52 protein-coding genes and 2 pseudogenes (2 of these 54 running past the window's edge) are annotated in these 57,671 nt (G+C 60.8%); 32 read left to right on the top strand and 22 right to left on the bottom strand.

All coding sequences use genetic code 11. The features are described from left to right. Positions 1-34 carry the final stretch of a sensor histidine kinase gene (locus tag J3P90_RS05440; RefSeq protein WP_434675939.1) on the top strand. 1,733 nt of this gene lie to the left of the window's left edge, so the window shows 34 of its 1,767 coding nt (coding positions 1,734-1,767); the start codon falls outside the window, past its left edge; its stop codon occupies positions 32-34. Continuing rightward, complete coding sequence (locus tag J3P90_RS05435) at positions 27-1,361, top strand: sigma-54-dependent transcriptional regulator (RefSeq protein WP_434675938.1); 1,335 nt, start codon at positions 27-29, stop codon at positions 1,359-1,361. The genes J3P90_RS05440 and J3P90_RS05435 overlap by 8 nt, the downstream gene beginning before the upstream one ends. Positions 1,362-1,424: 63 nt before the next feature. On the opposite strand, the gene J3P90_RS05430 is transcribed toward J3P90_RS05435, so the two are convergent. Next, positions 1,425-1,751 (bottom strand): hypothetical protein, encoded by a 327-nt coding sequence (locus J3P90_RS05430; RefSeq protein WP_434675937.1) that lies wholly within the window; start codon positions 1,749-1,751, stop codon positions 1,425-1,427. Positions 1,752-2,087: 336 nt separating this feature from the next. Here J3P90_RS05430 and J3P90_RS05425 point away from each other — a divergent pair, with 336 nt between their 5' ends. From J3P90_RS05425 to J3P90_RS05395, 7 genes are all read left to right on the top strand, one after another. Then, positions 2,088-2,843, top strand: coding sequence for a hypothetical protein (locus J3P90_RS05425; protein ID WP_434675936.1), 756 nt, complete (start codon positions 2,088-2,090; stop codon positions 2,841-2,843). A 78-nt stretch (positions 2,844-2,921) separates the two neighbouring features. Next, entirely contained in the window at positions 2,922-3,419 is a 498-nt protein-coding gene (locus J3P90_RS05420) for a CS1 type fimbrial major subunit (protein ID WP_434560375.1), read from the top strand. A 72-nt stretch (positions 3,420-3,491) separates the two neighbouring features. Next, entirely contained in the window at positions 3,492-6,179 is a 2,688-nt protein-coding gene (locus J3P90_RS05415; protein WP_434560377.1) for a TcfC E-set like domain-containing protein, read from the top strand. Next, positions 6,176-7,327, top strand: a complete 1,152-nt coding sequence (locus J3P90_RS05410) for a CfaE/CblD family pilus tip adhesin (protein ID WP_434675935.1) — start codon at positions 6,176-6,178, stop codon at positions 7,325-7,327. The genes J3P90_RS05415 and J3P90_RS05410 overlap by 4 nt, the downstream gene beginning before the upstream one ends. A 156-nt stretch (positions 7,328-7,483) precedes the next feature. Beyond that, complete coding sequence (locus J3P90_RS05405; RefSeq protein ID WP_434675934.1) at positions 7,484-8,629, top strand: CfaE/CblD family pilus tip adhesin; 1,146 nt, start codon at positions 7,484-7,486, stop codon at positions 8,627-8,629. A gap of 156 nt (positions 8,630-8,785) precedes the next feature. Further along, on the top strand, positions 8,786-9,949 hold the full coding sequence (locus J3P90_RS05400; protein ID WP_434675933.1) for a CfaE/CblD family pilus tip adhesin: 1,164 nt from the start codon (positions 8,786-8,788) through the stop codon (positions 9,947-9,949). A gap of 288 nt (positions 9,950-10,237) precedes the next feature. Continuing rightward, positions 10,238-11,557 carry an MFS transporter gene (locus tag J3P90_RS05395; RefSeq protein WP_420765310.1) on the top strand — a complete coding sequence of 440 codons (1,320 nt, stop codon included), beginning with the start codon at positions 10,238-10,240 and terminating at the stop codon, positions 11,555-11,557. A 14-nt stretch (positions 11,558-11,571) separates the two neighbouring features. Here J3P90_RS05395 and J3P90_RS05390 read toward each other — a convergent pair. After that, a pseudogene (locus J3P90_RS05390) lies at positions 11,572-12,825 on the bottom strand (IS3 family transposase). A gap of 192 nt (positions 12,826-13,017) precedes the next feature. On the opposite strand from J3P90_RS05390, the gene J3P90_RS05385 reads away from it, so the two are divergent. Together J3P90_RS05385 and J3P90_RS05380 are read left to right on the top strand one after the other, a co-directional pair. Continuing rightward, positions 13,018-13,236: a hypothetical protein gene (locus J3P90_RS05385; RefSeq protein WP_420765311.1), complete on the top strand. Its 219-nt coding sequence runs from the start codon at positions 13,018-13,020 to the stop codon at positions 13,234-13,236. Positions 13,237-13,365: 129 nt separating this feature from the next. Next, a complete protein-coding gene (locus J3P90_RS05380; RefSeq protein ID WP_420765312.1) occupies positions 13,366-13,986 on the top strand; it encodes a flavin reductase family protein in 621 nt (206 codons plus the stop codon). Between the two features lie 43 nt (positions 13,987-14,029). Here J3P90_RS05380 and J3P90_RS05375 read toward each other — a convergent pair whose 3' ends face one another. Further along, on the bottom strand, positions 14,030-14,263 hold the full coding sequence (locus J3P90_RS05375; protein WP_434560385.1) for a hypothetical protein: 234 nt from the start codon (positions 14,261-14,263) through the stop codon (positions 14,030-14,032). Between the two features lie 41 nt (positions 14,264-14,304). Beyond that, positions 14,305-14,658 (bottom strand): putative quinol monooxygenase, encoded by a 354-nt coding sequence (locus J3P90_RS05370; RefSeq protein WP_420765314.1) that lies wholly within the window; start codon positions 14,656-14,658, stop codon positions 14,305-14,307. A 327-nt stretch (positions 14,659-14,985) separates the two neighbouring features. Here J3P90_RS05370 and J3P90_RS05365 point away from each other — a divergent pair, with 327 nt between their 5' ends. Beyond that, complete coding sequence (locus J3P90_RS05365; protein ID WP_420765315.1) at positions 14,986-15,915, top strand: AraC family transcriptional regulator; 930 nt, start codon at positions 14,986-14,988, stop codon at positions 15,913-15,915. Between the two features lie 42 nt (positions 15,916-15,957). Here J3P90_RS05365 and J3P90_RS05360 read toward each other — a convergent pair whose 3' ends face one another. Continuing rightward, the gene (locus J3P90_RS05360) at positions 15,958-17,406 is read right to left on the bottom strand and encodes an aldehyde dehydrogenase family protein (RefSeq protein ID WP_434675932.1); all 1,449 of its coding nucleotides are present in this window, start codon (positions 17,404-17,406) and stop codon (positions 15,958-15,960) included. After that, a complete protein-coding gene (locus tag J3P90_RS05355) occupies positions 17,403-19,040 on the bottom strand; it encodes a 5-guanidino-2-oxopentanoate decarboxylase (RefSeq protein WP_434676545.1) in 1,638 nt (545 codons plus the stop codon). Before J3P90_RS05355 ends, J3P90_RS05360 begins: the two co-directional genes overlap by 4 nt. Before the next feature lie 163 nt (positions 19,041-19,203). Here J3P90_RS05355 and J3P90_RS05350 point away from each other — a divergent pair, with 163 nt between their 5' ends. Then, positions 19,204-20,085, top strand: coding sequence for a LysR substrate-binding domain-containing protein (locus J3P90_RS05350; RefSeq protein WP_434560393.1), 882 nt, complete (start codon positions 19,204-19,206; stop codon positions 20,083-20,085). 30 nt (positions 20,086-20,115) lie between these two features. On the opposite strand, the gene J3P90_RS05345 is transcribed toward J3P90_RS05350, so the two are convergent. Both J3P90_RS05345 and J3P90_RS05340 read right to left on the bottom strand, forming a co-directional pair. Next, positions 20,116-21,135, bottom strand: coding sequence for an alpha/beta fold hydrolase (locus J3P90_RS05345; protein WP_420765319.1), 1,020 nt, complete (start codon positions 21,133-21,135; stop codon positions 20,116-20,118). Between the two features lie 123 nt (positions 21,136-21,258). After that, a pseudogene (locus J3P90_RS05340) lies at positions 21,259-21,843 on the bottom strand (5-methyltetrahydropteroyltriglutamate--homocysteine S-methyltransferase); the annotation flags it as partial. 193 nt (positions 21,844-22,036) lie between these two features. Between J3P90_RS05340 and metR the strand changes: the two are divergent. Then, positions 22,037-22,954, top strand: a complete 918-nt coding sequence (gene metR / locus J3P90_RS05335) for a transcriptional regulator MetR (protein WP_420765320.1) — start codon at positions 22,037-22,039, stop codon at positions 22,952-22,954. Between the two features lie 37 nt (positions 22,955-22,991). Here the strand turns inward: metR and J3P90_RS05330 are convergent, their stop codons facing one another. The 4 genes from J3P90_RS05330 to J3P90_RS05315 form a co-directional block, all read right to left on the bottom strand. Next, complete coding sequence (locus J3P90_RS05330) at positions 22,992-23,489, bottom strand: GNAT family N-acetyltransferase (RefSeq protein ID WP_420765321.1); 498 nt, start codon at positions 23,487-23,489, stop codon at positions 22,992-22,994. Next, positions 23,486-24,124, bottom strand: a complete 639-nt coding sequence (locus J3P90_RS05325; RefSeq protein ID WP_047230397.1) for a LysE family translocator — start codon at positions 24,122-24,124, stop codon at positions 23,486-23,488. The genes J3P90_RS05330 and J3P90_RS05325 overlap by 4 nt, the downstream gene beginning before the upstream one ends. Before the next feature lie 19 nt (positions 24,125-24,143). Continuing rightward, positions 24,144-24,560, bottom strand: a complete 417-nt coding sequence (locus J3P90_RS05320) for an NUDIX hydrolase (protein ID WP_434560397.1) — start codon at positions 24,558-24,560, stop codon at positions 24,144-24,146. Between the two features lie 211 nt (positions 24,561-24,771). Beyond that, positions 24,772-26,139: an HD domain-containing phosphohydrolase gene (locus tag J3P90_RS05315; RefSeq protein WP_434560399.1), complete on the bottom strand. Its 1,368-nt coding sequence runs from the start codon at positions 26,137-26,139 to the stop codon at positions 24,772-24,774. Between the two features lie 226 nt (positions 26,140-26,365). On the opposite strand from J3P90_RS05315, the gene J3P90_RS05310 reads away from it, so the two are divergent. From J3P90_RS05310 to J3P90_RS05285, 6 genes are all read left to right on the top strand, one after another. Next, entirely contained in the window at positions 26,366-28,657 is a 2,292-nt protein-coding gene (locus J3P90_RS05310; protein ID WP_434675931.1) for a GGDEF/EAL domain-containing response regulator, read from the top strand. Further along, entirely contained in the window at positions 28,654-30,528 is a 1,875-nt protein-coding gene (locus tag J3P90_RS05305) for an EAL domain-containing protein (protein ID WP_420765326.1), read from the top strand. Before J3P90_RS05310 ends, J3P90_RS05305 begins: the two co-directional genes overlap by 4 nt. A 57-nt stretch (positions 30,529-30,585) precedes the next feature. Further along, on the top strand, positions 30,586-31,545 hold the full coding sequence (locus J3P90_RS05300) for a cytochrome-c peroxidase (RefSeq protein WP_420765327.1): 960 nt from the start codon (positions 30,586-30,588) through the stop codon (positions 31,543-31,545). Next, positions 31,542-33,341 (top strand): DAHL domain-containing protein, encoded by a 1,800-nt coding sequence (locus J3P90_RS05295; protein ID WP_434675930.1) that lies wholly within the window; start codon positions 31,542-31,544, stop codon positions 33,339-33,341. Before J3P90_RS05300 ends, J3P90_RS05295 begins: the two co-directional genes overlap by 4 nt. After that, a complete protein-coding gene (locus J3P90_RS05290) occupies positions 33,338-34,744 on the top strand; it encodes an ATP-binding protein (RefSeq protein ID WP_434675929.1) in 1,407 nt (468 codons plus the stop codon). The genes J3P90_RS05295 and J3P90_RS05290 overlap by 4 nt, the downstream gene beginning before the upstream one ends. A 225-nt stretch (positions 34,745-34,969) precedes the next feature. Continuing rightward, on the top strand, positions 34,970-36,589 hold the full coding sequence (locus J3P90_RS05285) for an FMN-binding glutamate synthase family protein (protein WP_434675928.1): 1,620 nt from the start codon (positions 34,970-34,972) through the stop codon (positions 36,587-36,589). Positions 36,590-36,771: 182 nt separating this feature from the next. Here the strand turns inward: J3P90_RS05285 and J3P90_RS05280 are convergent, their stop codons facing one another. The 6 genes from J3P90_RS05280 to J3P90_RS05255 all read right to left on the bottom strand — a co-directional run bounded on the left by J3P90_RS05280 (position 36,772) and on the right by J3P90_RS05255 (position 41,625). Next, entirely contained in the window at positions 36,772-37,509 is a 738-nt protein-coding gene (locus J3P90_RS05280) for a hypothetical protein (protein WP_434675927.1), read from the bottom strand. Between the two features lie 88 nt (positions 37,510-37,597). Further along, the gene (locus J3P90_RS05275) at positions 37,598-38,272 is read right to left on the bottom strand and encodes a glucosyltransferase domain-containing protein (RefSeq protein ID WP_434675926.1); all 675 of its coding nucleotides are present in this window, start codon (positions 38,270-38,272) and stop codon (positions 37,598-37,600) included. Between the two features lie 76 nt (positions 38,273-38,348). Continuing rightward, a complete protein-coding gene (locus J3P90_RS05270) occupies positions 38,349-39,287 on the bottom strand; it encodes a glycosyltransferase family 2 protein (protein WP_434675925.1) in 939 nt (312 codons plus the stop codon). Further along, positions 39,284-39,670, bottom strand: coding sequence for a GtrA family protein (locus J3P90_RS05265; protein ID WP_434675924.1), 387 nt, complete (start codon positions 39,668-39,670; stop codon positions 39,284-39,286). Before J3P90_RS05265 ends, J3P90_RS05270 begins: the two co-directional genes overlap by 4 nt. Then, complete coding sequence (locus tag J3P90_RS05260; RefSeq protein WP_434560413.1) at positions 39,667-40,032, bottom strand: GtrA family protein; 366 nt, start codon at positions 40,030-40,032, stop codon at positions 39,667-39,669. The genes J3P90_RS05265 and J3P90_RS05260 overlap by 4 nt, the downstream gene beginning before the upstream one ends. Positions 40,033-40,203: 171 nt before the next feature. Next, positions 40,204-41,625 carry an amino acid permease gene (locus tag J3P90_RS05255; protein WP_434675923.1) on the bottom strand — a complete coding sequence of 474 codons (1,422 nt, stop codon included), beginning with the start codon at positions 41,623-41,625 and terminating at the stop codon, positions 40,204-40,206. A 559-nt stretch (positions 41,626-42,184) separates the two neighbouring features. On the opposite strand from J3P90_RS05255, the gene J3P90_RS05250 reads away from it, so the two are divergent. The 6 genes from J3P90_RS05250 (at position 42,185) to purT (ending at position 49,420) form a co-directional block, all read left to right on the top strand. Then, a complete protein-coding gene (locus J3P90_RS05250) occupies positions 42,185-42,646 on the top strand; it encodes an REP-associated tyrosine transposase (RefSeq protein WP_434675922.1) in 462 nt (153 codons plus the stop codon). A gap of 148 nt (positions 42,647-42,794) precedes the next feature. Next, positions 42,795-45,902 (top strand): transglycosylase domain-containing protein, encoded by a 3,108-nt coding sequence (locus J3P90_RS05245; RefSeq protein ID WP_434560415.1) that lies wholly within the window; start codon positions 42,795-42,797, stop codon positions 45,900-45,902. 176 nt (positions 45,903-46,078) lie between these two features. Next, positions 46,079-46,648 (top strand): PadR family transcriptional regulator, encoded by a 570-nt coding sequence (locus tag J3P90_RS05240; RefSeq protein WP_434675921.1) that lies wholly within the window; start codon positions 46,079-46,081, stop codon positions 46,646-46,648. 4 nt (positions 46,649-46,652) lie between these two features. Further along, on the top strand, positions 46,653-47,438 hold the full coding sequence (locus J3P90_RS05235) for a siderophore-interacting protein (protein WP_434560419.1): 786 nt from the start codon (positions 46,653-46,655) through the stop codon (positions 47,436-47,438). A 240-nt stretch (positions 47,439-47,678) separates the two neighbouring features. Beyond that, positions 47,679-48,146: a VUT family protein gene (locus J3P90_RS05230; protein ID WP_420765341.1), complete on the top strand. Its 468-nt coding sequence runs from the start codon at positions 47,679-47,681 to the stop codon at positions 48,144-48,146. 92 nt (positions 48,147-48,238) lie between these two features. After that, positions 48,239-49,420: a formate-dependent phosphoribosylglycinamide formyltransferase gene (gene purT / locus J3P90_RS05225; RefSeq protein ID WP_434560421.1), complete on the top strand. Its 1,182-nt coding sequence runs from the start codon at positions 48,239-48,241 to the stop codon at positions 49,418-49,420. A 226-nt stretch (positions 49,421-49,646) separates the two neighbouring features. Here purT and J3P90_RS05220 read toward each other — a convergent pair whose 3' ends face one another. Further along, positions 49,647-52,061, bottom strand: coding sequence for a glucose/quinate/shikimate family membrane-bound PQQ-dependent dehydrogenase (locus J3P90_RS05220; RefSeq protein ID WP_434675920.1), 2,415 nt, complete (start codon positions 52,059-52,061; stop codon positions 49,647-49,649). Between the two features lie 494 nt (positions 52,062-52,555). Between J3P90_RS05220 and J3P90_RS05215 the strand changes: the two genes are divergently transcribed. Both J3P90_RS05215 and J3P90_RS05210 read left to right on the top strand, forming a co-directional pair. After that, positions 52,556-52,786 carry a VF530 family DNA-binding protein gene (locus J3P90_RS05215; RefSeq protein ID WP_420765344.1) on the top strand — a complete coding sequence of 77 codons (231 nt, stop codon included), beginning with the start codon at positions 52,556-52,558 and terminating at the stop codon, positions 52,784-52,786. A gap of 3 nt (positions 52,787-52,789) precedes the next feature. Next, positions 52,790-53,434, top strand: a complete 645-nt coding sequence (locus J3P90_RS05210; RefSeq protein WP_434675919.1) for a Pr6Pr family membrane protein — start codon at positions 52,790-52,792, stop codon at positions 53,432-53,434. A gap of 63 nt (positions 53,435-53,497) precedes the next feature. On the opposite strand, the gene J3P90_RS05205 is transcribed toward J3P90_RS05210, so the two are convergent. From J3P90_RS05205 to J3P90_RS05195, 3 genes are read right to left on the bottom strand one after another with little or no spacing between them, the layout of a single operon-like run. Next, positions 53,498-53,707 (bottom strand): DUF1289 domain-containing protein, encoded by a 210-nt coding sequence (locus J3P90_RS05205; RefSeq protein WP_434675918.1) that lies wholly within the window; start codon positions 53,705-53,707, stop codon positions 53,498-53,500. Beyond that, positions 53,704-54,228, bottom strand: a complete 525-nt coding sequence (locus J3P90_RS05200; protein WP_420765347.1) for a gamma carbonic anhydrase family protein — start codon at positions 54,226-54,228, stop codon at positions 53,704-53,706. Before J3P90_RS05200 ends, J3P90_RS05205 begins: the two co-directional genes overlap by 4 nt. A 16-nt stretch (positions 54,229-54,244) precedes the next feature. Next, the gene (locus J3P90_RS05195) at positions 54,245-54,844 is read right to left on the bottom strand and encodes a CoA pyrophosphatase (RefSeq protein WP_420765348.1); all 600 of its coding nucleotides are present in this window, start codon (positions 54,842-54,844) and stop codon (positions 54,245-54,247) included. A 146-nt stretch (positions 54,845-54,990) separates the two neighbouring features. Here J3P90_RS05195 and J3P90_RS05190 point away from each other — a divergent pair, with 146 nt between their 5' ends. The 4 genes from J3P90_RS05190 to nagA form a co-directional block, all read left to right on the top strand. Further along, positions 54,991-55,542 (top strand): NUDIX hydrolase, encoded by a 552-nt coding sequence (locus J3P90_RS05190; protein ID WP_434560427.1) that lies wholly within the window; start codon positions 54,991-54,993, stop codon positions 55,540-55,542. 184 nt (positions 55,543-55,726) lie between these two features. Then, positions 55,727-56,233, top strand: coding sequence for a L,D-transpeptidase family protein (locus tag J3P90_RS05185; RefSeq protein ID WP_420765350.1), 507 nt, complete (start codon positions 55,727-55,729; stop codon positions 56,231-56,233). A gap of 656 nt (positions 56,234-56,889) precedes the next feature. Next, positions 56,890-57,618 (top strand): GntR family transcriptional regulator, encoded by a 729-nt coding sequence (locus J3P90_RS05180; RefSeq protein ID WP_420765351.1) that lies wholly within the window; start codon positions 56,890-56,892, stop codon positions 57,616-57,618. A 16-nt stretch (positions 57,619-57,634) separates the two neighbouring features. Then, positions 57,635-57,671 carry the 5' end (the start) of an N-acetylglucosamine-6-phosphate deacetylase gene (gene nagA / locus J3P90_RS05175; RefSeq protein ID WP_434560431.1) on the top strand. 1,070 nt of this gene lie beyond the right edge of the window, so only the first 37 of its 1,107 coding nucleotides appear in the window; its start codon is at positions 57,635-57,637; its stop codon lies beyond the right edge, outside the window.

Genomic DNA, 57,671 nt, shown 5'->3' with positions numbered 1-57,671 from the left:
GCCCATCGATCAGGAGGCGCAGCTGCATGCTTGATTCGGTCATAGTCGTCGATGACGAAAACAGCATCCGCACGGCCGTGGAGCAATGGCTGAGCCTGTCGGGGTTCCAGGTGCAGTTGTTCAGCCGTGCCGAAGACTGCCTGGCGCGGTTGCCGGACAACTTCGCTGGCGTGATCCTCAGCGACGTACGCATGCCCGGTCTCAGTGGTCTCCAACTGCTTGCGCAAGTGCGCAAGCGCGACGCGGACCTGCCGGTGATCCTGTTGACCGGCCACGGCGACGTGCCGATGGCCGTGGAAGCCATGCGCGACGGCGCCTATGACTTTCTCGAAAAACCGTTCAGCCCCGAAGCGCTGCTCAGCAGCCTGCGTCGGGCCTTGGACAAGCGCTTCCTGGTATTGGAAAACCGTCGCCTGCACGAGCAGGCCGACGCTCGGGCCAGGCTCGACACCACGCTGCTGGGCGTCTCCCGCGCCTTGCAGAACCTGCGGCGCCAGGTGCTGGACCTGGCGACATTGCCGGTCAACGTGTTGATCCGTGGCGAAACCGGCAGTGGCAAGGAATTGGTCGCCCGCTGCCTGCACGACTTCGGCCCGAGAGCGAGCAAACCCTTCGTTGCGCTGAACTGCGCGGCGATCCCCGAACCGCTGTTCGAGGCTGAACTGTTCGGTCATGAAAGCGGCGCCTTTACCGGCGCCCAGGGCAAACGCATCGGCAAGCTCGAATACGCCGACGGCGGCACGCTGTTTCTCGATGAAATCGAAAGCATGCCGCTGGCCCAGCAGGCCAAGTTGCTGAGAGTCCTGCAAGAGAAGAAACTCGAACGCCTGGGTTCCAACCAGAGCATCCACGTGGACTTGCGCATCATCGCCGCGACCAAGCCGGACTTGCTGGACGAAGCCCGGGCCGGACGATTTCGTGAGGACCTTGCCTACCGCTTGAACATCGCCGAGCTGCGCCTGCCGCCCTTGCGTGAACGGCGCGAAGACATTCCATTGCTGTTCGAGCATTTCACCCACGGCGCCGCCGAACGCCTCGGCCGCCCCGCCGTGCCCTTGAATGGCCCGCAACTGAGCCATCTGCTCAGTCACGATTGGCTGGGCAACGTGCGCGAACTGGCCAACGTCGCCGAACGCCAAGTGCTGGGACTCGACCAGCCGCCTGCCCTGGACACCGAACCGGGCCAGTCCCTCGCGGCCCAGCAGGAAGCGTTCGAAGCCCAATGCCTGCGCGCCGCGCTGACGCGGCATAAAGGCGACGTAAAAGCCGTGCTCGAGGAACTGCAACTGCCGCGCCGCACCTTCAATGAAAAAATGCAGCGGCATGGGTTGAGTCGGGAAATGTTCGTGCGGGACATCTAAGGAGGCGTGGCGGCTGGCCGCGAAGCCATCGCCAAGCCTTGCACGAACCTCCAGCGCCGTCGGCTAACCCGAGATCAGACGGGCGATCATGCGCTTGCGCCCCGCCACATCCAGCGCGCGATAGCTTTCCAACAACAGCTCTTCATCAGGCGCCAGTACCGGCGCGGCCTGGACGCGCTCGCCCGTCAGGACGTATTGGACATCCACTCCGATAGCCGCCAGTTTTGCCACCAGATCGGCTGGACATTTCTGCCGCCCGGAGACGACTTCCTTCAAGCGCTGCGGGCTCGCTTCGCCCGCCCCACGGGAGGCGGCAGCCAGCGAAACACCACAGCGATCAATCTCTTCGCGCAGCCGAACGTGGATATATTCCACCAAAACTATTGACATGGTGTATATATCCCACCAAAATCGCCGAGATAAACAACGGCCATCATTGCCTCACAGAGAATCGGCACCATGGCCGTGCTGAGACTGCGCACACTCGGAATCCTGTCCATTTCGCAGTAACACGCACGCTGGGTGCATTGAGCATGAATCTACTCCGGAAATTTCCTACAGAAAATAGCGGAGAGTGAAAGTGACAAAAAAAACGAAAAAAAGGGGCCCGAGGGTCGTTGTCCAGATGCTGGCTTTGCTTGCCTGGCGCCGGTCCGGTCGAAGCAGGCCACCCGCACTCGGTGCATAAAAACAGTGACCGTCCATCTTCCTTGTTTGAGGTTTGAAATGCATTCGAATCAAACGTTTATCCATCGCTGGGCTGTCATGGACAAGCTGGCGCTCATGGCGCTCGCCGTCACCCTGTCGTTTCCGGCAGCCGCGAACATGGTGGTCTACCCGATGAACAGCACCATCGGCGCCGAGCAGGACGGCATTGGCCAGATCCAGCTGCACTCCAAGTCCGACAAAGTGCAATACATCAAGGTCAGCGTCACCCAGATCCAACGTCCCGGCACGCCGGACGAACATGAAAGCCCGCTGTCGCCGGCCGATGCGCTGGGTATCGTCGTATCGCCGCAACGCACGGTACTGGCCCCCGGCGCCAGCCGCACGGTGCGGATCATCGCCCAGTCGATGCCCACCGAGGAAACCGTCTACCGGGTCTATTTCGAACCGGTGGGAGCACCCGACCTGATAGATGAAGACGTCCTCGAACAATCCGGTGTGCAGCCCAGAGTCGGCGTAAACCTGGTCTGGGGCGCCTTGGTGCGCCTGCTGCCCGATGAGCGCCGTACCAGCATCAAACTGCAACCCAAAGGCAACGAATTGCGCAACGACGGCACCCTGCGCGTCGGCGTATTGCAAGTGGGTCGGTGTACCGACGCAGCGGGCGAGAAGGACTGCATCTGGAATGACGTCAACCGCAGCCTGTATCCCGGCAGCACCCTGCCCGTCTCCGCCCCCGGCGCGAACGGTAACGTAATCGTACGTTTCGTGACCAGCGACGACAGGCGTCCGCGCACCCTCGCCATTCAGCCGTAACCCCAATTTTATTGACCCAAGCTACGTGCAGCGCACGTGGTCGGGCCCCCGTTCACCCACAGCAAAAGAGGAACACCCATGAAACTGTTGAAATTCGCCCCATTGGCACTGGTCGCCCTGACCTCGCTGCCCGCCATGGCGGTGGAAAAAAACATCACCATCTACGCCAATGTCGACCCGACCCTGGAAATCCTCCAGTCGGACGGCCGCCCGCTCCCGGGCTCCATGGAGATGGCCTACCTGCCAGGTTCCGGCCTCCAGCCGACTCGGTTGGGTACGCGGATCTACAGCAATGACACCGACAAGGACATGACCCTGCGACTGATCGCCAGTCCGGTCCTGGCCAACACGACCAACCCCGCCGCCACCGGCGTGCCCCTGAGTGTCAGGTACGGCGGACGCCCACTGAACACCACCGGTGTCACGCTGCCCGCCGTCGAACTGTTCCCTGGCGGTGACTCCTCTGGCGGTTCGGTCGAGCAACTCCTGGAAATCCAGCAGACCAACGCGGGTGCAATCACCAACGCGGGTCGCTACGAAGGCGTCGTCGCCCTGCTGTTGACCCAGCAACCTTAAGCACCGCCGGTTTTTCCTCCAAAGGGAGGTACGGCGTCGTCGTACTTCCCTTTTCCTTCGTCAAGGCCCTGTATGAAACGCCACTTCACCGCACTTTCCATCTCCCTGACCTGGGCGCTGGCCGATGCCGTATCGGTCGCGTCCACCGATCTGCCCCAGGTGCCGGCCGGTTTCGAGGCCCTGGTTGAAGGTCAGGTGGAACAACTTGAACTTCAATTGCTCAACCGTAATCTCGGCCTGCACCCTGTCGTGGTGCGACCTGGCCGTATCGAATTCCAACAGCCCGAACGAATCGCGGCCCTGCTGATCGAGGCAGGGGCTTCGGCGTCATCCGAAGAGTTGCTGCCGCTGCTGTCCGAACCGTTGCCCAGCAACAGCCAGTTGGCGTGCTCCTACGGCCTGGCCAGCGAAGCGAGCTGCGGTTACCTGGACACCGACGCGGTGGCAGTGATTCTCGACGAGGCCGGCGCGCGCCTGCAGATACTCATGCGCAAGGATTGGCTGCCGGCCAGCGATACGGCGGCGCTGCGCCTGCACACTCCGACCGAGGCCGCGAACGCCTTGGTCCATCGACAGAACATCAATATCGCCCAGGCCGACAGTTACCGCGCTCTGGGCGCCAGCGGCCTGGGCGCGGTAGGCCTGGGTGAAAGTAGCCATTTTGGCTTTACCTGGAACTACCAGGCCTATCAGAACAAGCGCGGCAGCGACAGCAGCCTGGAATTCAACAACGCCTATTACCGCCAGGATTTCGAGCGCGAACACTACGCCCAGGCCGGACGCATGGACATGAGCAACCTGTCCAGCGCCGAGGGCGGCAACTTCAGCTTCAGCCTGTTGCCCCTGGGGCGAATCGACGGTGCCCGAGTCGGCACCACCCTGGCCTACCTCAACCGCGAGGTGGTCGGCCAAGGCACGCCAATTTCGCTGATCCTGACCCAGCGCTCGCGCGTCGATGCGTTCCGTGGCGAAGAGCTGTTGTCGACGTCCTACCTGGATGCCGGCGTGCAGAATGTCGACACCCGGACCTTCCCCAACGGCAGCTATCCGGTGACCTTGCGGGTGATCGAAAACGGCCAGGTGACCCGCACCGAAACCGTGCCTTTCAGCCGTACCGACGGCAATGGCCTGGGTGACGACACCGTGCAATGGTTCCTGCAGGGCGGGCGCACGGCGGAAGATTCGCTTTATGAGCAGGATCCCTCCGCGGTGGCCCAGACCGGCCTGCGCATTCCGTTGCGCGATGACCTGGCGCTCACCAGCGCGATTACCTGGCTGGACACGACGTTCTACAACGAAAGCCGCCTGGATTGGGCCGGCACGCTGGGCGCCAGCAGCTGGTCGTTGTCAGGCGCCGTGCTGCGCGGCAACAACGGCGCGACCGGCAACAGCCAGCAGATGACCTTCACCCACGGAATCTCCTGGAGCGTGTACCGCTACTCGCTGAAGAGCCCGTCGTGCGAACACGATACCCGTGCCTACCAGCAGAGCGGCTGCAACGAATCATTGACCGCCAACGCCTCGTTGCCGCTGGCCGGTGGCACCCTCAGTGCCGGCTACAACTACAACCGCTACGCCCAGGTGAATCCGTTTTCCTACTGGAACGACTTTCCCGAAGAAGACGACCCCACCCGCGACCTGACCACCTCCACCTGGGCCAGGACTTTCCAGGTGGGCTTTTCCCGTGGACATGCCCTGGGCCCGTTCCAGCTCATCCATCGCGTCGGCGCGTTCCGCAATGCCAGCGGCAACCGCGAGAACGATCATGGCCTGTACCTGAGCCTGAGCCTGTCACATAACGAGCGCTCGCCCACCAGCGGCTATCGCCAGAGCAACGTCGGCCTGGATGCGCGCCGCGAGCAGAATGCCCCGGATAGCCTGCGCACCAGCCTGGGCCATACCCGTGCTTGGGACGGCGAACAGGGCAGGAACGAAGTGAGCACAGGGGTTGGTTACGACGACCTGGGCCGCTGGGACGCTGAACTGGCCGGACGGATCGAGCGCAACTGGGGCGAAAGCAGCCTGGCGGTGGCCCAGCGTGGCGGCGACCGACAAGACTCGCGACCTGGGTTCAGCGGCAACCACTCTTCGTCCCTGGCCCTGGGCCGCGAGGGCTTTTTCTGGGGCCAGGGCCAGGGCGGCACAGGCCCTGGCGCAGCGGTGGGAATCATCGCGGCGCCGGTGGAAAACGCCACGGGCGCGGCGGCCAAGGTCAGCGGCGGCTACGGTGCCCAGACCAGCATCGGCTTTGGTGAGAAGCGGCTGATCCCGGTCAACGGTTTCGAGGCCACGCACACCCGGATCAGCGACGCCGACGCCTCGCGCCAGAACCTCAGTTCGGTGAACGTCGGCAACGGCAACCGCGAGTGGTTCCTGCAACCGGGCAAGCTGGCGGTGCAACGGATCGAGTCCACTGTGAGCTACACCTACGTCGGCCGCTTGGTGGATGCACAGGGAGAGCCACTGGTGCAGGCCGCCATTCTCAATGCATCGATGATGGAAACCGGCGAGGACGGCAGCTTCGTCGTCGACCTCAACCATCACCCCGACCCCTTGTTCGCCCTGGACCTCAACGGCGTACACGCCTGCACGGTACAAAGCCGCACCGCCCACAGCAGCCTGCGCCGGGTCGGCACTCTCACCTGTGAAAGCACCACCCTGGACGCCTTGCCCAAGGATCTGAACGATCCCGATCGCCTGGGTCGCTGGACCGCGCGCCGCAGCGCCGCGCTCTCGCCAGACAAGAGGAACCAGCCATGAGCGAAACCTTCATCCGTTGGAGCCGTCGCCTGTTAGCGCTGGTTTGCTCGGTTGCAACGCCACCGGTGCTTGCCGATGTTCATCCCAGCGATCATTACCAGATGGTGGCGCTCAATTACGACCGGGCGGCGCCACCTGGGGATCATTACCTCTGGAATAAGATGCTGCATGGCTGGCACGAGCAACCAGTCTCAGGAGTTGGTTATAAGACTATGCATTTGGTCTGCTTGTCCAATTCCGACCCTGCGACGGGTCAATGCCGCACAAGCAGTTACGGACAAACCGGTATTACCAACGTAGCGCTACGGTTTACCGAGCGCCGCAGTCGCTTGTCCACGGTACTGCATGTCAGAGGCTACCTCTCGCGCAGGACGAAACTTAACAACACCTGTGGCGGAGACTGGTTACCTTTCGATTACCTGATCACTTCAACGACAACATCGGACTGTCATGGCGTCAACGTCTCCAGCGGCACCGCCTCAACGCTTTGGATCCCCCAAACAGAGCTTGCCAAATTGCCCTCTGGAGGCATCTGGACCGCTCAGTTGGTCATGAAGCTCAAAACGTTCCACTCGCAACCCATCGGTAACGCCAAGACGTTTACGGTGGACTTCAAGCTCGACGTCACCGACCAGAACAACATGCAGATCTACCTGCCCGCCTACGGCGTCAGCACGCCGCAGGTGGACCTCAACCTGCGCACCCGCCCGTTGAGCACCGCCCCGGGCGGTATCGTCTCAGGTCAATCCGTGGTCGATGCCTGCCTCTACGACGGCTACAACGCCAACAGCCAGAGTTATGAAATCCGTGTCACCGGCACCAACCCCGTGCCCGGCATGGAGGGCCGCTTCTTCGTCCGCCACGCGTCCGGCGGCAGCGGCGAGCGTGACCGCATCGAATACAAGGTGCGCACCCGCACCGCCAACCTCGGCGAGACGCAGCATGTGTCCGGGCAACCAGTGAGTTTCAACGGCATCAACAATGCGGAAATCCGCGCCGTGAAGCTACCCAATGTGCCGTATCCAGTGGTGTGTACGCCCTGGCCCATCACCTTGGACACGCCGCCGTTCAATCAGATCGACAAGAATTCCGGGCAGTACCGGGGGGAGCTGAAGTTGGAATTTACGCCCTCAACCTCTTCGCCCTGAGGCATCAGTGGTGTCTGGACTGGCCTCATCGCGAGCAGGCTCGCTCCCACACTGGATTCATGGATACCGGGCGAATGTGGGAGCGAGCTTGCTCGCGATGGGGCGGTGGAGCCGCCGATTTTTTCCCATTCAAAAATGCAGTCATAAGAACCCGCAATGAACACATTCTTAACCCGTTGGGCCCGCCGGCTGAGCGTGCTCATCGTGGCAGCCACCGCATTGCCGACGCTTGGGGACATCATCCCCAGCGACCATCATCAGTCCGTGATACTCAACTTTGACCGTTCGGCGCCACCGGCCGATCACTACCTTTGGACTCGAATGGTCCATGGCTGGAAAGAGCAAGATTTGCCAGGCGCAGGCTATACGACCATGCACTTCGTTTGTTTGTCCGATACCAACCCAGCCAACGGCCAATGCCAGACCAGAGGCGATACAGGGAGGTATGGCATCACAGACATTCCGCTGCGGTTTACCGAGAGACGTAGCGGCCTGTCGACTGTCTTGTCGGTCAAGGGTTACGTCACCCGCATGCATGCGCTGAACAGCAGTTGCGGAATCTGGGAGAAGGACTACGTACTGAACGCAACCGGGTCAGGCTGGTGTGACGAGGTCAGAACCACGGGCACCGCGTCGACTGTCTGGATCCCTCAATCAGAACTCGCCAAGCTACCTTCAGGTGGTATCTGGTCGGCGAAGTTGATCATCAAGCTCAAGCGCTATTACTCGGAGCCGATTGGCGCCGCCAGAACCTTCACCGTCGACTTCAAGCTGGACGTCACCGACCGCGACAACATTCAGATCTACCTGCCCGCCTACGGCATCAGCACGCCGCAGGTGGACCTCAACCTGCGCACTCGCCCGTTGAGCACCGCCCCGGGCGGTATCGTCTCCGGTCGGTCCGTGGTCGATGCATGCCTCTACGACGGCTACAACGCCAACAGCCAAAGCTATGAAATCCGTGTCACCGGCACCAACCCCGTGCCCGGCATGGAGGGCCGCTTCTTCGTCCGCCATACGTCCGGCGGCAGCGGCGAGCGTGACCGCATCGAATACAAGGTGCGCACCCGCACCGCCAACCTCGGCGAGACGCAGCATGTGTCCGGGCAACCAGTGAGTTTCAACGGCATCAACAATGCGGAAATCCGCGCCGTGAAGCTGCCCAATGTGCCGTATCCAGTGGTGTGTACGCCCTGGCCCATCACCTTGGACACGCCGCCGTTCAATCAGATCGACAAGAACACCGGGCAGTACCGGGGGGAGCTGAAGTTGGAGTTTACGCCCTCAACCTCTTCGCCCTGAGGCATCAGTGGTGTCTGGACTGGCCTCATCGCGAGCAGGCTCGCTCCCACACTGGATTTGTGGATACCGGGCAAATGTGGGAGCGAGCTTGCTCGCGATGGGGCCGGTGGAGCCGCCGATTATTTCCATTCAACAATGCAGCCATAAGAGCCCGCAATGAACACATTTTTTACCCGTTGGGCCCGCCGGCTGAGCGCGCTCATCGTCGCAGTCACTCCGTTACCCGCCTTAGCGGGCGTGGTACCCAGCGACCACTACCAATCCGTTGTGCTCAACTTCGACCGTTCGGCGCCACCCGCCGATCACTACCTCTGGAATCGGATGGTCCACGGCTGGAGCGAACAGCACATACCGGGCGCCGGTTATACGAACATGCATTTTGTCTGCCTCTCCAGCACGGACCCGGCAACGGGCCAATGCCATACGTCGTCCTTTGGCAGGCTGGGCACCACCGAGATCCCGTTACGCTTCACCGAGCGGCGCAGCCGTCTTACCCATGTCCTTGTGGTCAAAGGCTATCTCCAGCGCAGGTATCCGCTCAATCTCTGCGGTGGGGTATGGGATGGCCGTCAATTCGTCCTGACCACCACATCACCCGTCTACTGCAATGAAGACGAAGATGACCTTACCCAGCGATCGGAGGGGACGGCCACGACGATGTGGGTGCCCCAGTCAGAATTCGCCAAACTGCCCACCGGAGGCATCTGGACCGCCAAGATGATCCTGAAACTCAAGCGGTACAATTCGCAACCGATCAGCGCGGCCAATACCTTTACGGTGGACTTCAAGCTTGACGTCACCGACCAGAACAACATGCAGATCTACCTGCCCGCCTACGGCATCAGCACGCCGCAGGTGGACCTCAACTTGCGTACTCGCCCGTTGAGCACCGCCCCGGGCGGCATCGTCTCCGGTCGGTCCGTGGTCGATGCCTGCCTCTACGACGGCTACAACGCCAACAGTCAGAGTTATGAAATCCGTGTCACCGGCACCAACCCCGTGCCCGGCATGGAGGGCCGCTTCTTCGTCCGCCACGCGTCCGGCGGCAGCGGCGAGCGTGACCGCATCGAATACAAGGTGCGCACCCGCACCGCCAACCTCGGCGAGACGCAGCATGTGTCCGGGCAACCAGTGAGTTTCAACGGCATCAACAATGCGGAAATCCGCGCCGTGAAGCTGCCCAATGTGCCGTATCCAGTGGTGTGTACGCCCTGGCCCATCACCTTGGACACGCCGCCGTTCAATCAGATCGACAAGAACACCGGGCAGTACCGGGGGGAGCTGAAGTTGGAATTTACGCCTTCGACTTCGTCGCCCTGATTTTTTGGTGCCAGGACTGGCCTCATCGCGAGCAGGCTCGCTCCCACACTGGATTTGTGGATACCGGGCGAATGTGGGAGCGAGCCTGCTCGCGATGAGGCCAACCCATTTCTTGTTGATAAGCGGATCCCCGCGCACACCCCTGGCTGCAATAAGCGGATTTCCGCTCACTAAACAGCCACATCCCCTCTAGACCGGCCTTCTTCCACCTGGCACAGCTCCTGCTATAGCCCTGGCAGGCTGCGTTCCTACGCGCTCCACAAAAACAATTAAACGAAGGATCCTTCAATGGATAACTCAAACGCCCTTCCCATTGGGTCGGCTGCCGCGCCCGCCCGTGAAAGAACCACCGCCAGCCGGATCAAGTCGATCTTCAGTGGCTCGGTCGGCAACATGGTCGAGTGGTACGACTGGTACGTCTACGCCGCGTTCTCCTTGTACTTCGCCAAAGCCTTCTTCCCCAAGGGCGACACCACCGCCCAATTGCTCAACACCGCCGCGATCTTCGCCGTCGGCTTCCTGATGCGTCCCATCGGTGGCTGGCTGATGGGCCTGTACGCTGACCGCGCCGGTCGCAAACGCGCGTTGATGGCCTCGGTGTACTTGATGTGCTTTGGCTCGCTGATCATCGCCCTGAGCCCCGGTTACGAAACCATCGGCGTCGGCGCGCCGATCCTGCTGGTGTTCGCCCGCTTGCTCCAGGGCCTGTCGGTGGGTGGCGAGTACGGCACCTCGGCAACGTACCTGAGCGAGATGGCGACCAAGGAACGTCGCGGTTTCTTCTCCAGCTTCCAATACGTGACGCTGATTTCCGGCCAGCTCATCGCCCTCGGCGTGCTGATCGTGCTGCAACAATTGCTGACCACCGAGCAGCTGTACGCCTGGGGCTGGCGCATCCCGTTCGCCATCGGCGCGCTGTGTGCAATCGTTGCGCTGTACCTGCGTCGCGGCATGGAAGAAACCGAGTCGTTCACCAAGAAGGAAAAGGCCAAGGAAAGCGCCATGCGCACCCTGATGCGCCACCCCAAGGAATTGTTGACCGTGGTCGGCCTGACCATGGGCGGCACCCTGGCCTTCTACACCTACACCACTTACATGCAGAAATACCTGGTGAACACGGTGGGCATGAGCATCTCCGACTCCACCACCATTTCCGCCGCCACGCTGTTCCTGTTCATGTGCCTGCAACCCGTCATCGGCGGGCTCTCGGACAAGATCGGTCGTCGGCCGATCCTGATTGCCTTCGGCATCCTCGGCACGCTGTTCACCGTGCCGATCCTCACCACCCTGCACACCATCGAGACCTGGTGGGGCGCGTTCTTCCTGATCATGGCCGCGCTGATCATCGTCAGCGGCTACACCTCGATCAACGCGGTGGTGAAAGCCGAGCTGTTCCCTACCGAAATCCGCGCCCTGGGCGTCGGCCTGCCCTACGCACTGACCGTGTCGATCTTCGGCGGCACCGCTGAATACATCGCGCTGTGGTTCAAGAGCATCGGCATGGAGACCGGCTACTACTGGTACGTGACGGCGTGCATCGCGGTTTCGCTGCTGGTGTACATCACCATGAAGGACACCCGCAAACACTCGCGGATCGTGACTGACTGACAGGCCAGTCGTGTCTAGTCCTGAAATAGGTTTACACCTATTTCACCCCAACGCCCGATGCATCGCATCGGGCGTTTTGTATTTCAGAGACAGGTGTGGACGCTCGCGGTTGTAGATCGATACCGACTCACTGACCATCTTCTTCGCCTGCGTTAAATCCTGTGGCCGCTGGAGCAAAAGCTCTGTCTTCAATATCCCGTTGACCCGCTCTGCCAAGGCGTTTTGGTAGCAGTCATAGCCATCAGTCATCGAGCACCTGATGCCGTGCTTCGCATGCAACTCCTGATACATTCCCGAGCAATACTGGCTGCCTCTATCTGAGTGATGCACCAGCGGCTGCTCCGTTCGACGGTATTTCACCGCTCGGCGCAGCGCCTGCGCGACCGACTTGGTGTGTAGGCTTTCATGGACGTGATAGCCCACGATCTTTCGTGAAAAAGCATCCGTCACAAGGCTCAAGTAGGCCACACCTTCCTGAGTGGGCAGATAGGTGATGTCAGCCACCCAGACTTGTTCCGGGCCGCTGGGAATAACTTGATTAGGGCCGGGTTTGAGCAGGTTTGGATGACGCCGAAAGCGGTGATGGCTGTCGGTTGTCTTGTGATACGCCCGCTTGCGGGCTACCAATAAACGCCGTTCACGCAGAATCGAAAACAGGCGATCTCGACCCACTTGCAGCTCAAGCTGAGGTTGGCACTGCAGCAAGTAATGCAGCTTTCGGGCGCCCAAACGTGGCTGCCGCTGACGTTTTTGCTGAACGAAATCGGCAACTTTCTGATCCAGAGCGAGACGCGCCGCATCGGCGCGATTGCGTTTGTAGTAAGCCTGGCGGCTTATCCCCATGAACTGGCAAGCCCTGCTGATGCTCAGGTTTTGGATTCGTTTTTGGGCGAGGACTTGCCGGGACGCTTTTTTACGACAGAGAGACCGTAGTCATTTTTCAAGACATCCACGACCGCCTCGAAAAACTGCGCTTTCTGATTGGACAGCGCCAACTGCTCTTCAAGCTCTTTGATGCGTTGCTCTGGCGTTAATGGTCGGTTTTTGTCGGGCATAGACCCCATCCTCGGCGAGCCAATGTATGCGCCTGGGCTCCAATCCTGCCGACCGTGCTTGCGTAACCACGTCAGAACGGTCGTTTTGCCTTGAATCCCGTAGCGCTCCTGAGCCTCTTTATAACTCAGCTCGCCTTTTTCGACCTGATCGACGACCGACAATTTAAAGGTCAGCGTGTAGTCTCGCTGACTACGCCTTTTTACTGACTCCATTACGTCCTCCTGAAAAAGCAGATCAGAGGTGTAAACCTTATTCAGGACGGGACATCGTACAAAAAAAGGGGCGAACCTGCACGGGTTCGCCCCTTTCGTCGTTCCGGGACGGCGTCATTTCCTACATTAATTTCCACTTAATGGCTGCACTCCACCCTCGCGCTCATCACTATCGATGCTTGGAGTATGACCATGAAAACCAAACTGATCTTCGCCCTGACCCTCACCGCACTGGCCAGTAGCGCGTTCGCCGACGACGGCTTCGAGCGGACCGGCACGGCCGCTTTCATCGCCAGCAGCCATGAGCGCGCCGGTTCCGCCGTCGTTGCCAAGAAGGACGAGAACCACGCCATCGAGCCCACCGTGGCTGCCGACGGCTCCGACCCTAGCGATGCGGCGTCGACCAACTGATCCCAACCGGCAACACCAAGACCTGTGGGAGCGAGCAACCTCCCACAGGTTTTTTGTGGTGCTGACAAAAGGGTCAGGGCGCTGCACTATCGTCGGATCCTTCTGACACGCACCGGACCTATATCCTTCATGCCCGACGACATTCACTACTACGAACCCGCCCAAGGCCATGGCCTGCCCCACGACCCGTTCAATGCCATTGTCGGCCCCCGGCCGATTGGCTGGATCTCTTCACAAGATGGCGAAGGCCGCCTGAACCTGGCGCCCTACAGTTTTTTCAACGCTTTCAACTACGTTCCGCCGATCATCGGCTTCTCCAGCGTCGGTCGCAAAGACAGCCTCAACAACATCGAACAGACCGGTGAATTTGCCTGGAACCTGGCCACGCGCCCACTGGCCGAGCAGATGAACCAGAGCTGCGCGATGGTCGCGCCGCAGGTCAACGAATTCGAGCTGGCGGGCCTGACGCCGGCGGCATCGCGGATCATCCAGGTGCCGCGCGTCGCCGAGAGTCCAGTGTCCTTCGAATGCAAGGTCACGCAGATCATCCAGTTGCAGCGAGCGGACAAGGCGCCTGTGCCGAGCTGGTTGATTCTGGGCGAAGTGGTCGCCGTTCACATCGCCAAGTGGCTGTTGAAAGACGGGGTCTACGACACCGCCGCCGCCGAGCCGATATTGCGCGGCGGCGGGCCGGCCGATTACTTCCAGCTGGGGCCGGAGGCGTTGTTCAAGATGCATCGCCCGCGATAAGGATGGGCGGTGAGATCACTTGTGGCAATCCTTGAAATGCTGCTTACCAGACCAATCCGCCTTCGTCGTCGACACCCTTGAGGTGAGTCAACTGCTGGGCAGCCGCTTCATCGGCTTTGAAAGCGGTCTCGAAGGTCTGCTCTTCGAGCACTTTATTGAAACGCGGCTTCTCGGCACTGCCGATGGCCTTGGTGGCGATGGCTGCGTAGTAGCCGCCACCTTCCTTGGGAACAACAGCGGAAACAGCTTCAAAAGTTTCAAAGGCTTTGCGTGCCATACTTCGCATCCTGGCGGTGGGAAATGCCTGTCATTAAACCTTCAACCGGCCAGTTTGTGTACCTTCGCCATGCACCCTTCGGTCGCCTGGGCGGCGGACACTTCCCGAAAGGTGTGGAAGTCCAGGCTGCTGACCACCAGGTCTTGCACCAATTGGGCGAAGATCGCCATGGCCGGTGAGTTGAAATAAGCGTCCATCGCCTGTTGGTTGACCCACAGCCCGGACACCAGCCACAAATCCGCGTCGCATTGCGATTGTTGCAAGGCAAAGTGCAGGCAACCGGGCGCCTGGCGCGAAGGTACGATCAAGCTGCTGAGGCGTGCGCCCAATGGCTTGGAGCAACCGGCGCGGGCCCGGACAAAAGCCATGTGACTGACGGGGATCTGCGTAGTCATGTTCAACCCTCCCAGGTCATCCGTTGGCAGCCGGGGACAGGCTGCGACAGGATCAAAGGTTAAGCGCGCTGCCGCCAGCTTCGTTAGTCGATTCCTGCCGACTCATTGCACGATTCTGCGCCTGGGAATTCACCCATCCGTGTCTGATGGGTGGGAATTGCCGGGAGTTGAAACAAAAGGTTTCAAGCAAGTTTCGGCCAGGCTGCACAGCCCTTCACGCCGCCGCCTTGCAGGATCAGGCAAGCTTTCAACAGGATGTGACTACCGCCATGCCTTGCACAAACATAAGCTTTGTCCTATCGCTCCCTTCGCCATGAGGATCCCGGCATGTCGCCACTCGATCACGCCCACGCCCCGCTGGACACGTACCTGGAACAGCAGCGCGCCGAGCTGGCGTCGATCATCGACCGCAACACCAGCGAGGACGGCAGCTACGCCACGGCCATCGGCTCGCTGAACCTGTCGCGCCACAGCCAGCCACACAAGTTTGCCCCGGTGCTGGCGCAACCGGCGCTGTGCATCATGGCCCAGGGCAGCAAGCAGGTGCGCCTGGCGGACGAATTTTTCAACTATGACCCGCTGCATTACCTGGTGGTCTCGGTCTCGATGCCATTGAGCGGTTGCATCGCCGACGTCTCGCCCGAGCAGCCGATCCTGGCGCTGCGCCTGGACATCGACCCGGCGGAAATCACCGCGCTGATCGCCGATGCCGGCCCCCTGGGCGTGCCGACTCGCCCGGCCGGCCGTGGCCTGTATGTGGAACGCCTGGACACGCCGATGCTCGACGCTGTGCTACGCCTGACGCGCCTGCTCGATACGCCAAAAGACATCGCCATGCTCGCGCCCCTGGTGCGCCGGGAAATCCTTTACCGCCTGCTGCGCAGCCCGCAAGGCTATCGGTTGTATGAAATCGCCATTGCCAATAGCCAGAGCCATCGCATCAGCCAGGCGATCAAATGGCTCAACGGCCATTTCGAACAACCGTTGCGCATCGATGACCTCGCTCGGGAGGTCAACCTCAGCGTTTCGACCTTGCATCATCGGTTCAAGGCCATGACGGCCATGAGCCCGTTGCAATACCAAAAGCAATTGCGCTTGCAGGAGGCTCGACGGTTGATGCTGGCCGAAGGGCTGGAAGCGTCGGCGGCGGGGTATCGAGTGGGGTATGAAAGCCCGTCGCAGTTCAGCCGGGAGTACAGCCGTTTGTTTGGCGCGCCGCCGTTGCGGGATCTGGCGCGGTTGCGGATGACCGTCTGATCTTGGACTTGCACAGCATTCGCCGCCTCGTCTTCGCAGCCTTCAGACCGCCCGGATCACGTGTTTGATTTCCTGGAACGCGGCCAGTCCCCAAGGTCCCAATTCACGACCCAGGCTGCTCTGCTTGTAGCCGCCCCAAGCGGCCTGGGGGAAAATCACTTGCGGTGCGTTGATCCACACCAGCCCTGCCTGCAAGGCGTCGGCGACCTTCCCGGCCGCCTCGGCATCGCGGCTGACCACGCTCGCCACCAGGCCGAAACGGCTGTCGTTGGCCAGGGCAATCGCCTCTTCCGGGTGGCCGAAACGACGCACGCACAACACCGGCCCGAAGATCTCCTCGCACCACAGCGCACTGTCGAGGGGCACGTCGGTGAAGATCGTTGGCTGTAAAAAAAAGCCGCGTTGCAGATGCGCCGGTCGTTGACCGCCGCACACCAACGTTGCGCCGTCGCTCACGCCTCGATCGATGTGCCCGAGCACCCGTTGGTATTGCGCCTGGTTGACCAGCGCACCCATCTCCACGTCCGGGTCGAATGGATCGGCCACGCGGATCGCCTCGGCCCGCGCCTTGAGCCGTCGCATGAATTCATCGGCCAGCTCATCGGCGACCAACACCCGAGTGGTGGCCGAACACATCTGCCCCGCGTTGAAGAAACCGCCGCCACAGGCCAGCTCCACCGCCAGGTCCAGGTCTGCGTCGGCCAGCACCAGCAAGGACGATTTGCCGCCCAGCTCCAGGCTCACGCCCTTCACGGTTTCCGCCGCCCGTTGCATCACTTGCACCCCCACCGCGTTGCTGCCGGTAAAGGAAATCTTCGCCACGCGCGGGTCGGACGCCAGCGGCGCCCCGACCGCCAACCCCGTGCCGCAGACCAGGTTGAACACGCCATCGGGCAAGCCGCATTCGGCGATGACCGAGGCCAGCGCCAGCTCCGGCAGCGGCGTGACTTCCGAAGGCTTGAGCACCACGCAGCAGCCGGCGGCCAAGGCCGGGGCAAGTTTCCAGGCGGTGGTGACCATCGGGAAATTCCACGGCACGATCAAGCCGACCACCCCACAAGGTTCGCGGCGTAGACGTGCGCAGAAATCATCGCTGGGCAACGCCAGCGGACCGTCCTGACGAACGTCCAGTTCTTCGGCCAAACCGGCGTAGTACTCGAAGGTCGCGACCACATCGTCGACGTCGATGGCCGCTTCGAACAACGGTTTGCCGTTGTTGCTCGATTGCAAATGCATCAGCCGCTCACGAGCATCCCGCACGCCGGCAGCAATACGCCGAAGCACCGCGCCGCGCTCGGCACCCGAGGTGTTTGACCATGGGCCAAAAGCCTGGGTAGCGGCCTCCAAGGCTTGATCGACGGCGGGTTTCTCGCCGCCGTAAACAGTGGTCAGCAGCGCCTCGGTCGCGGGGTTGATCACCCGCAGCGGTTGATCGCCCGCCAACCACTCGCCGTTGATGTACAGGCCGTCTTGCGTCGTCGGGAAATTCATTCAGCCACCTCCGCCATCCAGCGCGCCTGGTCAATCTCGAGCAACGTCGGCCCCTGGCGGTGACTGGCGGCCAGCAATGCGCTGCGCAGGGAATGCACGCCGTCGATCGTCTCGGCGCCGCACCCCAGGGCTTTGGCAACGCCGATGAAATCCGGCGTGTAGATGTCCACGCCCACCGGTTCGATGGCGCGGTTGACCATGTATTTCTTGATCTCTTCGTAGCCCTGGTTATTCCACAGCAGCACGATCACCGGCGTGCGCGCTTCCACCGCGCTGGCCAGTTCCGGGAGGGTGAACTGCAACCCACCGTCGCCGATCAGGCACACCACGGGCGGGCGGCCATGGCCGTTGTCGACACCACCCAGCCAGGCACCAATGGCCGCCGGCAACGCGTAGCCGAGGGTGCCGTAGCCGGTGGACGAATTGAACCAGCGGCGCGGGCGTTCGGGATTGAAGGTGAGGTTGCCGGTGTAGACCGGCTGGGTGGAATCGCCAACGAAAACCGCGTCGGGCAAGGCCTGCAATACCGTATCGAGGAACACCGTCTGGGCGCGGGTCGGGACGTCCCATTGCTGATCAAGTTCGGTCCGCAGCCGTTCGACACGAATCGCTCCCCAACTGTCGTCTCTCGCGCCGGGCACGCCGCGATTCAACGCATCGAGCAATGCCCGCGCGGCACTTTGTGCGTCGGCCACCAGCGCCAGTCTTGGCGCGTAGTTGCGCACGGTCTGGTCGGGGTCGATGTCGATGCGCAACAACGCACCGGGAATCTCGAAGCCACCGGCAAAGGTGACGTCGTAATCGGTCTCGGCCAGCTCGGTGCCGATCGCCAGTACTACATCCGCTTCGGCCACCAGGGCACGGGTGGCCACCAGGCTCTGGGTGGAACCGATCAGCAACGGATGACGGGACGGCAGCAGGCCCTTGGCATTGATGGTCAGCGCCACGGGGGCGCCGAGGCGTTCGGCCAGTTCGGTCAATTCAGTCCCGGCGTCCAGCGCCCCCCCTCCGGCAAGCACCAACGGCCGCCGGGCCGTCGCCAGCAAGGCTGCCATTTGCTCCACGGCACTTGGCGCGGCCCCGGCGCGATTGATGCTCACTGGCGTGCTGGCGAGCAGGTCATCGGCTTGTTCAACGAGCACATCCAACGGAATCTCGATGTGCACCGGCCGCGGACGCCCGGCCTGGAACAAGGCAAAGGCCCGGGCCAGCACACCCGGCAATTCGGCGGCCGACATCAGCGTGTGGGAAAACGCCGCGACCCCGCCCACCAGCGCGCTCTGGTTCGGCAGCTCATGCAGCTTGCCGCGCCCACCGCCCAGCTGGCTGCGTGACTGTACGCTGGAGATCACCAGCATCGGAATCGAATCGGCATAGGCCTGGCCCATGGCAGTGGTGATGTTGGTCATGCCCGGGCCGGTGATGATGAAGCACACGCCCGGCTTGCCGCTGACACGGGCGTAGCCGTCGGCCATGAAACCGGCGCCCTGTTCATGGCGCGGCGTCACATGGCGGATGCTTGAACGGGCCAGCCCGCGATACAACTCCACGGTGTGTACGCCAGGAATGCCGAACACCTGCTCCACGCCATAGCCTTCCAGTAACTTGACCAATACTTCGCCGCACGTCGCCATTGCCATTGCCATTGCCTTTTTGTTGTCTTGAAAAGGACCCCGCACGACACCTGCGGGCCGCTTTTGCTCTGAGGGAATGGCGTTATTGGACGGCCAGCCCGTAGCGGCAACAATGGATAAAAAGTCATACTAGCCATGTCCTCACGTCATGGCTTGGATCCAGATGAAACGACTCCCACCGCTGCCGACGTTGCACACTTTCTTGATCACGGCCCAGTGCTGCAACTTCACTCGCGCCGCCGAACAGCTGCACATCACCCAGGGCGCGGTGAGCCGGCAGATCGCAGGGCTGGAGGATCATCTGGGTTATGCGTTGTTCCAGCGCCAGGCACGCGGGTTGAGCCTGACCGCCGAGGGCCAGGCGTGGCTGCCCCGGGTGCAGCAGGTGTTCGGCCTGATCGGCGAGGCGGTCGAGCAGATCGGCGAGAAGCGCCAGACCCTGAAGCTCAAGGCCCCGACCTGTGTGATGCGCTGGCTGCTGCCGCGCCTGTTGCAATGGCAGAAAGAGCGCCCGGACGTGCCGGTGGAGCTGACCACCACGGTCCGGCACGGCGTGGATTTCCAGCGTGAGGCATTCGACGCGGCGGTGGTTTACGGCCCGCCGCCCGACGCCTCGCTTGACTGCCTGCACTTGTTCGACGAGCAGCTTACACCGGTGTGCTCGCGCCCCTTGCTGGAAGGTCCGGTCCCGTTGAATTCACCCCTCGATCTGCAACAACACCTGCTGCTGCATCCCACCACCGACGAGCGCGACTGGAACGCCTGGCTGGCCGCGGCCGACGTGCGTTTGAGCAACGTCAGCAAAGGCCAGCATTTCGAAACCCTGGACCTGGCGATGTCCATGGCCTCCCAAGGCACCGGCGTGGCGATTGGCGACTGGTCGCTGATCGGCGAAGACCTCAGCGCCGGCCGGCTGGTGATGCCGTTCGAACTGAAGGTCAGGACCGGGCTGGGTTATCACTTGGTCTATCCGCGCCGGCCGCAGGTGTCGGGCCAGTTGCAGGAGCTAATGGACTGGTTGGTGGAGCAGGCCCAAGCACGGTAGTAGCGCCACAAAAGCCCCCCCCGGTGTCAGTTAGAGCACATTCGGCGCCTGCGCCGGCTCGATCTGCGCCCAGTGCGAGGTGTCTTCGCGGTGTTGCTGCAAATAGGGCAGCACCGCCCCCAGCAATGGTTCCTTGAAGGCCTCTTGAAAGCGATGGGCGAGGCCCGGGATCAGCTTCAACCGGCTGCCGCGAATATGCGCCGCGAGATGCACCCCATGCATCACCGGCAACAAGGGATCAGCGGTGCCGTGGACCACCAAGGTCGGCACCTGCAGCTGATTGAGCAGCGCCACCCGGCTTGGCTCGGCCATGATCGCCATGATCTGGCGCTTCACACCCTCGGGGTTGAAGGCCCGGTCGTAGGCCACCGCAGCCTGGTGCAGCAGAGCCTGTCGATCGTCGACCACCATCGGGCTGCCCAGCGCGGCCAGCAGGTCGGCCTGCTGTTCGAGCGCCACTTCACGATTCGGCGCACTGCGCCGCGACAACAGTTGCACCAGCGTTTCACTGGGCGCCGGCAAGCCCGCGGCGCCGGAGCTGGTCATGAGCAATGTCAGGCTCTCGACCCGCTGAGGCGCCATGGCGGCCATGTGCTGGGCGATCATCCCACCCATGCTGACGCCCAACACATGGAAGCTTTGCACCTGCAAGGCGTCCATCAAGCCCAGGCCATCGGCGGCCATGTCCGTCAACGAATAAGGCGCCGCCACGGGCAGGCCGAGCTTGTAGCGCAACGCCTCGAATGTCAGGTTGGCGCTGCCGGGCGCCTGGCGCCAGGTGGATAAACCGACGTCCCGGTTGTCGTAGCGGATCACCCGAAAACCCTGTTCGCACAGCGCCACCACCACTTCATCCGGCCAGTGAATCAACTGCCCACCCAAGCCCATCACCAGCAGCAACGCAGGGTCGGACGCCCGCCCGATGCTCTGGTACGCCAGGCTTACCTGATCCAAGTCGACCCGCTGGGTCGCGACATTGACATCACAACGAGAAGCCGCCAACGACGGCAAGCCGCACAACAAGGCGGCCAGGAAAATGAATACACGCATGAACAAACACCAAAACGCAGAACCCCAGTAGAGCGCGAGTCTGATGAAGTTCGTTCAAGCGCGCTGCCACAGTTGCGTGACAGTTTGATGAAGATTGCCGAGTGGTTGTGTGAAGCCATAGGCCGGCGATGGTTCAAGCTCATTGGCGACGCTGACCCAAAGGTTGTCGCCGAACCGTTCCTGGGCCGGGCGCAACTGCGCCAGCGCCTGCTCGAATTCGCAACGCCAGGCATCGCGGTCATTGACCAGGCCCACCGAGAGGATCTTGTAGGTCGGCAGGCGATCCAGCACCCGGCCCAGTTGGTCTGGGGCGGGCACGGCGTCGATGTGCAGGCCATCCACCGGCAGGCTAACCGCCAGGCCGAGGTTGTCGTCCAGGCCATTGAAGCAGGTCGCCACCAACTTTTTCAGCGGCGAGTACTGAAGGATGTGATAGGCCCGCTCGAAGGCGCTTCGCCAGGCCAGGGGCAGGTCGAGCGTGAGGATCGGTTCATCGATCTGCACCCACTCCACACCTTGGGCCTTGAGACGATTGAGGACGTCACCGTAGACCGGCAGCAGGCGCTCCAGCAGGTCGAGCTTGTCAATGTCGCCGTCATTGGCCTTGCCCTGCCAGAGGTACGTCAGCGGGCCGATGACTGCAGGCTTGACCCGATGGCCCTGGGCGTGGGCTTCGTCGATTTCGTCGAACAGCCGCTCCCAGCCCAGCGTACCTTTCCAATCAGCTTCCAGGTCGTTCAATTCGCGGTCGGCGCCGATGCGGGGAAAACCGAGGGTATGGGCCAGGGCCATGGGAATGTCCTCCTTGTAAAAGATGACGCCATTGTCGACAGCCAGTCCCACATGAGACAAACTCAATCTTTTCGTGCTGATCACAAGTTTTACTCATGGAGCAAATCCGGTGCTTGAACTCCGTCACCTCAAGACGCTGCACGCCCTGCGCGAAGCCGACAGCCTGGTCGAAGCCGCTGAACGCCTGCACCTGACCCAGTCCGCCCTCTCCCACCAGTTCAAGGAATTGGAAGAACGCCTGGGTATGCAGTTGTTCGTGCGCAAGACCAAACCGGTCCGTTTCACCAGCGCCGGCCTGCGCTTGCTGCAACTGGCCGACGCCACCCTGCCGTTGCTGCGCAGCGCCGAACGGGACATCGCGCGGCTCGCGGGCGGCACCGCCGGGCGTTTGCACATGGCCATCGAGTGTCACAGCTGCTTCCAGTGGTTGATGCCCACCATCGACCAGTTCCGCGATGCCTGGCCGGAAGTCGAGCTGGACCTGGCCTCGGGCTTCGCCTTCGCCCCACTGCCGGCCCTGGCCCGTGGCGACCTGGACCTGGTCGTCACCTCCGATCCCCTTGAACTGGCGGGCATCACCTACGTGCCGCTGTTCACCTACGAGGCGATGCTGGCGGTGGCCAACCAGCATCGGCTGGCGGGCAAGGCCTACATCGTGCCCGAAGACCTCATCAGCGAAACCCTGATCACGTATCCGGTGGAACGCGATCGCCTGGACATCTTCACCCGCTTCCTCGAACCGGCCGACATCGAACCGGCCCAGGTGCGCACGTCCGAGCTGACGGTGATGATGATGCAACTGGTCGCCAGTGGCCGTGGCGTCTGCGGCATGCCCCATTGGGCGCTGCATGAATACAGCTCACGGGGCTACGTGAAGGCCAAGCGGCTGGGGGAAAAAGGTTTGTTCGCCACGCTCTACGCGGCGGTGCGCACCGACATGCTCGACGCGCCGTATATGCGCGACTTTCTGCTGACGGCAAAAGACACGTCGTTTTCCACACTCGACGGTGTCAGCGCGGTGCGGTAATTGCCACAAAGCTCCATCACTCAAACTTGCGGTGAGATCAGAGTTCAAGCCACATATGGATCTTGTCGAGGTACTCGTCCCCCACGCGAATCGCCATCGGCTCTAGGCCATACAACAGAAAGCCGCAGCGCTGGTAAAGCTCAATGGCCGGGTCGTTGCCGGCGGTGACGGTCAATTGCACAAGGCGCAGGAAGGGATGGCGACGGGCTTCGTCGAGGGCGGCCCGCATCAACTGTTCGCCGAGCCCGGCGTGACGATGGGCCTCGACGACGTACATGCCGAACAGCGTCGCCTTGTGCCGCGCCTTCAGCCGAGGCTCCAGGGCCAGGCCGACGATACCCACCAGCTCGTGCGCGATGAACGCGCCGAGGATCACTTCGAGCCGGCTGGTCAGGCGCGACTCCCACCAATTGATGGGCAGCGTCGCCCGTTCGCTGGCGCTGGAAGTGAAGGCCTGTGGATGGAATTCATAGGCCTGGAGCATCAGCTCCCGATAGCTCTGGGCGTCACCCGCCTTCAGCCGTCGGATGCTCACGCCGAACGCCGTTGCTCAAGCATCAACCGCAGGGCCAGCGCACCGAGCACGAAGCCCATGAAATACCGTTGCGCCGCCAGCCAGGTCGGGTTGTGGACGAACCATGAGGCGATGCCGGCGGCGAACAGTGCGATCAGCAGATTGACACTGAAACTGACGCTGATCTGGGTCAGCCCGAGGATGATGCTCTGGGTGAACAGTGAACCGTGCTCCGGGCTGATGAACTGCGGGAACACCGAGAGGTAGAACACCGCGATCTTCGGGTTCAGGGCGCTGGTGAGAAAGCCCATGGTGATCAGCTTGCGGGTCGAATCCGCTGGCAATTGCTGGGCCTGGAACGGCGAGCGGGCGCCGGGTTTCACCGCTTGCCAGGCCAGCCACAGCAGGTACAGCGCACCGGCCCACTTGAGGACTTCATAGGCCATGGGCACCGCGAGGAACACCGCCGTCAGCCCCGCCGCCGCCGCGAACATGTGCACGAAGAACCCCGCCACCACGCCTAATAAAGAAGTGACGCCGGCCTTGCGCCCCTGACAGATCGAGCGGGAAATCAGGTAGATCATGTTCGGGCCGGGCGTGAGCACCATCAGCAACGCGGCGGCGGCGAAAATCAGCAGGTCCGGCAAGGGGATCATGAAGGCGTCGCTCCTTGAATCAGCAGGTCGAGAGGCAGTGGGTTCGATAAAACGGCAGGATCACTTCGCCTGTCAACGGCGCCAGCAGTAATTCGCTGTCGCGGCAAGGGTCGATCCAATGCACTTCTTCAATTTCGGCAGCCGGGGAAACCGCTGCATCGGTCTCCAGCAAAAACACCTCGGCCTGCACGATAAATCCCGGCTCATTGGCGGCCGGCGCGCTGAATTGCCCCAGATGACGGGCCTGGGCCGGATCGATCCTGAGCCCGAGTTCCTCGTCCAATTCCCGAGCCAGGGCCTGGATCGGTTGCTCATGGGCTTCGATCTTGCCGCCGGGTTGCATGAAGGCCTGGGTGCCGCGCTTGCGCACCAGCAGGGTCCGGCCGTCCGGGCCGATGAGCAGGGCGGCGGCGATGCGGATCAGAGGGGTGGTCATGTACAAGGGCCTCGGGCGGAAAATGCCGGGCAGGTTACAGATCCAAGCGGCGGGAGCAAAGCCTGGCGCCGGACTGAAAATCGACGCAGTCCCTCTGTGGGAGCGAGCTTGCTCGCGATTGCGGTATGTCGGTCGAGAAATATCCGACTGATACTCAGCTATCGCGAGCAAGCTCGCTCCCACAAGGGATAGCGGGTCTGTCAGACCCCGGTCACCCCAAAATAGGCTTCGGCGCCGAAGGATCCGCCTCCTCCTCTGGGATCTTGACGAACACGCTGTACCGCGCCCCTTCCATTGCTTCGAAGGCGATGAGCTTTTCGATCAGCGGGCCGCTCATGACCTTTCCGGCGTTGAGCAGCAGCATGCCATTGTCGGCATTGAGGTTGCGCGCCAGAACCATGCCTGCCTCCAGTTCACGAGTGCTGGTGACTTTCACGGTCGGGTCGGACAGCGTCACGTCTTCCAGGTATTCGCCACAGGCCTTGATGAAGTCTTCGACCATGTTCGGGTCGTACAGCTTGCCGGCGTATTTGCGGATGTAGACCAGCGCTTCGTCGCTGTTCATCTGCCGCTCCAGGATCAACCCGCGCTGCAACTCGATGAAATCCACCGCCAGTTTCAACAGGCGCGAGCCGAACGGAATCGCCTCGCCCTTCAAGTGATCGGGGAATCCGCTGCCGTCCCAACGTTCCTGGTGATGAAGGATGATCCGCGCCGCGTCCTTCATCGGGTCCAGGGTCATCAGCAGCGATTCGCTCTGCTTCGGATAGGCGCGGTACAGCTCCAGTTCGCTGTGATGCAGCATGTCCGCCGGCGTGACCATCATGTTATCGGTCCAGCTCAGCTTGCCGATGTTGTAGAGCGCGGCGGCCATGGTCAGGTCGCGGTCGGTGGACTCGTCGAGGAAATTGAGCCGGCTATAGACCCGGATCAGTTCGATGATCTGCCGGTTGGTCTGCTTGGCCTTGGGCAGGCGCAGGTTGGCGATCAGCGAGAACACCTCGGTGCCGGTCACGTAGCTGCGCTTGAGCTCTTCATAGGCCAGGTCGAGCATGTCGGCGGTCTGCTGCAGCTCGGCGGTCCGCGACGCCACGCGTTTTTCCAGCGTGGCGTTGAGGGTCTTGAGTTGCTGGTTCTGCTCACGATTCAGGGCTTCGAGGCGCTGACGCTCGCTCTCCGAATGCTGGTGGGCCAGGGCTTGGCGCAGGGCCTGCACCAACTCCTCGTCATTCCAGGGCTTGCTGAGGTAGCGGTAGAGCTGCCCCTCATTGATAGCCTTGGTCATCATGTCCACGTCGGCATAACCGGTGAGCAGGATGCGCAATGTCGAAGGATAAAGCTTGCGAATTTCCGCCAGCAGCGTGGCGCCGTCCATGTTGGGCATGCGCGCATCGGTCATCACCAGATCGACCGGCCGCTCCTTGAGAATTTCCAGGGCCTTGGCGCCACTGTCGGCCACCAGGATTTCGTACGGCTGGCTGCGCAACAGCCGACGCAGGCTGTTGAGGATCGATTCTTCGTCATCTACCAACAACACCGTCGGCTTTGTTGCCGGAACGCCCGGCGCTTGATCTTCCATTGGAACCCCCTCCTGTCATCGACAACCGTTCTACCTTAGCCCCAAAAAACAGGCTAGTAGATTGCGAAAATTTAGACACAATTCGCCATCACTCACCTCGCGCTTCCGACGAGCCGACTATGCTGTACCCCATGAAGGGCCAAGTACAGGCCGAATACTCATGCCAGCGAAAGGGATATCAGATGTACCCACGGTTCCGTAGTCAGCATCTCGACGGTGCACGGCCATGAGCCTGCCGATGGAAAGATCCAATCGGCGGATACTGATCGTTGATGACACGCCGACGATCCATGAGGATTTTCGAAAGATTCTCAGCCCCCACGCAGCGCCCGAAGACAGCCTGAGCAATGCTGAAGAAGCCTTGTTCGGCGCCCCCGTGGTGGTTTGCGCCCAGAGCTTCGAGCTCGAATCGGCGTTCCAGGGCATGGAAGCCCTGAACAAGGTCGAAACCGCCCTTGCCCAGGGCAAACCGTTCGCCATGGCTTTCATCGACATGCGCATGCCGCCGGGTTGGGACGGCCTGGAAACCATCGAGCGGCTGTGGCGCGCCGACCCCAAGTTGCAGGTGGCGTTGTGCACGGCCTACTCGGATTATTCCTGGGAGGACATCGCCGACCGTCTCGAACTGGGCGACCGCCTGCTGATCCTGAAGAAACCTTTCGATGCGATCGAGATTCGCCAGATGGCGAGCACCTTGACCGTCAAATGGCAGATGACCGAAGACGCCGCGTTGAAAATGGACATGCTCGAACGGGCAGTGGAAGAACGCACCCGGGAGCTGGCCGACGCCAACATCATCGTGCAGAACAGCCCGACCATCCTTTATCGCCTGCGCGGCGAGCCGCCGTTCCCATTGATGTACATCTCCCACAACATCACCAAGTTCGGCCATGTCGCGGCGCGCCTGATCAGCTCGCCGGACTGGGCGCAAACCTTGATCCACCCCGACGACCAGGCCAAGGTCGACGAAGCCATGGTGCGCGTCCTGGACCGCGACACCGCGGGCGCCTCCATCGAATTTCGCATGCGCACTGGCGACGACACGTTCCGCTGGGTAGAGAACCGCTACATCCCGGTGCGCAACGAGCAAGGCCTGCTGCTGGAAGTCGAAGGCATCATCCTCGACATCACCGAGCGCAAGCTGGCCGAGGAAAAGATCGCCTTGCTGGCCCGCACCGATGGCCTGACCGGGCTCGCCAACCGCGCCACCATGATCGAGCGCCTGCACCAGGCCTTTGCGGCCGCCCGTCGGGGGGCGGCGCCCTTCGCAATGTTTTACCTGGACCTGGACCACTTCAAGCGGATCAACGACACCCTCGGGCACCCCATCGGTGACCTGCTGTTGCAACAAGTCGCAGCGCGGCTCAAGGGCTGCACCCGGGAAAACGACGTGGTGGCGCGCCTGGGTGGCGACGAATTCGCCATCCTGCAACTGGACGTCCACGAAGCGACCCACTGCGCCGCGCTGGCGGCCAAGATTCGCGACACGCTGGTGGCGCCCTATTCCCTGGATGGCAACGACGTACGCATTTCCGTGAGCATCGGCATCAGCCTCTATTCCCCGCAGAGCCCAAGCGCCGACAGCCTGATGGCCCAATCCGACATGGCCCTGTACCGCTCCAAGGAAAAGGGCCGCAACCAGTATCACTTCCACAACGAGGAAATTAACCAGGAGGTCACGGATCGGGTCACCCTCGCCAATGACCTGCGCCTGGCCATCGAAAACAACGAGTTGCACTTGCACTACCTGCCGGAAGTCGACCTTGGCACCGGCCGGATTCTCGGCATGGGCGTGCAGGTGCGCTGGAACCATCCCGCGCGCGGCTGGCTGGAACCGGCAGCCTTCATGCCGGCCGCGGAAAAAACCGGAATCATCATCGGCCTGGGCCATTGGGTCCTGGACCAGGCCTGCCAGCAGATGCGCCAATGGCGAGACCAGGGCATGTCGCCACCGGTGATCGCCATCGACCTGTCCCTGACCCAGCTCAAGACCGGCCCGGAACTGATCTACGACGTTCTGCGTACCACCGCGCGCTGGGAGCTGGCGCCCTGGGACCTGCGTTTCGACGTCACCGAAGCGACCCTGGCCCAGACCAAATGGACCCATAACGACGTGCTGCCGCGCCTGTGCGAATTGGGCGTGCAGGTCGCCATCGACGATTTCGGCACCGAGTACTCATCCTTCGATTACCTCAAGACTTACCGCGTGAACCACCTCAAGCTCGCCCAACGCTTCCTCGACAGCGCCAACGCCGATCCGGAGAACGCCACGACCCTGCGGGCCATCATCAACTTCGCCCGGGACGTGGGCATCGGCATCATCGCCGAAGGGGTCGAGACCCAGGAGCAACGCACGACGCTGATGTCCAGCGGCGGGTCGATACAAGCCCAGGGGCACTATTTCAGCACTGTGGTAGACAGTGAGCAGGCCGCCGCCCTGCTCAAGGCGGGCGCCATCGTTCCGGTGGCGGACCACTGGACCCGGCCGGCGAGCCAGCTATCGGAGAGCAGCCCATGAACCCCATGTCCGTACCGGCAAACAGGCGCATCCTGGTGGTGGACGACACGCCCGCCATTCACCACGACTTTCGAAAGATCCTCAGCCCCAGCGCAGGCAACGATGACTCGCTGGACGACACCGAGAGCCTGTTGTTCGGCACGCCGCAGGTGAACCGGGTGCAATTCCAGATCGACTCGGCCTACCAGGGCGAGGAAGCGCTGGAACTGGTCAAGCGCGCCCAGGCCGAAGGCCAGCCCTATGCCCTGGTGTTCGCCGACATGCGCATGCCGCCCGGCTGGGACGGCCTGCAGACCATCGAACAACTGTGGAAAGCCGACCCGCGCCTGCAGATCGCCCTGTGCACCGCGCATTCGGATTACTCCTGGGAGACCATGTCGGAACGCATCGAATTCGACGATCAGTTGTTGATCCTCAAGAAGCCGTTCGACACCCTGGAAATCCGCCAGATGGCCAGCGCCATGACCTGGAAATGGCAATTGGCCCAGGACGCCGCACGCAAGATGCGCAGCCTGGAACGCACCATCGAAGAGCGGGTCCAGGAGCTGCTCAAGGTCTCCCACCTGCTGCAATATGACGTGCTCACCGAGCTGCCCAACAGCATGCTGCTCGGCGACCGCCTGACCCAGGCCTTGGCGCAGTGCCGCCGGCATGACCGACAGTTGGCGGTGATGTTCATCGGCCTGGACCGCTTCAAGCGCATCAACAATGCGCTGGGGCACCCGGTGGGCGACGAGATGCTCAAGCGCGTGGCGCGGGCGTTGGCGGCCGTGGTGCGCGAGTCCGACTCGGTGTTTCGCTACGGCTCCGATGAGTTCGTGGTGATCCTCGGCGACATCGCCGACCCACAATTGACCAAGGGTGTGGCGGAAAAGCTGCTGGGGGCTATCAACTCCCCGCACCCCATCGACGGTCACGACCTGACGGTGACAGCGAGCCTGGGCATCAGCGTGTATCCGGCCGATGGTTTCGATGCCGTGGCGCTGATCAAAAAGGCCGAGACGGCAATGCGCAACGTCAAGGAAAACGGCCCCAACGATTTCCGTTTTTTCACCGAGGACATGAATCGCCGCGCCCGTCAGCAGCAGACCATCGAATCTGGCTTGCGCCTGGCCTTGCAGCGTAAGGAGTTCGTGCTGCATTACCAGCCCAAGCTCGACCTGACGAGCGGTAAAGTGGTCGGTGCCGAGGCGTTGGTGCGCTGGAATCGCCCCGATCAGGGGCTCGTCTATCCGTCGGATTTCATCCCCGTGGCCGAGGACAGCGGCCTGATCGTCCCGCTGAGCCAGTGGGTGCTCCAAGAGGCCTGCCAGCAGGCCTGTCGCTGGCAGGCCGAGGGCATGCGGCCGCTGTACCTGTCGGTCAACGTCTCGGCGATCGATTTCCGCCAGCGCGGTTTCGTCGATGGCATCGCGCGCACCCTAAAGGAAACCGGTCTGGACCCGACACAGTTAGAACTGGAGATCACTGAAAGCGTGCTCATGCAGAACATCGACACCACCGTCGCCACGCTCAATGCCATCAAGCATCTGGGCATACGGCTGGCCATCGATGACTTCGGCACCGGCTATTCGAGCCTGAGCTACCTGCAGAAATTTCCGGTGGATGTGTTGAAGATCGACCAGTCGTTCGTCGGTGACCTGAGCATCGACAGCAACGACGCGAAACTGGTGAGCACCATCATCAGCCTGGGCAAGAGTTTGAACCTGCACATCATTGCCGAAGGCGTGGAAACCCGGGAGCAGCTGGAATTCCTCAAGATCCACCAGTGCGAGGAAGCCCAGGGCTACTACTTCAGCAAGGCCGTGGCACCGCAAGCCTTCAGCCAATGGATGGCTGAATGGGAACAACGCCCGAACCCGTTTTCGTGAGCGCCAGCGTCATAACCCCCTTGTTTCAAGGGACAGCATTTCAAAGGAAAGCACCCCATGGCGTCACACGGACTGATTCTGGCTCTCGGCTTGCTGGTGGGACTGAGCGTGACCGCTCGCGCCGAGCCATTGGACGAACCGCTCAAACCCCTGCCTCCCGCTCCCGCCCTGGACCCCAAGCGAGTCCAGTTGGGCCAGCGGCTGTTCAATGACCCACGGCTGTCGGTCAACAACACCCTGTCCTGCGCCAGTTGCCATCGCCTGGACAAGGGCGGCGCCGACGACAAAGCCTTATCCCTGGGTTTCGACGGCAAGCCGGTGGAGGTCAATACGCCCACGGTGTTCAATGCCAGCCTGAATTTCCACCAGTTCTGGGACGGTCGCGTCGACACCCTGGAAGAACAGGTGCATATCGTCGTCACCAGCCCCGGTGAAATGGGCAGCAACTGGGAAACGGTGGTCAAGCGCATCGCGGGCGATACGGGCTATGCCAGGGATTTTGCCGACGCGTACCCAGACGGCGTGACCCAACCCAATATCCAGGGGGCGCTTGCCGACTACGAGCGCACCCTGCGGACACCCAACTCGCGCTTCGATAAATACCTGCTGGGCGATACCGACATCCTCACGCCTCGGGAAAAGTTCGGCTACCAGCGCTTCAAGGAGTACGGCTGCATCGCTTGCCATCAAGGCGTGAACATCGGCGGCAATATGTTCCAGAAATTCGGCGTGATGGGCGACTACATCCAGGACCGGGGCAATCCGACCCGAGCCGACGAAGGACGCTTCAACGTCACCGGCGACGAAGCCGACCGCCAGGTCTTCAAGGTGCCGAGCCTGCGCAACGTGGCCGTCACCGCGCCGTATTTCCATGGAGGATCGGCACAGACCCTGGAGCAGGCAGTGAAAGTGATGTTCAAGTATCAACTGGGCCGCGAACCCCAGAAGAACGATACCGAACTGATCGTCGAATTCCTCAAGACCCTCACCGGCGAATGGGAGGGCAAGCCGCTATGACTCTCGCACGCCGCCTCGGCCTGGTTTTCATCGGCGTATTGCTGGCTTCGATGCTGTTGATCATGTACATCCAATCGAGTGCCCACCAAGCCGCTTCATACATTGAATCGCGCGACCTGATCCGCCAGCTCAAGCAGCAGGACGGCATCTGGGACAACGAAGTGCTCAAGTCCCGGATCGCCCTGAGCCACAATTACGACCCACTGGTTTCGCCATTGCATGAAATGACGCGCCTGTGGCAGCGCCTCGACGTCATCGAGTCGGAGTCCGGCCGCCACGCGCCTGCGCTTTGGTCAACCCAGCGCGACGAATACCTGAAGGCGATCAAGGAAAAAACTCGCCTGGTGGAGCAGTTCAAGTCCCATAACGCGGTACTGCGCAATTCCCTGGCATTCCTGCCCACCGCCGAGGACGACATCCAGCGTCAGTTCGCCCAACTGTCCGACGGTGAAAAACTGGAACTGCAGAACGTTGCCATCGACACCTACGACCTGCTGCTCAGCACGATGGAGTTCGCGCAGGTCACCACTCGCGAGCAGGCCGCCGAAGTCTTGCTGGGCCTCAACCAACTGGACGTCAACAAGGACCGGCTGCCGGCGGGGCTTGTCGGCTCCGTCGATATTCTGCGCAGGCACATCGCGCTGATCCTGCGCGAGCAGCCGCTGGTCAACCAGCTGCTGCGTGACTTCGAAGCGGTCCCCCTGGCTGACCGGCTGGACACCATCACCGGCCTGCTGGAAAAGGATCAGGAGCACGCCGCCGCCGAACATCAGCGCAACCATACCCTGCTGCTGGTGTTCGCCACCTTCCTGGTGCTGATATTGATTTGGCTGGCGGTTCGGCTGGTGCGCAGTTTCGGCGAGATCAAGCGGGTCAACAGCGCCCTGCAAACCGCCAACGACGAGCTCGAACAACGGGTCGAGGAACGCACCCGCCAGCTCAAGGACACCCAGAGTGAACTGATGGACACTGCCCGCCAGGCCGGCATGGCGGAGATCGCCACCAACGTGCTGCACAACGTCGGGAACGTGCTCAACAGCGTGAACATTTCCGCCGACCTGGTCAGCCGAAAACTGCGCAGCAGCAAGGCCCTGGGCCTGGGCAAGGCGATGAACCTCATCAACGAGCACAGCCACGACCTGGGGCACTTCCTCACCGAGGACGAAAAAGGCAAGCTGCTACCCGGTTATCTCAACCAATTGGTGGAAGCCATCGCGACGGAACAACAAAGCCTGACCGACGAGCTTGCGCAACTGAGCAAGAGCGTCGACCACATCAAGGACATCGTTTCCACGCAGCAGTCCTACGCCGGCGCCAATAGCCTGATGGAACCGCTGGTGGTCAGCGAACTGCTCGAGGACGCCCTGCGCATGAACTCAGGGGCCCTGACCCGCCACCATGTGACGGTGATCAAAGAGTACGGCGAAGTGCCACGGATCATGGGCGACAAACACCGCATGCTGCTGATCCTGATCAACCTGATCAGCAATGCCAAATACGCCATGGCGGGGGTTTCCAACCATGCGCGGAACATGACGCTCAAAGCCAGGGTCGTAGATCAAGAGCTGCAAATCAGCGTGAAGGACGAAGGCGAAGGAATCCCGGAGGAAAACATGACGCGCATCTTCGCCCACGGTTTTACCACCCGTAAGGACGGTCACGGGTTTGGCCTGCACAGTTGCGCACTGGCGTCGATTGAAATGAACGGCCACCTCACCGCGCACAGCGAGGGGCCAGGGACCGGGGCGACATTCGTATTGCAACTGCCCTTGAAACTCGCAGAAGGTGAGCCATGAATAGCCTGAGCAACCGGCGCATCCTCTTGATCGACGATACGCCAGCCATCCATGACGACTTCCGAAAGATCCTGACGCCTGAGGACGAGAGCAACGCTGATCTACAGGACATGGAAAGCGCGCTGTTCGGCGAAGCGCCGAAAGTGGCCGCCACCGTTTTCGAACTTGACTCCGCCTACGGTGGCCAGGAAGGCCTGGCGAAATTGCAGCAGGCGCTGGCCAAGGAGCAACCCTATGCCCTGGCGTTCGTCGACATGCGCATGCCCGAAGGCTGGGACGGCGCCAAGACCATCGAGGAACTGTGGAAAGTCGATCCGCAACTGCAAGTGGTGGTCTGCACCGCGTACTCGGATTATTCCTGGGATGAGCTGCTCGACCGTCTCAACGGCCACGACCGTCTGCTGATCCTAAAAAAGCCCTTCGACAACATCGAAGTTCAGCAGATGGCCAACACCTTGACCACCAAATGGGAAATGACCTCCCGCGCCCGTTTGAAAATGAACAAGCTCGAAGACCTGGTGGAACAACGCACCCTGGCGTTCAAACAGGCCAGCGAGTTGCTACAGATGGAAATCGACGAACGCAAGATGCTCGAGAGCCAGCTGGTGCAATCGGAAAAACTCGCCTCCCTGGGCCAACTGGCCGCCGGCGTGGCCCACGAGATCAACAACCCGATCGGCTTCATTTCCTCCAACCTCGGCGCCCTCGGCGGCTACTTCAGCAAACTGGAGGAAATGCTCCAGGCCTACGGCAGTGCCGAGCAAGCCATCGCCTCGCCGGAGTTGGTGCTGAATTTGAAAAGCCTGCGCGAGCAGGTGGAACTGGACTTCCTGGTGGAAGACATCCCGGTGCTGATCAAGGAATCCAAGGACGGCATCGCCCGCGTCGGGCAGATCGTCAAGGACCTCAAGGACTTTTCCCGCGTCGACTCCAGCCAGGAATGGCAGATGGCCAATTTGCAGCAAGGCATGGACTCGACCTTGAACATCGTCGCCAACGAGATCAAGTACAAGGCCGACGTGGTCAAGCAATACAGCCCGTTGCCGGAGGTCGAGTGCCTGCCGTCGCAAATCAACCAGGTGATCATGAACCTGATCGTCAACGCCGCCCAGGCCATCGGCCCGGAACGCGGCACCATCACCCTGCGCAACGGGGTGGAAGGCGACAACGTCTGGATCGAAGTCGCCGACAACGGCTCCGGCATCCCCCCGGAAACCCTGCAGAAAATCTTCGACCCGTTTTTCACCACCAAGCCCATCGGCCAAGGCACGGGACTTGGATTGTCGCTGTCCTACGGCATCGTGAAAAAACACAACGGCGACATCACGGTGAGCAGTGAAGTGGGGGTGGGAACGACCTTTCGGGTGGAGTTGCCGGTGCGGCAGATGAAATTGGCGGGGTGAGCGACCGCAGTTTCCAATTTCAGCGAGAGGGCTCTGTGGCGAGGGGATTTAGCGAAACGTCGCACCGCCCCGCTGGGCTGCGCAGCGGCCCCAAGAATTTCAGGGCCGCTTCGCGCCCCAGCGGAGATAAATCCCCTCGCCACAGGGTTCTTGTTGCCTGCCGTTTCACAGCAAGCGCAGAATCTCTGCTTCGCCCCACCCATCGCTCGCCCCCAAGGAACCCGCATGAGCCTGTCTTTGCTGAGCCGCTACGCCTTCTTCGCTGGCTGCGTGATCTTCACCCTCGCCAGCTTGCCGTTCCTGCAACATGACTGGCTCTGGCCGATTGCGCTGGTGACGGGGCTGCTGAGCCTGCTGGGGTTGTTCGACCTGCTGCAAACCCGCCATGCCGTGCGCCGCAACTATCCGATCCTGGGCAATATCCGTTACCTGGTCGAAGGCATCCGCCCGGAGATCCGCCAGTACCTGCTCGAATCCGACAGCGATGCCCTGCCCTTCTCCCGTGCCCAGCGCTCGCTGGTGTATTCACGGGCCAAGAACGAAAGCGCCGACAAACCGTTCGGCACCTTGATCGACGTCTACCAGGCCGGCTTCGAATTCATCGGCCACTCCATGCGCCCGGCGCCGTTGAGCGACCCCAGCGGCTTTCGCGTCACGGTCGGCGGCCCGCAATGCACCCAGCCCTATTCGGCCTCGGTGTTCAACATCTCGGCCATGAGCTTCGGCTCCTTGAGCGCGAATGCGATCCGGGCGTTGAACCAGGGCGCCAAGCTCGGCAACTTCGCCCATGACACCGGCGAAGGCAGCATCAGCCCCTACCACCGCGAACACGGCGGCGACCTGACCTGGGAATTGGGCAGCGGCTATTTCGGTTGCCGCACCAGCGACGGGCGCTTCGACCCGGAACGCTTCGCTGCCCAGGCCCGGAACCCGCAGGTGCGGATGATCGAAATCAAGATGAGCCAAGGCGCCAAGCCCGGCCACGGCGGGATCCTGCCCAAGCACAAGGTCACCCGGGAAATCGCCGAGACCCGTGGCATCCTCATGGGCGAGGACTGTGTTTCGCCGTCCCGCCACAGCGCGTTCTCCACGCCAATCGAGCTGATGCAGTTCGTCCAGCAATTGCGCGAGCTGTCTGGCGGCAAGCCGGTGGGCTTCAAGTTCTGCCTGGGGCATCCGTGGGAATTCATGGGCATCGCCAAGGCCATGCTGGAAACCGGCATCCTGCCCGACTTCATCGTAGTGGACGGCAAGGAAGGCGGCACCGGCGCGGCACCGGTTGAGTTCACCGACCACATCGGCGTGCCGCTGCGCGAAGGCCTGTTGTTCGTGCACAACACCCTGGTGGGGCTGAACCTGCGGGACAAGATCAAGCTCGGCGCCAGCGGCAAGATCGTCAGCGCCTTCGACATCGCCAGCGTCCTGGCCATCGGCGCCGACTGGGCCAACGCCGCTCGCGGCTTCATGTTCGCCATCGGTTGCATTCAGTCCCAAAGCTGCCACACCAACAAATGCCCCACCGGCGTCGCCACCCAGGACACCCTGCGCCAACGCGCCCTGGTCGTCCCGGACAAGGCCCAGCGGGTCTACAACTTCCACCGCAACACCCTCAAGGCCCTCGCCGAAATGCTCGCCGCCGCCGGCCTCGACCACCCCTCGCAATTGCAGCCCAAGCATCTGGTGCGGCGCATGTCGGCGACCGAGATCAAACTGTTTTCACAGCTGCATGTGTTCTTGAAACCGGGGGAATTGCTGACCGGTGAAGTGAACGGACAGTTCTATTCGCGGATGTGGCAACTGGCGCGGGCGGACAGTTTTGAGCCGCAGGAAATCGTCGCCGCATAGCTTGTGAACACAGTGCTCTCGTGGCGAGGGAGCTTGCTCCCGCTGGGTTGTGCGCAGGAGCTGCCGAAGGCTGCGATCGCTTGATCTTTCGCCTAGGACTCAATAGTTTGGGGAAAGATCGCAGCCTCGTTTAACGCGGATCCACGCGGCTGCGAACAACCTACCCAGCTCGATGAATGTTATCACCGCGGATCCTCTATGTACTTTTCAGGACCCGTTATGTCTTTCATGACAATAAAATTACCTGCTTCAGTGACATATAAAGAATAGAACTTCTTGTCCACTATTCGCATATATGTTTTGCCAACGGATGTAGCAGCATCAAACATTGCCCTCTTTCCGTCGACTACATTATTGATGCCCTGCCGAGCTAAAAAATGAGAGTGCAGTAAATCATTATCACGGCTCAAGATAAACCGCAAGGTCGGCATATAACTCATTGCAGGATAGCCCTTCGGCAGCCAATTCCTATTCGTAAGAGAAGGAATATAGTAAACCACATCGGTCTTCCAGAAATCTTTTGTTGAGATGACGTCATAAGCAACAAAAGTAGCCATTGCAGTTTCAAGCTCTTTTTTTGCGATAATGACTTGCCCATACGCGTAGCAAAAAGAAAACATACATAACACAGGAACGATAAGAAACAGCCTCAACACACTCCAAACACGTCCAAAAAAATCGTAATTCAAAATAAACAAGAAAAACAACACAATGGAAAAACCCAGATAGTTTCGGGCGTTTTGATGCTGATCCACTAAAAACAACATAACACCAGGAATACAAGCAATCATTGCTGGTATCACACATACGAACAACACCAGGACTGAGATGCGTTTCTTCCAGCTACCTTCTAGCGAAAAAACATCCTTAATCACAAACATCAATCCGGCACCTGCCCCCAACAACAACAACAACAGCACTAGATAAAAATTCCCTACCGTTACAAGCTCGGAAACTCTCTCCAGCGAATATCTCAATCTGGAAATTACAATTTCCGGCCATGCTTGATCAGAAAAAAATTAGCCCACCTCGGGAATTATCAATCATCTGAAAGGTCGTCAAATAATACACACTTGCACCTAGCATCAGTTGTAGTCCGCGTTGTGTTAGAGCGCATAAAATTTCGTTCGCTGTTCTCCTGCTTCGTATATTCCATACAAATTCAATCAAACATAGGCCTGTGTACACGCTGATAGCCAACTGATAAAGACTTAACGTAGCGGTCACAAGCAAAGCCGCTAATAGCCGTCGAAATGTACCTCCACCAAAGCTATAGGTCACTGCATAGATCGCAGCTACCACGGCAAGCATCATTCCCGGACCATCGTATTGGTAAGTTATATTGCCAATAAAAAATGGGCTGCACAGAATGGGGAGTACAACCAGACAGGCCGTAAAATCTGGCCGAGAAAAGAAAAGAAATGTCAAGCGGCTCATCGCCAAAGCCAAAGCGAACGTGGCAACCAACAGAGGAAAAGGAAATATGTTCACCGTAGCGTTGTTGAACGTAAGAAATTTTACGAAAACCTCAATAAGCACCCTACCCGTATTACACCAATCATCGTCTGCCAACAAGAACAACCGCCAATTATCATCCACATAAGCATAATCAGCATGAACGAAAGGAAAAACATACACAAAGGATGCAATAGTAAAAAAGACCAGCACTTCTTTTTTACTCATTGTCTTTTCGGCCCATTGCACTTTGTACCGAAACATCGAAGACAAATAACTTAGCACCCGCCCTCTAGCGTCATCCTTAGGATGTACTCTGTTCATCACGGACCACCTCCCTAATGACATACCTCGGCCGACGCTTCGTCTCCAGATAGATTCGCCCGACATATTCACCCAGCACACCAATGCCGATCAGCTGCACCCCGCCCAAAAACAAAATCGCCGTCATCAAAGATGGATAACCGGGCAGATCATTCCCAAAGAACAGCTTGTCCAGCACCATGTACCCGGCATACGCCAGCGAAACCAATGAGATGCAGCTGCCGAGGTAAGTCCACAATCGCAAGGGCACGGTACTGAACGAAGTGATCCCCTCTAGCGCTAGGTTCCATAACTTCCAGCCGTTGAACTTGCTGTTGCCCGCCGCGCGACCGGCTCGGTCGTATTCGATAATGACGGTGGTAAATCCCGCCCACGACAACACGCCTTTCATGAAGAGCTGGTATTCGGGAAGGGTCTTGATCACCTCCACCACCTTGCGATCCATCAATCGAAAATCTCCTACATTCCGCTCGATATGAGGAGAGGCAATCCTATCTAGCAGTCGATAAAACAGCGCAGCGCATCCACGCTTGAGGTAACTATCGGACGAGCGATCACGACGCTTTGCGAGCACTACCTCTGCGCCCTTTTCCCATTCGGCAACAAGCTTGGGAATCACCTCGATGGGGTCTTGCAGGTCTACGTCGATGGGAATGACCACGTCCCCGCCGGCGTGTTCGATCCCGGCAAACAAGGCGGGCTCCTTGCCGAAGTTTCGGGAAAAATTGATCAACACGACCAGGTTATCGACCAGCGCGATGTCACGTGCAAGCGCATCCGTCTGGTCAGCGCTGCCATCGTTGATGAAGATGATCTCTACGCTGTAACCGGCCAACGCCGGGTGCTGACGGACACTCTTGTAGAACAGTCCCAGGGTCTGCTCTTCATTGAACACCGGAACAATCAGCGAGATCTTCATGGACGTTGCCCACGAAACACCACGAACCGGGAGAGGAGAAATCCGAACACCAGACTCAGCAGCGAAAATACCGCCACCGTCAGCAATCCATGGAGCCGCCAGCGGTCTCCCAGATAACCCACGGCATAACTGAGCGCTCCAATAACGCACAGGAAAGTGACATACCCCGTTACCGAGAGTTTGGCCTCGAAGGTATAGAGCGCATTGAGGTAATAGGAGAACGAAGCCGCCACGCAAAACGCAGCCAAATTACTGATCGACTGATCGAGACCGACCGCCACGCGCAGCACAAAGAATATTTGCCAATGAAGCAATGTATTGGCGAGGCCGACCAGTGAATAAGTAAAAAAAGTGCTCCATCTTGCTTTTCGGAATTCGCTCATGGCTGCTGAGAGGCACGAAGCGATTTGAACCGGAACAAGCTGTACCCCATCGCCAGGTTCAACAGGCAATAGAAAGCCACCGTCACCCATCCAGGTGAACCCAGGACATCTCCCATCGAGCCGACCGCGTAACTCAATGTCCCCATCAAACCATTGCACAGCAGATAGCTGCGCCACGACTCCCCGGGCCGGAAGATGTAAAGCCCACTCACATAAAACGAAAACACCGCAGCCACGCCGAACGCAGCCAAGTTGCTAGTCGCCTGGACCAGTCCAACGGCGTCATGCAACAGAAAAAAAACCTGGCCATGGATCAGTCCATTGACCAGTGCGATAACCATCAACGCAGAAGACCCGTTCATCTTGGTACCTTGCCACTCCCCTATTGGCGTGCGTCCAAGCTAGGCGACGGTTCTGCGGCGGTCTACTGTCAGATCTTACAGGTCGAGCACCGATTCCGACGGACGGTCAGGCTCACGCACAAAAAAACCCCGGTCGTCTGACCGGGGCTCTCGTTTATACCGTGCCTTATCTTACGACACCGAACGCACCGAACCCGGTGCCTCTGCTGTCGGCTGCAACTTGAAGGTGTAGAACAGCACCGTCAGCAGCACCAGGAACGCCGGGCCGATATACAGCGCCACGCGCGTATCGGGGAAGTACGCCATCAGGCCCACCACCAGCACCAGGAATGCCAGCGCAAGATAGGAGCTGACCGGGTAGAGCCACATGCGATATTTCAGCGTGGCACGCTCGGAAGCGCTCAGGCCTTTGCGGAACTTGAGCTGGGCCAGCAGGATCATGACCCAGGTCCAGATCGCGCCGAAAGTGGCGATGGAGGTCACCCAGACGAAGACTTTTTCCGGCACCAGGTAGTTGAGCAGCACCCCCAGCAGCAAGGCGGCGATGGACAGCAGCAGTGCGCGGCGTGGTACGCCGTTGCTGGAGGTCTTGGCGAAACCGCCCGGGGCCTGGCCGTTTTGCGCCAGGCTGTAGAGCATGCGACCCGTGCTGAAGATTCCACCGTTGCAGGACGACAGCGCGGCGGTGATCACCACGAAGTTGATGATGCCGGCGGCGGTCTTGATGCCCAGGCGCTCGAAGGTCATCACGAACGGGCTGCCCTGGGTGCCGATTTCGTTCCACGGGTAGATCGACAGGATCACGAACAACGCGCCGACGTAGAACAGCAGGATCCGCCAGAACACCGAGCCGATGGCGTTGGGGATGGTTTTCTGTGGGTTGCGTGCTTCACCGGCGGTCAGGCCGATCATTTCCACGCCCAGGTAGGCGAACATGACCATTTGCAGGGACATCAACACGCCGGACACGCCGTTGGGCATGAAACCGCCGTGGGTCCACAGATTGGAAATGCCCAGTGCCACGCCGTCGTTGCCGAAACCGAAGGCGATGATGCCGACGCCGCCGATGACCATGGCGATGATGGTCACGATCTTGATCAGGGCGAACCAGAATTCGAATTCACCGAAGGCCTTGACCGCGATCAGGTTGATCGAGCCCATGCTGACCAGTGCGGCCAGGGCCCAGATCCAGCGGGGCACGTCGGGGAACCAGATGCCCATGTACACCGCCACCGCGGTGATCTCGGCCACGCAGGTCACCAGCCACAGGAACCAGTAGTTCCAACCGGTCAGGAAACCGGCGAGCGGGCCGAGGTAATCCTGGGCGTAGCGGCTGAACGAACCGGCCACCGGGTTGTGCACGGCCATTTCGCCGAGGGCGCGCATGATGACCAGGATCGCCAGGCCACCGATGATGTAGGACAGCATGATCGCCGGCCCGGCCATCTCGATCGCCTTGGCCGAACCTAGGAACAGCCCGACACCGATGCAGGCGCCAAGCGCCATCAAGCGGATATGCCGCTCGCCGAGCTCACGTTTGAGCGGACCACCCTGCGCGGTCTCGCCATGGGGCAGAGGATTGCCGACTGGCATAGGGATACAACCTCGTCTTGTTATTGGATTGACCACCAAGTCTCCAAAGCCGCGGGCGGATGGGCCTGCGGGCATTGCCGAAACCGGGCCTGCCTTATGGGCAGACCGTCCTGTAGGAAAATTCCTCAAGATCAGCGGGTCGTGCAGTATAAAAAGCTCGGATCAGAAAGTTTCACTATAAAAGCAGGTTAATTCAGGTAGTTCCTCAGTCAAAAATGACTTTCTGGAGAGGCATTATCTGAGCTGACGATCTTTGAGAAGCTGCGCCGAGTATTGCACAGTGATGGTGCAGCGTCATGCGCTGGCATGGGTCGATGGCTCTGGTTCAAGGCTTTCAGACCCAACCAGCCCGTGGCGAGGGAGCTTGCTCCCGCTGGGGGGCGAAGCCGCCCTCGCTTTTCAGCTTTCAACTGCAGGCGGCCGCTGCGCGACCGAGCGGGAGCAAGCTCCCTCGCCACGATGACTACGTTGTTTTCGGAAAAGTCGTTCAACCATCAACGCGCCGGGTCGGAACAAGCACGGCTACCGTTATGGTTAACTCAGCCAAAGGAAGCACGGAATGCATCCTCTACGTCCAAACTCTCATCGGCTACGTCATGGACGTTCATCAGAACCGGGGCGAGGTTATCTTGTCACCACGGTAATCCACCGACGCGTACCTATCTTCAAAGATTTTCAGCTAGGCCGTTTGCTAGTTGCAGAAATGCGTCTGGCTCATGAGCGATATCAGGTCAATTCGCTTGCCTGGGTTGTGATGCCGGACCACCTTCATTGGTTGGTGCAGCTGGAACAACCTCGACTGTCTGAAGTGATGCAAGGGGTCAAGTCTCGCAGCACCCTTGCGATCAATCGAGCCATGGGCCGGACGGGCGCCATCTGGCAAAACGGGTTCCACGACAGGGCAATCCGCGACAATCAGGATTTGCAGCCCTGCGCTCGCTACATTATCACCAACCCCCTTCGCGCTGGCCTGGTAGATCGCATTGGCGATTACCCGCTCTGGGATGTCATTTGGCTCTGAGTGCTTTTGTGGCGAGGGAGCAAGCTCCCTCGCCACAGGAACCTCAGCGCTCATGATTTCGGTGTCCACAATTTCCCCTCCCCCCACGCCAACCACCGTCTAAGCTTCAAGCAAGTCCGATCAATCTGCGTGAATGGATCAGTCGACTATGGGCGCTTTGTGGCAAACCGATTCGAATAAACCTGTGGTCCCGACTGAACGTATGGAAGAAGCGCCTTTACCTAAAAAAACTCGCCGCGCCCGGCATGGCTGGCGGGCGTTCTGGTTGTTGTTGCTGATTATCGTGGTGGTGGTCGGCCTGGCCGTGGCCAAGGAGATGCGCACGTCCCGGTTCCAGGCCCAGGAGCTCAGCAAATACGCGGCGTCCCTGACCTATGCGGTGCAACCCGGCCCCAGCGACGCCATCGTCTACCCCGGTGCGGGCCCGTTCGATCAGCGATTGGGCTACAGCTCCCTGGGGGAATTCCTGCCTCGTTTGCTCAAGCGTGACTACGTGATCGAGGCCCAGGCGCGTTTTTCTCCGGCCTTGATGGACTATGTCGACAAGGGCCTGTTCGTGCCCTACGCGGAAAAGATCCAGGCTGGCTTGACCATTACCGATTGCCGCGCCGCGCCGGTCTATCAGTTCAAGTATCCGCAACAGCTTTACGCCAGTTTCGATGACATTCCTCCGGTCGTGGTGCAAAGCCTTTTGTTCATCGAGAACCGCTTCCTGCTCGACCCCAAGCAACCATTGGCCAACCCCGCGGTGGACTGGCCACGCTTCGGCATGGCGGCGTGGTCCCAGGTCGCCAAATTGTTGAGCCTGCCAGGGCAATCCGCCGGCGGCAGCACGCTCGCGACGCAGTTGGAGAAATACCGGCATTCCCCCGAGGGCCTGACCGTGTCGGGCGCGGAGAAGATCCGTCAGATGATTTCCGCTAGCGTGCGCGCCTATCAGGCCGGCCCGCAAACCCTCGAGGCCCGCCAACGGGTCATTCGTGACTACCTCAATAGCGTGCCGCTTTCCGCCGTGCCGGGGCATGGCGAGGTCCACGGCATGGCGGAAGGGCTGAGGGTCTGGTATGGCGCGGATTTCAGACGGGCCAACGAACGATTGTCCAGCACCGCCACCGACCCCAAGAGCCTTGCGGAAAAAGGCCTGGCCCTGCGGGAAATGTTGTCGTTGATGATCGCCCAGCGACGCCCGTCGCACTATCTCTCGAAGGGGCACGACGAACTCGCCCGTCTCACCGACAGCCACATCCGGCTGCTGGCCCAGAACGGCGTGATCGATGCCGCGCTGGCAGATGCCGCACTGGCCAGTAAGGTCAGCTACCGCGATTGGGTCCAGGACCCGACGGTCCAGCCTATCGAAACCAACAAGGGCATCAGTGCCGCCCGCAGTCGCATCGCCGCGCTGCTCAATCGTCCGCTGTACGACCTCGATCGCCTCGACCTCTCCGCCACCAGCACGTTGCAAAGCGATTTGCAGGCCCAGGCCACCGAGTACCTCAAGCGATTGGCCGACCCGGCATTCGCCGCCGAGATCGGCCTGATGGGAGAACGCCTGTTGACCCCCACCAGCACCACGCAGGTGCGCTACAGCTTCACCTTGCTGGAACTGACCCCGGACGGCTCGCGAGTGCGCATCCAGACCGACAGCACCGACCAACCCTTCGACATCAATGAGGGCAGCAAACTGGAACTGGGCTCCACCGCCAAGTTGCGGGTGCTGACCACGTACTTGCAGATCATCGCCGAACTCCACGAGCGTTATGCGCAACAGGCCCCGGCTGCCCTGAAAAAAACCGAGATCGCCGACCAGGACCGCCTGTCCCGCTGGGCCGTGGACTACCTGATCGAAAACACCGACCGCAGCCTGCCGAAAATGCTCGAAGCGGCGCTGGATCGCACGTATTCAGCCAGCCCCGGCGAGGCGTTTTTCACCGGCGGCGGGCTGCACACTTTTCATAACTTTCGCAAGGAGGACGACGGTCGCAACCCCACGCTGCGCGACGCCTTGCGTGAATCCATCAACCTGCCTTTCATTCGCCTGATGCGCGACCTGGTGCGCTACGCCACCTACGCCGGCCCGAATAACAGTTCCGAACTGCTCAAGGACGACAAAGACCCGCGTCGCCAGGAATACCTGGCCCAGTTCGCCGATCGCGAAGGCACCTCTTTCCTGCTCAGGTTCTGGAAGAAGTACCAGAAAAAGGACACCGGCCAGCGCCTCGAGACCTTCCTCGACGGCATGCGCCCCACCGCCATCCGCCTGGCCGCCGTGCACCGCTATTTCTTTCCCAGCGACAGCCAGGAAAGCTTCAACCGCTTCGTGCGCGCTCATCTGAAGTCGGCCAAGAGTGCTGAAAAACTCACCGATGAACGCCTGGAACGGCTCTACCAGAGCTACGGCCCCGGCGCCTATGACCTGCCGGACCAAGGCTTCATCGCCAAGGTCCATCCGTTGGACCTGTGGCTGATGGGCTATCTGTTGAACAACCCCGACGCTAAGTTCAGCCAGATCGTCAAGGCCAGCCGGTTCGAGCGCCAGGAAGTCTATAGCTGGTTATTCAAAAGCCGGCACAAGAGCGCTCGGGACAGCCGTATCCGCACCATGCTCGAAATCGAAGCGTTCCTGGATATTCACCAACGCTGGCAGAAGGTCGGCTACCCGTTCGACCATCTCGTGCCGTCCCTTGCCACCGCGATCGGCAGCTCTGGGGATCGCCCCGCCGCGCTTGCGGAGCTGGTGGGGACGATTCTCAACGACGGTGTCCGCCAGCCTGCGCTGCGGGTCGACAGCCTGCAGTTCGCCGTCGACACGCCCTATGAAACGCGAGTGGTCAGCGATCCGGACAACGGCAAGCGCGTAATGCCGGTCGAAGTGGCCCGTGCGTTGCGCGGTGCATTGTCCCAAGTGGTGGATGCCGGCACCGCGAAACGGGTGGCCGGCAGCTTCAAACTGGCCGATGGCACGCCACTGGCCATGGGTGGCAAGACGGGTACCGGCGACAACCGTATCGAAGCCGTCGGCTCCGGTGGACGGGTCATCAGCTCCAAGTCCATCAACCGCACCGCGACGTTCGTGTTTTACATCGGTGACAGCCATTTCGGCACGCTCACCGCTTACGTACCCGGCGTGTCGGCGCAGAACTTCAAGTTCACCTCCGCCTTGCCGGTCCAGGTGCTCAAGGGCATGGCGCCGTTTCTCTCGCCGTACCTGCAACCGGGCACGCATACCCAGTGCCAGCCGTTGGTGACGAGCCGTTAAGGGACGAGCGATACGCGACGTCCCGATCCCACACATTCCCGTCTCCATTCCCACACTCAACGCGTACTCGTCACGCCGTTGGACAATCGGCTGCTCGTCGGATTTATCGAAAACAGGCGTGCACAAAAGAAAGATATATCTTAAGTTCTATCTTAAGAACCTTGGAGGACACACAAATGAGAGACCCGCATTTCCATTTCCACCGCGAACATGCCGCCCACGACGGCTTCGACAAACGCCCGCCAGGCCGCGAACGCGGCGGCCGTGGCCCCAGGGTATTCGCTCCTGGGGACTTGAAGTTGCTGTTATTGGCGCTGATTGCCGAACAACCCTGCCATGGCTATGACCTGATCCGCCGGATCGAAAGCATGTTCGACGGCGCCTACAGCCCCAGCCCCGGTGTGATCTACCCAACGCTGACGTTCCTTGAAGAGAGCGAAATGATCAGCGGCGACGCCGATGGTGGGAAAAAACGCTACAGCGTGACCGATGCCGGACGTCTATCCCTTGAAGAGCAAGCCGTGGCGCTCGACGGCGTAAGGATGCGCATCGAAGTGAGCAAGCGTTCGCTGCGCGGCCAGGATCGGCCCGCTGAAATTCACGAAGCGGTCCATAACCTGCGCCACGCCCTGCAAATGCACCATGGCCGCTGGAGCCCGGATGAAATCCTGCGGGTACGCGACCTGCTCAACGACACCGCCAAAGCCATTGTCGACGGCCCTGGCCGTCCAACCGTTTCGGAGTAAAAGCATGACTGGAGTCGATCCAAACACCATCCACCGCGTCAGCCACGAGATCAAACGCCGCCGCCTGCAAGTGCTGCGGGTGGTCGACCTGACACCGCGCATGCGCCGCATTACCGTCGGCGGGCCGGAACTGGCCGGGTTCGTCAGCCTGGGCACCGACGATCACATAAAACTGTTGTTCCCCCAGAACGCCGAGGAACACGCAGCCCTGGAGAACTTCGCGCCCGGTGCGGGCAAGGCGCAGGGTCCGATGCCAGAAATGCGCGACTACACCCCGCGCCGCTATGACCTGGACGCCCTGGAGCTGGACATCGATTTCGTGCTCCATGGCGACGGCCCCGCTTCGACCTGGGCGGCCCAGGCCGCGCCCGGCCAATACCTCAACATCGCCGGGCCACGGGGGTCGATGATTGTGCCGGACGTCTTCGACAGCTACCTGTTGATCGGCGACGAAACCGCCTTGCCCGCCATCGCTCGCCGTCTCGAAGGCCTTGCCCCCAACCGGAAAGCCTTGGTGGTAGTGGAAGTGGAAAATGGCGCCGAACAGCAGGTGCTCCACAGCCCCGCGCAGGTGCATGTGATCTGGGTATTGCGTGAGGGGCGCCAGGACAGCCTGCTACGTACCGTGCAGCAGTTGGAAATGCCCGGCGGCAAGCTGTACGCCTGGGTCGCGACCGAGAGCAAAGTGTCCCGGCAGATTCGTAAGGTATTGCTGGAAGAGAAAGGCCTGGACCAGGATTTTGTGAAGGCCGTGGGGTATTGGAAGCTGGATGACAGTGAGGAAGATTGAGGGATGGCTTGCTGCTGAAGTAACCTTCTGACACTAATGGCCCTTGTGGCGAGGGAGCTTGCTCCCGCTGGCTGCGCAGCAGCCCCCCAAAAAACAGTCACCTCGATCTATCTGATCCACCGAGTTGTCAGGTTTTGGGTCTGCTTCGCAGCCCAGCGGGAGCAAGCTCCCTCGCCACAGGGGGCTTCGTTGTCCTTGAGGGTTCACCCGACATTCCATCCCCACCAGGTACCCGGTCCCATGCTTTTCCTGATCGCCTACATCGGCAGCGTCGTGCTGATCAACTTCGCATTTTCAGCCGCGCCGCACCTGGACATCATCTGGTCGGCCTGGGGGGGCCTGGTGTTTATCTTGCGGGACATGGTGCAGACCCGCTTCGGCCATGGCGCCATCGTGGCGATGCTGGTGGCGCTGGTGCTGTCCTACGTCACCTCCGACCCAACCATCGCCCTGGCCAGCGCCACGGCGTTTGCCGTCTCCGAGTGCATCGACTGGCTGGTGTTCACGGTCACCAAGCGTCCGCTGCATGACCGGTTGTGGATCAGTTCGGCACTGAGCATCCCTCTCGACACATTCATTTTCTTCGGCCTGATCGACGCCCTGACGCCCGCCGTGATAATCACCGCCCTGCTCTCGAAATTCGCCGGGGTCACGGCCGTCTGGCTGATCATGGCCTGGCGTTTGCGCAAACAGGCCGTCGCCGGCTGACGCGGTTCATGTAAAATGCCGCGCTTTCTCCCCATGGGAAGCTCGCCCGGCGCGCGCCCCCGATGATCCGCTCCTGTTTTGAGGACCTTCAGATGACCCGTATCGGAACTCCATTGTCGCCCACCGCGACCCGCGTTTTGTTGTGTGGCAGCGGTGAGCTGGGCAAGGAAGTGGTAATCGAACTGCAGCGACTGGGCGTTGAAGTGATTGCCGTGGATCGCTACGCCAACGCGCCGGCGATGCAAGTGGCCCATCGCAGCCACGTGATCAACATGCTCGACGGCGCCGCCCTGCGTGCGGTGATCGAGGCCGAGAAGCCGCACTACATCGTGCCGGAGATCGAAGCCATCGCCACCGCCACCCTGGTGGAGCTGGAAGCCGAAGGTTTCACGGTGATTCCTACGGCCCGCGCCGCGCAACTGACCATGAACCGTGAAGGCATCCGTCGCCTGGCCGCCGAAGAGCTGGGCCTGCCGACTTCCCCGTATTTCTTCGCCGACACCGTGGAAGACTACCGCAAGGCCGTCGAGACCCTGGGTTTCCCCTGCGTGGTCAAGCCGGTGATGAGTTCCTCGGGCAAGGGCCAGAGCCTTCTGCGCGGCGTTGAAGACGTGCAGAAAGCCTGGGACTACGCTCAGGAAGGCGGCCGCGCTGGCAAGGGCCGGGTGATCATCGAAGGCTTCATCGATTTCGATTACGAAATCACCCTGCTCACCGTGCGCCATGTCGGCGGTACCACGTTCTGCGCACCGGTCGGCCACCGTCAGGAAAAGGGCGACTACCAGGAATCCTGGCAGCCACAGGCCATGAGCCCAGCGGCGCTGGCCGAATCCGAGCGCGTCGCCAAGGCAGTGACCGAGGCCCTGGGTGGCCGCGGCCTGTTTGGCGTCGAGCTGTTCATCAAGGGCGATCAAGTGTGGTTCAGCGAAGTCTCCCCGCGCCCCCACGATACCGGCCTGGTCACGCTGATCTCCCAGGACCTGTCTCAGTTCGCCCTGCACGCCCGGGCCATCCTCGGCCTGCCGATACCGTTGATCCGCCAGTTCGGCCCATCGGCTTCGGCGGTGATCCTCGTGGAAGGCCAATCGACCCAGACCGCGTTTGCCAACCTCGGCGCCGCCCTGAGCGAGCCGGACACGGCGCTGCGTCTGTTCGGCAAGCCGGAAGTCAACGGTCAGCGCCGCCTGGGCGTGGCCCTGGCCCGCGACGAATCCATCGAAGCCGCCCGCGCCAAGGCGACCCGGGCTTCCCAGGCCGTCAAGATCGAGTTGTAAAGGTCATACACAATACCCCTGTGGCGAGGGAGCTTGCTCCCGCTGGGACGGTCCGACGCCTCGGGCGAAGCGGCCCCCTGCTTTGCCGGCCATCACACGTAGGGGGATGCTGACGCATCCAGCGTGAGCAAGCTCCCTCGCCACAAAGCCGCTTATGTTCAGATTCCGGCACAAAAAAAGGCGACACCCGCAAGGGTGTCGCCTTTTTCATGAGCGCCGGTAGGGCTTAATCCGGCAGTTTGTAGGCAATCACATAGTCACCCTGCTTGGTGCCCAGGGAACCGTGCCCTCCTGCAACGACCAGCACGTATTGCTTACCGTCCTTGCCGGTGTAGGTCATCGGCGTGGTCTGAGCGCCAGCAGGGAGGCGGCCTTCCCACAGTTGCTTGCCGTTCTTCACGTCATAAGCGCGCAGGTACTGGTCAAGCGTGCCGCTGAGGAATGCCAGGCCACTGGCGGTGGTGAATGTGCCGCCCAGGCTTGGAACACCCATGCTCAGTGGGATCGGAACCGGCGAGCTGTCGCGTACCGTGCCGTTCTTGTGCATCCACAGGGTCTTGTTGTTGGTCAGGTCCACGGCCGCGACATAACCCCACGCAGGCGCCTGGCACGGCAGCCCCATGGGCGAGAGCAGCGCTTCGAGGATCACGCCATATGGCGCGCCTTTGTTTGGCTGCACACCTTCGGTCTCGCTCTTGCGACCCGGGCCACCGGCCACTTCCGCCGCCGGTACCAACTTCGATTTGAACGCCATGTAGCTCGGGTTGACGAAGGCGATCTGGCGCACCGGATCGACAGAAATGCCGCCCCAGTCGAACACACCGAAGTTGCCGGGATAAACAATCGAGCCCTGCAACGAAGGCGGTGTGAACATACCGTCATAGCGCAGCGACTTGAAGTCGATCCGGCACAGCATCTGGTCGAACGGCGTGACGCCCCACATGTCCCGCTCCTTGAGGACCGGCGGCACGAAGTTCAGGTCGGACATCGGCTGGGTCGGCGAGGTGAAGTCGCCTTCCACCGCGCCTTGGGGCACCGGGACCTCCTTGATCGGCACGATCGGCTGGCCGTTGCTGCGGTCCAGCACGTAGATGCTGCCCTGCTTGGTCGATGCCAGCACAGCCGGCTTCACGCCATCGGCGGTTTTCATGTCCATCAGGGTCGGTTGACCACCAACGTCCATGTCCCACAGATCGTGGTGAGTGAACTGGAAGTACCAGCGCACCTTGCCGGTGGCGATGTCCAGGGCGGTCAGACCAGCGGCGTATTTTTCCGATTCAGGGGTACGGAAACCACCAAACTGGTCGGGGGTCTGGTTGCCCATCGGCAGGTAAAGCATGCCGAGTTTTTCATCGACGCTGAACATGGACCACATGTTCGGCGAGTTGCGGGTGTAGGTCTGGCCTTCGGCAATCGGCGTGGTGTCGTCCGGGTTGCCGCTGTCCCAGTTCCACACCAGCTTGCCGGTGTGCACGTCATAGGCGCGGATCACGCCGCTTGGCTCGTCGGTGGAGACGTTATCGGTGACATGGCCGCCGATAACGACCAAATTCTGGGTGACCGCCGGTGGCGAAGTGGAGTAGTAACCGCCGGCCGTGAAACTCCCGATGTTGGCGCTCAAGTCGACCTGGCCTTTGTCGCCGAAGTCTTCGCACATCTTGCCGGTGTCGGCGTTGAGGGCGATCAGGCGGGTGTCGGCCGTCGGCAGGAAGATCCGCCGTGGGCAAACGGTGCTGGCTGGCGTAGTGCTGGCGGCGCCGGTCGGGCTCTGCTCGGCCGAGGCGTAGACGGCGTCATCGTGATAGCTCACGCCACGGCAGGTCATGTGGGCCCAGCCCTTGAAGTTTTCCGCGTTCTGCGTAGAAAGCTTCGGATCGAAGCGCCAGATTTCCTTGCCGGTTTCTGGCTCCAGAGCGATGACCTGGCTGTGGGGCGTGCACACATAAAGCATGCCGTTGACCTTCAGCGGGGTATTTTCCGCGGTGGTCTCGCCTGGGTCATTCGGCCCTGGCAGGTCACCGGTGCGGAACGTCCAGGCTTCCTTCAGCTTGCTGACGTTTTCAGGGGTGATCTGCGCCAGTGGCGAATAACGGTCGCCATGGGCGCTGCGGCCGTAGGAGTTCCAATCCCCGTCCGGCATGGCCGGTGCGGTGTTGGTCACGCCCGGCACGCTGTCGCGGTCCAGTTGGCCCTTGATCTCACCAGGGTTGGTGAATTGGCTGGCGAGGGCGGCGATACCCGCGATGACAACGGCCGCACCCAGCGCTCGGGTGCCCATCGGCGATGCATCGGCGGTCAGCAACGGGCGCCGGAACCACGGCAGCAGCATGACGATGCCCAAGGCGAACAGCATGGCCAGGCGCGGCACCAATTGCCACCAATCCAGGCCCACTTCCCATAACGCCCACACCGTACTGGCGAATAAAACCAGCGCGTACATCCCCAGCGCTGCACGGCGCGCCAGAATCAGCAGTACACCAGTAATCGCCAGGCCGATGCCCGCCAGCAGATAATACAGCGAGCCGCCGAGCGTGCTCAGTTTGATCCCACCAGCCAACAAGGCCAGCCCCATCAATAGAAGCAGAATGCCGAGCAAGCTCGGTAGCAGACGGCTTCGACTCAAAGCACCCTCAGCGCTCATAGTGTGTATCTCCGTGACGTTTTAAAGAGTCCCGCGCAAGTAGTCACTTTAGATGACGATCTTGAGGGGGCATGGTTCAGTTGGAAAAAGGCAAATTCGATGACGCGGTCGCTGTGGGAACGGACTTGCTCGCGATCAAGGCGTGTCAGTCGACTCGAATGTTGAATGTGCAATCGCTATGGTGAGTAAGCTCGTTCCCACAGGAATTTACCAAGACAGCGCTGTCTCTCAGGATCGCGACATTCGGCATTCTTTAGACCTTTCAACAGGAGTAGCTGGACGCAGAGGCTCTGGTACGCCAGAAGAAGCGTTTCAGCAAGCGGCGCAAGGATAATGTCCTGTTACAAATAGCGAAAGCGCTTTTGTTGACATGGATCATCTCGAATTCGGTAACAGTGTGCCGGGGATACAAGCCCTGATAACGGCGGCACTTCCCCCCGCAGAGCGCCTCGGCTAAGGTGCGCGGCTTCACAGCTCATCATGCAAGGCTTGCCATGACCGAACCGAACAACAACCCACTGCACGGCGTGACCCTGGAGCAGATCCTCAATGCCCTGGTGCAGCACTACGAATGGTCAGGCCTGGCGGAACGCATCGACATCCGTTGCTTCAAGAGCGACCCGAGCATCAAGTCGAGCCTGACCTTCCTGCGCAAGACGCCATGGGCACGGGAGAAGGTCGAGCGCTTGTACGTCAAGTTGATGCGCACCAAGCGGCCTATCTGAACCATGAACGTGCGAACCGGTTTCGTGTCGATGCTGGCATTGCTCGGCTGGGTGGGATTGAGCATTCAGCTCTACCTGATCCTGCTGGGCCGATGGGAACTGGGCGCGAGCCTGTTGGGCGGCCTGGTCAACTTCTTCAGTTTCTTCACCGTATTGACCAATACCTTGGCCGCCGTGGTATTGACTTGGGAAGTGACCCGCCGTGAATCAGCGGTGAGGCGTTGGTTCCTGCGTCCAGCGGTACGCAGCGGCATCGCGGTGAGCATCGCCTTGGTCGCCCTGGCCTATAACGTATTGCTGCGCCATCTCTGGCAACCGGAAGGCTGGCAATTTATCGCCGACGAACTGCTGCACGACATCATGCCGGTGCTGTTCATCATCTATTGGGGGCTCTGGGTGCCCAAAGGCACGTTGCGCCTGGGCCACGTCGGGCTGTGGATGATTTACCCGCTGGTGTACTTCGCCTACATCCTGCTACGGGGTGATCTGCTGGCGGCCTATCCCTACCCTTTCATCGACGTGACGAGCCTGGGTTATCCACAGGTGTTCATCAATGCCGGGGGCGTGTTGGCCGGGTTTGTCGGGATTGCGCTGGGGGTGGTGGGGTTGGATCGGTGGTTGGGACGACGATCGATTAAAGCCTTGTGAGACGCCCCTGCGGAGAGGGAGCTTGCTCCCTCTCCGCAGGGATTTTGTATTCACAAGTGGACATCAACGCCTTGCCGGCAGCATCCACACCAATCTATTGGCCTTGGCCCGTTCATGACACAACGCCAGGACGCTGCGCCGTTCATCGTTGCTCATCTTGCGCCATTGAGTGATCTCGGAGACGGTGCGCTGGCAACCGGTGCAGACGTCGTCATCGTCCAGCGAGCAGATGTTTACGCAGGGCGACGGAATCGGGCGTTCAGGTGTGTTCATTGTTCCTGCTCGATCAGGTCGCGTGCGTAGCGCTGCGAGTTGTGAACGTAGTGCGCCGCACTGGCTTCGAGCATTTTTTTCTGGGCCTCGGTCAGTTCTCGCACGACCTTGCCCGGCGAGCCCATGACCAGCGAACCATCGGGTATTTCCTTGCCTTCGCCGATCAGCGAGTTGGCGCCAATGATGCAGTTCTTGCCGATTTTCGCGCCGTTGAGGATTACCGCGTTGATGCCGATCAGGCTGTAGTCCCCGACTGTGCAGCCGTGAAGCATGGCGTTGTGGCCGATGGTCACGCCAGTGCCGATGGTCAGCGGATAACCCATGTCGGTGTGCATCACCGTGCCGTCCTGCACGTTGCTATCCTTGCCAATCAGGATCAATTCGTTGTCGCCACGCAACACCGCGTTGAACCAGACGTTGGCGCCCTCTTCGAGGCGGACCTTGCCCACCAGTGTGGCGTTGGGCGCGACCCAGCTCTGTGGGTGGGTTTCGACACGGGCATCGCCCAAGCGGTATTTCATGGGAATCCTCGGGGCATCAGGTGTTGATGAAAGTCTTGGGCGGCGTGTGCAGGTCGATGCCGGCGTCGTACAGCAGGTTGACCAACTCCACGATCATGATCGCCGTCAGCCCCCAGATCTTGTACCCCTCGAAACGGTAGCTGGGCACGTACCAACTGCGGCCCTGGTAGTCGATGCGGTGGGTGTGCTCGCGCGGATCCTTGCGGAAAAATTCCAACGGCACGCTGAACACGGCGGCGATCTCGGCGTCGTTGGCCTGGTATTCGACGTAATCCGGAATCACGCCGACGTAAGGCGTGACCTTGATACCGTGCAACGAGATCAGTGGACTGAGGGGACCAATCACCTCCACCAGGCCGGGGGGCAGGCCAATTTCCTCTTCGGCTTCGCGCAGGGCGGTGAAGATCAGGTCGGGGTCTTCCGGGTCTCGACGTCCACCGGGGAACGCCACTTCGCCGCCGTGGGTCGAGAGACCGCTGGCGCGCAGGGTCAGCACCAGCTCCGGTTCATCACTGCGCGTGATCGGCACCAGCACCGCCGCTTCAGGAAAACGCCGATCGGTCTCCAGATCGCGCGGCGTATGGTTGCTTACTCGATGCAGTAGCTCGTCCAGCATGAGACTTCTCGATTTATTCGCTGCCTAGCATCATGCACCAATCAGGCAAGCGGCCCAAGCCCCGGACCGCGTCATGTCGCGAAACGACAACTTGCCGATACCGGCCCGCACACGCCAAGATAGGCGCAGCCTTCAGGAATCCAAGCATGAAATTCTGCAGCCAGTGCGGTAACCCGGTGACCCAGCGCATACCCGAGGGCGACTCGCGCCTGCGTTTTGTCTGCGACACCTGCCACACCATTCATTACCAGAACCCCAATATCGTTGCCGGATGTGTACCGACCTGGGGCAGTAAAGTCCTGTTGTGCCGGCGCGCCATCGAGCCACGGCGTGGTTACTGGACCTTGCCGGCGGGCTTCATGGAAAACGGCGAAACCGTCGAGCAAGCCGCCGTGCGCGAAACCGCCGAGGAAGCCTGCGCCCGGGTGCGAAACCTGAGCATCTATACGCTGATCGACGTTCCGCACATCAGCCAGGTGCATGTGTTCTTCCGCGCCGAGCTGGTGGACGAGGATTTCGCCGCGGGCCCCGAAAGCCTGGAAGTGAAACTGTTCGAAGAAGCTGACATCCCGTGGGACGAGCTGGCTTTCCGCACCGTGGGCCGTACCCTAGAATACTTCTACGCTGACCGGCGGGCCGAGCAATACCCGGTGCGATCCGAGTCGATTCCGCCGCTGACTCAGCCTGCCAATACGTAGGCTCTGTACGAAATGTGTTCGCGCGAAGGCCAGACAAGGCGAAACGGGGCGAGGAAGCGCAGTGTACTGGAGTACATGAGCATTCCGAGCCTCGTTTCAACGCAGTATGGGCGAGTGCGGATACATTTCGTACAGAGCCTAGAAAATCCAATATAGCCGCGACACCTCTAGGGATATCGTTTCAATGCGCTGGTTGCTTGTGCTGTTCTGCTTGTCGTTCACCGCCCTGTCCCAGGCCGCCGCCGTGGGAACCTACAACGGCAAAGTCATCGAAAAAGTGCTGGTGCTCAAGTCCGCCCATCAATTGCAATTGATCAACGACGGCAAGCCCCTCAAGACCTATCGCATCTCCTTGGGCAAGGGCGCCAAGAAAGGCCCCAAGCTGATCGAGGGCGACAAGCGCACCCCCGAAGGCTTTTACTGGATCGACTGGCGCAAGGTCAGCGACCGGTTCTACCTGTCGATGCACATCTCCTACCCCAACATCAGCGACGCCGCCCGCGCCCGCCGCGAAGGCGTGGAGCCGGGGGGCATGATCATGATTCATGGCACGCCGGACTCGGAGGAGAACCCTGAGCAGTTGTTCCACACCCTGGACTGGACCGACGGCTGCATCGCCATGCGCAATGTGGACATGCGTGAGGTGTGGAACCTTGTGCCGGATGGGACGATGATCGAGATTCGGCCGTAGCCCATTTTCTTGCGGCAAGAAGTTCCTGTGGATAAGAGCTCTTGTGGCGAGGGAGCTTGCTCCCGCTGGGACGGTCCGACGCCTCGGGCGCAGCAACCCCAAAGTAGTCAACTCGATCTGCCTGACACACCGCGCTGTCAGGTTTCAGGGCCGCTTCGCAGCCCAGCGGGAGCAAGCTCCCTCGCCACAGGGTTCGATGTCGATTGGCATATTTGTCAACGACACGAAACCACTGTGGGAGCTTGCTCGCGATGAAGATCAAGGCTCGTCCCGAGGCGGCCTGGTTCTGGGTGTTCGCGTTTCCCCTGTGGGAGCGAGCCTGCTCGCGATAGCGGTGGCTCAGTCAATGAGAATGTTGGATGTGCCGGCGGATATACACACAAAACGCACTACCACCGGTCGCCATAAAAATAAATATCAAACTCCACAACCCGCCCTCCGTGCATACCACTGACCTTCAAAAACCCCATCCCAACGCTGTAATTCCACGCCCCACAAAAACCACCCTAATACCACTTAAATAACACCCGAATGAATACCCAGGAAACACAGGCCAACCCTAGAAAAAGCAGCGTTGACATGGTATTCAAGTGGTATTAGCTTCCACCCCACCCACCGAGCGACAACGCCCACAAAAAACCGCATCGGACACCCAAATGAACATCCAGACCCTGCGCCCCGACGACACCCAACCCACCCCGCTCTACCTGCAACTGGCCCGCAATCTGGAAGCCGCCATCCACGCTGGCCAGTGGAAAGCCGAACAAGCGATGCCGTCCGAGCGCAGCTTGAGCGAGCAATTGGGGATATCCCGGGTCACCGCGCGCAAGGCGCTGGAAGTGCTGTTCGAACAAGGCCTGATCCGCCGCAATCAAGGCTCGGGTACATTCATCACCCCACGCCTGGAACAACCGCTCTCACGCCTTAGCGGTTTCAGCGAGATGCTCCGGCTCAAAGGCTTTGTGCCCGGCTCCCAATGGCTGGAGCGGGAGATCACCCCGCCAACCCATGAGGAATTGATACGCCTGGGCCTCTCGCCCACCGACAAAGTCGCCCGGCTCAAACGGCTGCGCAAGGCCGACGACACGGTCATGGCCATCGAGATGAGCACCCTGCCCGCATCGATCATTGCCAAGCCGCAGGCGGTGGGCGATTCGCTTTATGAATTCCTCGACAGCATCGGCAAACCGGTAGTGCGCGCCCTGCAACACATCCAGGCCATCAACGCCTCGGACGAATTCGCCGCCCTGGTGGGCATCGCCCCCGGCACCGCGATGCTGTTGATGACGCGGGTCGGCTACCTGGAAGACAACACGCCCATCGAAGTCACCGACACCTATTGCCGCAACGACTATTACGACTTCGTCGCAGAGTTGCGGCGCTAGACGACCCGAGAATCCCATGTCCGAAAACAACATCCTCACCGCCGACGGCTGGA

Source organism: Pseudomonas sp. D3-10 (genome assembly GCF_051132175.1).
In the GTDB taxonomy this organism is placed as follows: Bacteria; Pseudomonadota; Gammaproteobacteria; order Pseudomonadales; family Pseudomonadaceae; genus Aquipseudomonas.
This window is presented reverse-complemented; position numbering and strand designations above follow the sequence as displayed.

Coding starts and splice junctions, on each gene's coding strand:
- J3P90_RS05435 (WP_434675938.1), top strand. CDS start 27: ATGCTTGATTCGGTCATAGTCGTCGATGACGAAAACAGCATCCGCACG.
- J3P90_RS05430 (WP_434675937.1), bottom strand. CDS start 1,751: ATGTCAATAGTTTTGGTGGAATATATCCACGTTCGGCTGCGCGAAGAG.
- J3P90_RS05425 (WP_434675936.1), top strand. CDS start 2,088: ATGCATTCGAATCAAACGTTTATCCATCGCTGGGCTGTCATGGACAAG.
- J3P90_RS05420 (WP_434560375.1), top strand. CDS start 2,922: ATGAAACTGTTGAAATTCGCCCCATTGGCACTGGTCGCCCTGACCTCG.
- J3P90_RS05415 (WP_434560377.1), top strand. CDS start 3,492: ATGAAACGCCACTTCACCGCACTTTCCATCTCCCTGACCTGGGCGCTG.
- J3P90_RS05410 (WP_434675935.1), top strand. CDS start 6,176: ATGAGCGAAACCTTCATCCGTTGGAGCCGTCGCCTGTTAGCGCTGGTT.
- J3P90_RS05405 (WP_434675934.1), top strand. CDS start 7,484: ATGAACACATTCTTAACCCGTTGGGCCCGCCGGCTGAGCGTGCTCATC.
- J3P90_RS05400 (WP_434675933.1), top strand. CDS start 8,786: ATGAACACATTTTTTACCCGTTGGGCCCGCCGGCTGAGCGCGCTCATC.
- J3P90_RS05395 (WP_420765310.1), top strand. CDS start 10,238: ATGGATAACTCAAACGCCCTTCCCATTGGGTCGGCTGCCGCGCCCGCC.
- J3P90_RS05385 (WP_420765311.1), top strand. CDS start 13,018: ATGAAAACCAAACTGATCTTCGCCCTGACCCTCACCGCACTGGCCAGT.
- J3P90_RS05380 (WP_420765312.1), top strand. CDS start 13,366: ATGCCCGACGACATTCACTACTACGAACCCGCCCAAGGCCATGGCCTG.
- J3P90_RS05375 (WP_434560385.1), bottom strand. CDS start 14,263: ATGGCACGCAAAGCCTTTGAAACTTTTGAAGCTGTTTCCGCTGTTGTT.
- J3P90_RS05370 (WP_420765314.1), bottom strand. CDS start 14,658: ATGACTACGCAGATCCCCGTCAGTCACATGGCTTTTGTCCGGGCCCGC.
- J3P90_RS05365 (WP_420765315.1), top strand. CDS start 14,986: ATGTCGCCACTCGATCACGCCCACGCCCCGCTGGACACGTACCTGGAA.
- J3P90_RS05360 (WP_434675932.1), bottom strand. CDS start 17,406: ATGAATTTCCCGACGACGCAAGACGGCCTGTACATCAACGGCGAGTGG.
- J3P90_RS05355 (WP_434676545.1), bottom strand. CDS start 19,040: ATGGCGACGTGCGGCGAAGTATTGGTCAAGTTACTGGAAGGCTATGGC.
- J3P90_RS05350 (WP_434560393.1), top strand. CDS start 19,204: ATGAAACGACTCCCACCGCTGCCGACGTTGCACACTTTCTTGATCACG.
- J3P90_RS05345 (WP_420765319.1), bottom strand. CDS start 21,135: ATGCGTGTATTCATTTTCCTGGCCGCCTTGTTGTGCGGCTTGCCGTCG.
- J3P90_RS05325 (WP_047230397.1), bottom strand. CDS start 24,124: ATGATCCCCTTGCCGGACCTGCTGATTTTCGCCGCCGCCGCGTTGCTG.
- J3P90_RS05320 (WP_434560397.1), bottom strand. CDS start 24,560: ATGACCACCCCTCTGATCCGCATCGCCGCCGCCCTGCTCATCGGCCCG.
- J3P90_RS05315 (WP_434560399.1), bottom strand. CDS start 26,139: ATGGAAGATCAAGCGCCGGGCGTTCCGGCAACAAAGCCGACGGTGTTG.
- J3P90_RS05310 (WP_434675931.1), top strand. CDS start 26,366: ATGAGCCTGCCGATGGAAAGATCCAATCGGCGGATACTGATCGTTGAT.
- J3P90_RS05305 (WP_420765326.1), top strand. CDS start 28,654: ATGAACCCCATGTCCGTACCGGCAAACAGGCGCATCCTGGTGGTGGAC.
- J3P90_RS05300 (WP_420765327.1), top strand. CDS start 30,586: ATGGCGTCACACGGACTGATTCTGGCTCTCGGCTTGCTGGTGGGACTG.
- J3P90_RS05295 (WP_434675930.1), top strand. CDS start 31,542: ATGACTCTCGCACGCCGCCTCGGCCTGGTTTTCATCGGCGTATTGCTG.
- J3P90_RS05290 (WP_434675929.1), top strand. CDS start 33,338: ATGAATAGCCTGAGCAACCGGCGCATCCTCTTGATCGACGATACGCCA.
- J3P90_RS05285 (WP_434675928.1), top strand. CDS start 34,970: ATGAGCCTGTCTTTGCTGAGCCGCTACGCCTTCTTCGCTGGCTGCGTG.
- J3P90_RS05275 (WP_434675926.1), bottom strand. CDS start 38,272: ATGAGTAAAAAAGAAGTGCTGGTCTTTTTTACTATTGCATCCTTTGTG.
- J3P90_RS05270 (WP_434675925.1), bottom strand. CDS start 39,287: ATGAAGATCTCGCTGATTGTTCCGGTGTTCAATGAAGAGCAGACCCTG.
- J3P90_RS05265 (WP_434675924.1), bottom strand. CDS start 39,670: ATGAGCGAATTCCGAAAAGCAAGATGGAGCACTTTTTTTACTTATTCA.
- J3P90_RS05260 (WP_434560413.1), bottom strand. CDS start 40,032: ATGAACGGGTCTTCTGCGTTGATGGTTATCGCACTGGTCAATGGACTG.
- J3P90_RS05255 (WP_434675923.1), bottom strand. CDS start 41,625: ATGCCAGTCGGCAATCCTCTGCCCCATGGCGAGACCGCGCAGGGTGGT.
- J3P90_RS05250 (WP_434675922.1), top strand. CDS start 42,185: ATGCATCCTCTACGTCCAAACTCTCATCGGCTACGTCATGGACGTTCA.
- J3P90_RS05245 (WP_434560415.1), top strand. CDS start 42,795: ATGGGCGCTTTGTGGCAAACCGATTCGAATAAACCTGTGGTCCCGACT.
- J3P90_RS05240 (WP_434675921.1), top strand. CDS start 46,079: ATGAGAGACCCGCATTTCCATTTCCACCGCGAACATGCCGCCCACGAC.
- J3P90_RS05235 (WP_434560419.1), top strand. CDS start 46,653: ATGACTGGAGTCGATCCAAACACCATCCACCGCGTCAGCCACGAGATC.
- J3P90_RS05230 (WP_420765341.1), top strand. CDS start 47,679: ATGCTTTTCCTGATCGCCTACATCGGCAGCGTCGTGCTGATCAACTTC.
- purT (WP_434560421.1), top strand. CDS start 48,239: ATGACCCGTATCGGAACTCCATTGTCGCCCACCGCGACCCGCGTTTTG.
- J3P90_RS05220 (WP_434675920.1), bottom strand. CDS start 52,061: ATGAGCGCTGAGGGTGCTTTGAGTCGAAGCCGTCTGCTACCGAGCTTG.
- J3P90_RS05215 (WP_420765344.1), top strand. CDS start 52,556: ATGACCGAACCGAACAACAACCCACTGCACGGCGTGACCCTGGAGCAG.
- J3P90_RS05210 (WP_434675919.1), top strand. CDS start 52,790: ATGAACGTGCGAACCGGTTTCGTGTCGATGCTGGCATTGCTCGGCTGG.
- J3P90_RS05205 (WP_434675918.1), bottom strand. CDS start 53,707: ATGAACACACCTGAACGCCCGATTCCGTCGCCCTGCGTAAACATCTGC.
- J3P90_RS05200 (WP_420765347.1), bottom strand. CDS start 54,228: ATGAAATACCGCTTGGGCGATGCCCGTGTCGAAACCCACCCACAGAGC.
- J3P90_RS05195 (WP_420765348.1), bottom strand. CDS start 54,844: ATGCTGGACGAGCTACTGCATCGAGTAAGCAACCATACGCCGCGCGAT.
- J3P90_RS05190 (WP_434560427.1), top strand. CDS start 54,991: ATGAAATTCTGCAGCCAGTGCGGTAACCCGGTGACCCAGCGCATACCC.
- J3P90_RS05185 (WP_420765350.1), top strand. CDS start 55,727: ATGCGCTGGTTGCTTGTGCTGTTCTGCTTGTCGTTCACCGCCCTGTCC.
- J3P90_RS05180 (WP_420765351.1), top strand. CDS start 56,890: ATGAACATCCAGACCCTGCGCCCCGACGACACCCAACCCACCCCGCTC.